Source organism: Oxalobacteraceae bacterium OTU3CINTB1 (assembly GCA_024123955.1).
GTDB lineage: Bacteria > Pseudomonadota > Gammaproteobacteria > Burkholderiales > Burkholderiaceae_D > Rugamonas.
The window spans coordinates 6,788,410-6,846,080 of record CP099652.1; the positions used below are offsets into that span (position 1 = coordinate 6,788,410).

The following is a 57,671-nucleotide window of genomic DNA, read 5'->3' on the forward strand; positions in this document are numbered from 1 at the left end:
CCCGCCGCGTAACTGAGCGCGCCAACCAGCACCACGCGCATGGTGCCGAAACGGTCCGCCGCCATGCCGGCGAACGGGCCGAAGGCGCCCCACATCAGGTTCTGCAAGGCCTGCGCCAGCGAATAGGTCTCGCGCGTCCAGCCGTTGGCCTGGGAGATCGGCTGCATCCAGAAGCCGAAGCCGTGGCGCACGCCCATCGCCAAGGTCAGGACGACGCCGGTGGCGATCAACACGGTTTTGAGCGAAGGTGCGCGGCTGGCGACGAACATGGTTTTCCCGATTATCGAAACGACATCTGTCGATTTTAACCAGTTCGCGCCAACCGCGCTCGAACTATTAGTTGTCGGCGCTGTAGCGCAGGCCGATTTGCTGGCGGATCGAGTCCAGCGTGCCCATGATGTTGAGCGTTTCCGCGTGCGGCATGACCGGGCTTTCGATAAGGCCTTCGCGGATGCAGCGGCCCACTTCCTGCGCTTCGTGGGTGTAGCCGTTGCCGCTGCGCGCGATCGTCATGGTGCGCTCGCTGCGCGAGGCGCCGTCGACCAGGGTGACGGTGATGGTTTCGGTATTATGAAAACGGTCGCTCAGGCGCACAAAGCCCTTGGTGCCGGAGATCGTCAGCTCGGTCGGCGTGCGCGAACGCAGGCTGCACGCGCAGGCCGACACGCCGCCGCCTTCGTGCGTGAGCGTGAACGCAGTCTGCATATCGACGCCGGTCGGCGCCATCTCGGCCTGCGCCTTCACACCGGTGACCGTGCCGAGGAAGAACGACGACATCGACAGCGGATAGATGCCCAGGTCCAGCAGCGCGCCGCCGCCCAGTTCAGGATTGAACAGGCGGTGTTCCGGCCCCGCGTCGGACGTGAAGCCGAAATCGGCGGTGACGTGCGCCGGCTTGCCGATCTCGCCGCTATCGACGATGCGCTTGGCCTCTACCACGGCCGGCATAAAGCGAGTCCACATCGCCTCCATGACGAACAGTTTTTTCTCGCGCGCCAGCGCGATGATGTCCTCGGCCTGGCGGCGGTTCATCGTGAACGACTTCTCCACCAGCACCGCCTTGCCGCCGTTAAGGCACATCAGCGCGTTCTCGTGGTGCATCGGATGCGGGGTGCCGATGTAGATGACATCGACCTCCGGATCGTCGGCCAGCGCCTGGTAGCTGCCGTGGAAACGCTCCGCGCCGAACTCCGCGCCGAATTTGGTAGCGCTATCTACGGAGCGCGAACCTATGGCCGCCAGCTTTGCGCCGGGCGTGTCCTGCAAAGCGGTGGCGAAGGCCTTGGCGATTTTGCCCGTTCCGAGTATGCCCCAGCGAATTACCTGCGTCATGGCGTGATCTTTCTGCCGCGTCGGCGGCGATGTTGGTTGTGATGTCGAGATGTTATTTTACTGCGACTGGGCGTTTGGCACGGAACACCGTTGCATCCGCATAGAAGGCGTCGTCCTGGTCTGGCCACCATCCGGGCACGCCCAAGGCCTGCATCGGCGTGAAGTCGGCCGTGCTGAGGGCGTTGTCCTCCAGGTCGCGCGCCACTTTGCGGTCCAACCACGCGCGCCGGGCGTCGTGCTCCATCGTGAAGAAATCGTCGCCCGCCACCACCACCCGCGTGTGCGCGGTGATTGCCTTGCGAGGTGCAACCAACTTCTCCATCAGCGCGTGACCGAACAGCCACACCTGCGCGTCCGGACCGAAGCTGGCGCGCTGGCCGACGAAAGCGTCGTGCCATCGATGCTCGCGCAGCGCCTCGGTCAGGCGATGACCACTGTCGCCATCGCGCACCACCAGCAGCGCCGCGTTCTCGTCGAAGATGGTGGCGGCGTCGCGCGCCGGGCCGCGCGATTTGCCAATGCCGTCCTGCGCGATCTGCGCCGCCTGCAAGGCATTCAGCCGCACTTTGATCAGCGGGAAGCTAAGCCATACCAGGCCGTTGAAGAAGTCGTGGAGATTGTCGCGTGTGGGCACGCCACCGGTGGCGCCGATGAAGGCTTCGTACGCGGTGCCGTCGGGCAGCGCCTCCTGCGGCACGAAGGAGAGCGGCAAGCCGAGATGATTGCGCAGGCCCAGTGCGGCAGCCTGCGCGCTGAAGGCGTCCCTGAAATGAACGTCCGCTACCAGCTTGCCGGCCGCGCCCCGTACCGACTCATACCAGGGGCGCGACCAGTCGATCGATTGCAGCACTGCTTATACCATTTTCCAGTTGATGGTTTCACCGGCGTTGAGTGGCACCACCTGCTGGTCGGCCATCGGCAGCGTTTCGGGCAAGGTCCACTGTTCGCGTTTGAGGGTGATGGTGTCGGTGTTGCGCGGCAGGTTGTAGAAGGCCGGGCCGTTGAAGCTGGCAAAGGCTTCCAGCTTGTCCAGCGCGCCGGCGCGTTCGAACGCCTCGGCATACAGCTCCATCGCGTGCAGCGCGGTGTAGCAACCGGCGCAGCCGCAGGCCGCTTCCTTGGCGCCCTGCGCGTGCGGCGCCGAGTCGGTGCCGAGGAAGAAGCGCTCGTCGCCGCTGGTGGCGGCGGTGACCAGCGCCAGCCGGTGTTCTTCGCGCTTGAGCACCGGCAGGCAGTAGTAGTGGGGACGGATGCCGCCCTTGAAGATGTCGTTACGGTTGTATAGCAGGTGATGCGCGGTGATGGTCGCGGCGATCGGGCCTTCGGCTTCGGCCACGTACTGGGCGGCGTGCTTGGTGGTGATATGTTCGAAGACGATGTTCAGCGCCGGGAAATCGCGGCGCAGCGGGCGCATGACGCGCTCGATGAAGACCGCCTCGCGGTCGAACAGATCGATGTCCTGGTCGGTGACTTCGCCGTGGACCAGGAACGGCATGCCGACTTCCTGCATCATCTCCAGCGTCTTGTAGCAGTTCGACAGATCGGTCACGCCGGCGTCGGAATTGGTGGTGGCGCCGGCCGGATACAGTTTGACGGCGTGCACGATGCCGCTCTCCTGCGCGCGCAGGATTTCGTCCGGCGGCGTGTTGTTGGTCAGGTAGAGCGTCATCAGCGGCTCAAACTTCATGCCAGACGGCAGCGCGGCCATGATGCGGCTGCGATAAGCCTCGGCGGCGGCGGTGGTGGTCACCGGCGGCTTCAGGTTCGGCATCACGATGGCGCGGGCGAACTGGCGCGCGCTGTGCGGCAGCACGCTGGCCAGGGTGGCGCCGTCGCGCAGGTGCAGGTGCCAGTCGTCTGGACGGGCGATGGTGATGCTGTCGGGGGTGTTTTCGAAGTCGGACATGGCGGCGGGCTTTCTGGCTATCAAAATGCGGATACCGCCATTTTACCTGCTGCCGGGCAGCTCCCGCATCCAGAACGCCGGGGTCAAGTCTGACATTCGGACACGCCCCCATCTACAGCCCACCACCGCTAACGCTAGAAATGATATTTTGCCATCATATTAGCGCTCAGGCCGTGTCCGAATGTCAGACTTGACCCCGCAGTTTTTTAGAACCGGATCACGGTCTTGCCGGCGCCATGGCCTTGCTTATTGCGTTCGATGGCTTCGCCTGCCTGCTCCACCGTCACGACTTCGTCGATCACCACGGTGAGGTCGCCAGCGGCGACTTTGGCCGTGATCTCGGCCAACTGGGCGCCGTCCGCACGCATGCGGAACCAGCCGCCGCGCCTTCCCTCCGACAATTGCGCCGCGATCTCCGGCGCCGCCGTGGTAAAAACGCGGCCCTTCGGCGACAGCACTTGCCAGGACCGGGCCAAGGTCTCGCCGCCGACAAAATCTAGCACCAGGTCGATGTCCTTGGCGACTTCCTCAAACCGGACGGCCTGATAGTCGATCACCTCGTCGGCGCCAAGGCGGCGCAGCAGATCGGCATTGCGGCTGCGCGCGGTGGTCACCACCCGGGCGCCGGCCTGCTTCGCGAACTGCACCGCTAAACTGCCGATCGCGCCGGCGCCGCCGTGAATCAGCACCGTCTCGCCGCGCTCAAGCTGGCCCGCTTCGAACAGCGACTGCCAGGCCGTCAGCGATGCGACCGGGATGGCGGCGGCGGTGGCGTCGTCGATGGCGGCCGGTATCCGCGCCAGCTTGGCGGCGCCGACCACCACATGGCCGACATACGCGCCCAACGCACCGAGCGCGGCGTGTACCCGGTCGCCGATGGCGTAGCCTTCGACGCCCGCACCGACAGCGGCAACCTCGCCGGCCAGCTCAATCCCCAGCGTAGCCGGCAACCGCAATGGAAAAGCGTCCTGCACCAAGCCGTCGCGAATCTTCCAATCGAGTCCATTGACACCGGCGGCGGTCACCCGCACCAGCACCTCGCCCTCCCCCGGCTGCGGCACCGGCACCTCATCCCAACGCAAAACCTCCGGGCCGCCATATGCATGCACGCGCAGCGCGCGATTGGCACGTTCGTCATCGAGCGCCGGATAGTCGATATACCCTTGTGGACCTGGAACGTAGAACAGTGCGGGATTCGGTGCGTTGAGCGGAGCATTCAGTTCGAAGCGGCGCGGCAGATCGGGGTTGGCCAGGAAGGTGCTGCCATAGACCACCGCATCGGCCTCACCGGCGGCGATGCGCTGCTCGCCGGATTCACGGCTTTGGCCACCACCGAGCAGATAGACGCCGCCGAACAACGGCTTCAACGCGGCGTGGTAATCGTAGTTCGCTTTGAACAGCGCCACATGCAGGTAGGCCAGCTTCAAATGCGCCAACTGGCCCACCAGATAGGTGTAGGTCTCGACCGGGTTCGCGTCGACGATGTCATTAAAACCCATCTCGGGCGAGATCTTGATGCCGACGCGGTCCGCTCCCGCCTCCGCGACCATCGCTTGCAGCACCTCCAGGATAAAGCGCGCGCGGTTCTGTATCGAACCGCCATATTGGTCTGTGCGCAGGTTGGTGCCGGACGACAGAAACTGCTCCGGCAAATAGCCCGACGCCGCGTGCAGCTCGACGCCATCGAAGCCCGCTTCCAGCGCTCGGCGCGTCGCCATGCGGTACTCGTCCACCACGGCTGCCACTTCCGCCGTCTCCAGCGCGCGCGGTGTAACGAAATCGGCCATGCCGGACATCGTGTACGCCTGGCCGGCCGCCTTGATCGCCGACGGCGCCACCGGCAGCGCGCCTTGCGGCAGCATCGACGGATGGGAGATGCGGCCGGTGTGCATCAACTGCAGGAAGATCCGTCCGCCCTCGGCGTGGACCGCGTCGGTGACGCGCTTCCAGGCCTCGACCTGCCCGTCGCTGTAGATTCCGGGCGTGGCGACATAGCCCTTGCCCATCGCGCTCGGAAAAGTGCCTTCGGTAATGATCAGGCCCGCGCCGGCGCGCTGGCGGTAGTAGGTGACGGCCAGGTCGGACTGGACGCCGTCGGCGTCGTTGGCGCGCGAGCGGGTCATCGGCGCCATGAAGATACGGTTGCGGAGGTCGTAAGGGCCGATCTTGACTGCGGTGGAGAGCTGGTTCATTTCAGGTTCCTCGGGAAGTGGATGACAGTGAAGCCATCATCCATTGTTTCACCCCGTGGATAAATAGCTTAAAATGGAATCACTGATCCACAGATGGAGCAATCGCAATGACACTGCTGGCGAGTATGGAGTTGTTTGTGGCGGTGGCGAACGCCAAGGGCTTCCGTCGCGCCGCCGAGCAATTGGACATGCCCAATTCGACGCTCTCGCGCCGCATCTCCGATCTGGAAAAGGAAATCGGCGTGCGCCTGTTTCACCGCTCCACCCGTAAAGTGGAATTGACGGAAGCGGGCCAGGCGTACTTCCGGCGCTGCCAGGGGATCGTCGCCGAGGCCCGCATCGCGCACGAATCGCTGATGGAACTGGCCGAGCGGCCCAGCGGCCTTCTCAGGGTATCGATGCCGGTCGACCTGGCGATCAGCTATCTCGCACCGGCGATCAAGCGCTTCGGCGAGCTGTATCCGCTGATCGATTTCGAAATGGATTTGACACCGCGCCGCATCGACCTGGTGGCGGACGGTTTCGACTGCGCGATCCGCATTGGCACGCCGCCACCGACGCCGTCCACATTGATCTCCAGGCAGATCGGGCTGCTGCCGCGCTATCTGTTCGCCGCGCCGGAGTATCTGCGCGATGCCCCGCCACTAAATCACCCGCAAGACCTGGCACACCACCAGTGCGTGATCCAGGCGGCATCGGGAAAGCAATCGCGGTGGACGCTAACGTCCGGAAAACAAACCACCACGGTTGACGTCTCCGGCCGCTATTGTGCCAACAACGTCAGCATGTGCCGCACCTTGGCGACGCTCGGCGTAGGCGTCGCCATCTCGGCGGGGCCGGAGATGCGCGACGACGCCTTACGTGACTCGCTGAAGCGCGTGCTGCCCGAATGGGACGTCTCGCCGGCGCCGGTCCACGCGATCATCGAATCGCGCCTGATCCCGTCGCGCGTGCGGCTGTTCATCGACTTCATGCAGGCCGCGCTGAAGGATTACTCAGCGCACGATCGCCACACGCTTGTGTAGCTGCCGCGCGAGCCACGACAACAGGCAGCACAGAACGAAGTAAACCAGCGCCACAAAGGTGTACATTTCCACCAGGCGGCCGTCGCGCTGCGCCACCTTGCTGGCGGCGCCGACGAAGTCCGGCACCGACAGCACGTACACCAGCGACACATCCTGGAACAGCACAATGGTCTGCGTCAGCAGCACCGGCAGCATGTTGCGGAAGGCCTGCGGCAGCACGATCCGTCCCATCGTCTGCCAGTAGCGCAATCCCAACGCCTGCGCCGCCAGCACCTGGCCGCGCGGGATCGCCTGTATGCCGCCGCGCATGATCTCGCAGTAGTACGCGGCCTGGAACAAGGTGAACGTGATCAGCGCCGACCAGAACGTGCCGACCTTGACCGGCTCCTGCGCGCCGATCACCCACGCCGCCATGTACGGCACCAGGAAATAGAACCAGAAGATCACCAGCACCAGCGGCACCGAGCGTATCAGGTTGACGTAGGCGGCGGCCACCAGCGCCAGCGGCTTGAAACTGGACATGCGTCCCAGCGCCAGCAAGGTGCCCAGCGCCACGCCGCCGATCATCGACAGCACAGTCAGCTCCAAGGTAAACGCCATGCCGACCTGGAACAGATAGACCCACGAGTTGGCGATGACGCCGAAGTCGAATTGGGCAAACATCAGCGCCCCCCCAATGTGCCGGGCAGCGCGAGACGGTGCTCCAGCCAGCGCATGGCGGCGATCACCACCAGGTTGACCACCACATAAATCAGCGTGGCGGCGGTGAAGGCTTCAAACACTTGGAAGGAAAACTCCTGGATCGCGCGCGCGCTGGCGGTCAGCTCCATTAAGCCGATGGTCAGCGCCACGGAGCTGTTCTTGATGATGTTGAGGAATTCGCTGGTCAGCGGCGGCAGGATCGTGCGCACCGCCAGCGGCAGCAGCACGAAGCGGTAGGCCTGCGGCAGATCGAGGCCCAGCGCCAGCGCGGCCAGGCGCTGACCACCGGCCAGTGCCTCGATGCCTGCCGTGACCTGCACCGCCACCCGCGCCGAGGTGAAGAAGCCGAGGCACAGCACCGCCGTCACGAAGGGCGCGTTGGGCAGGGACTTAAGCCAGTCGCCGCCTGCCTGCGGCAGCAGCTCCGGCATCACGAAGAACCACAGGAACATCTGCACCAGCAAAGGCACGTTACGGAATAGCTCGACGTAGCCGGTGCCCACCATCCGCAGCCAGCGGTTGGGCAAGGTGCGCATGGCGCCAACGGCGAAGCCCAGCGCCAGCGCGATCACCCAGCCGGCCAGCGATGTCGCCATCGTCCAGGCCAGGCCGGAAAGCAGCGTCTCCCAGTACGTTTGCACGCCGTCCGGCGACATCTCCCGGAAGATGTTCCAGTTCCATTGGTAGTTCATCGCGACGCGCCGCGCTTATTTCTTAGCGTCGGTCTTCTGGGCGGGCGCCGGCGCCGCCGTCACGGCATAAGCCGCCGGATCGGGCGAATCGGTCGGCTTGGCGATGACCGCCTTGAGCGTGGCCGGCATCGGGAAATTCAGGTTGATGCCGCGCGGCGGGATTGCGCTGGCAAACCACTTGTCGTAGGTCTTGGAGAATTCGGGCGACTGGTAGAACTGCGTCAGCGCCTTGTCGACCACCGCCTTGAAGGCCGTGTCGCCGCGCCGCATCATGATCGCATACGGCTCGACCGACAGCGCCTCCGGCAGGATCGTGTACTCGCCCGGATTGCGCGCGGTGGCGACCTGGCTGGCCAGCAGGATGTCGTCGTTGGCCTCGGCGGCGGCGCGCCCGGTCTCCAGCATCAGGAACGATTCGGGATGGTCCTTGCCGACGGCGATGGTCATGCCCAGTTTGCGCTCGTTGTTCAGCATCGTCATCTGCTTGAGCGTCGTGGTGCCGGCGGTGGCCACCAGCGTCTTGCCCTTCATGTCGGCCAGGCTGCGGATGTTGGACGCCTTCTTGACCAGCAGCCGGTTGGAGATGACGAACATGGTCGGCGCGAACGCCACCTGCTTCTGCCGCTCGGCGTTGTTGGTGGTCGAGCCGCATTCGAGATCGATGGTGCCGTTGGCCATGAGCGGAATGCGGTTGGCGGCGGTGACGGGATTCATCACCACCTTCACACCGGACATGCCCAGGTGCTTCTCGATCGCCGCCACCGCCTTCAGGCACAAATCGACCGAGTAGCCCTGGTACTGCTGCTTGTCGTCGAGGTAGGAGAAGGGGATGGAGCCGTCGCGCACACCGAGCGTGATGGTGCCGGTGCGCTTGATCTTGGCGAGCGTGCCGCCGGCTTCCTGGGCGGCGGCGGGACCGGTGGCAAGGACCGCGCTGGCGGCGACGATGGCAAAACGATAGAGCACTCGCGGTAACGACATGATTCCTCCTAAGAAAAATACAATGAACGTCAAAAACGATCTGCCGGCAGTGCCGGCGCATGCTATCTGTGATGCGGGTGGAACTGAAGCTAAGCTAGTGAATAATCCGCGCCAGGAAATCGCGGGCGCGCTCGGAGCGCGGCGCGCCGAAGAATTCATCCTTGCCGCAGTCCTCCAGTATCCGCCCCTTGTCCATGAAGACGACCCGGTTGGCCACCTTCCTGGCGAATCCCATCTCGTGCGTGACCACCATCATCGTCATGCCCTCTTGCGCCAGGCCGACCATCACGTCGAGCACCTCGTTGATCATCTCCGGGTCCAGCGCGGAGGTGGGCTCGTCGAACAGCATCGCGATCGGGTCCATCGACAGCGCGCGGGCGATCGCCACGCGCTGCTGCTGGCCGCCGGACAGCTGGTTCGGATATTTGTCCTGCTGCGACAGCAGGCCGACGCGGTCCAGGTACTGCAGGCCGCGCGCGTTGGCCTCGTCCTCGCTGCGTCCCAGCACCTTGACCTGGCCCAGCGTCAGGTTCTGGCGCACCGACAGATGCGGGAACAGCTCGAAATTCTGGAACACCATGCCGATGCGCGCGCGCAGCTTGGGCAGGTCGGTGCCCTTGGCGCCGACCGAGATGCCGTCGACGACGATTTCGCCCTGCTGAAACGGCTCCAGGCCGTTGACGGTCTTGATCAGGGTCGACTTGCCCGAACCGGACGGCCCGCAAATGACCATCACGTCCCCCTTGGCGACGCTGGTGGTGCATTCGGCCAATACCTGGAACTGGCCATACCATTTGCTCAGATTATTTATCGCTATCATATTTTTGGCGAAGTGAGAGTGCCCGCGACAGGCGTGTGGGCCTGCGTCCACGCGAACTTGACAGTACCCTTGACCACAAGGATACTGCGGAACTTGCTCAATGTTTCATCAGCTTACAAAGCTGCATTGGCTGGATCATACCTCCACATTGCGGGGTAATGACATTATTTTGTACGAGACTGCGCTTTGGCGGACCAATCCCGCCCCAGCCGGCGTCCATAGAGACACTACCATGGAAAACAGAGAACATGCCTAAACAAAGTCGTTTGACCACTTACATCCTGATCGCACTGGCGCTCGGTATTCTTACCGGCTACATCGTTCACGCCAACATGGCGAACCCCGTCAGTTTTGCCGACACGATGTCGCTGATCACGACCTTGTTCCTGCGCCTGATTAAAATGATCATCGCCCCGCTGGTGTTCTCGACCCTGGTTGTCGGCATCGCGCGCATGGGCGATGCCAGCGAAGTGGGCCGCATCGGCATCAAGACCATGGGCTGGTTCTTCATCGCCTCGGTCATGTCCCTGAGCCTGGGCCTGGTGCTGGTCAACCTGTTCCGTCCGGGCGACGCGCTGCTGGGCCACATGGCCGCCACCGCCTCCGCCAAGGTCGAACTGGCCACGTCCAGCCTGACGTTGAAGGACTTCGTCACCCACCTGGTGCCGGCGTCGATTGTCGACGGCATGGCCAAGAACGAGATCTTGCAGATCGTTATCTTCTCGCTGTTCTTCGGTTCGGCCGCCGCCGCCGTCGGCAAGAAGGCCGAGATCATGGTCGACGCGCTTGACGGCGTCGCCCACGTGATGCTCAAGGTCACCGGCTATGTGATGAAGTTCGCGCCGATTGCCGTGTTCGCCGCCGTCGCCGGCGTCATCGCAAAAAGCGGCCTGGGCGTGCTGTCGACCTACGGCGTGTTCATGGCCGAGTTCTACTTCGGCATCATCCTGCTGTGGTGCCTGCTGATCTTCGCCGGCTTCCTGTTCCTCAAGGGCCGCGTGTTCGGCCTGATGAAGGAGCTGCGCGGCCCGGCCCTGCTGGCGTTCTCGACCGCCTCGAGCGAAGCGGCCTACCCGAAAACGCTGGAAGGCCTGGAGCGCTTCGGTGTGCGCAACCGGATCGCCTCGTTCGTGCTGCCGATCGGTTACTCGTTCAACCTGGACGGCTCGATGATGTACTGCACCTTCGCCACCGTGTTCATTGCCCAGGCCTACGGCATCGAAATGTCGCTGGGGCAGCAAATGACGATGATGATGGTGCTGATGCTCACTTCCAAGGGCATGGCCGGCGTGCCGCGCGCCTCGCTGGTGGTGATCGCCGCCACCTTAAGCCAGTTCAACATCCCCGAAGCGGGCATGTTGCTGCTGCTCGGCATCGACCACTTCCTCGACATGGCGCGTTCCGCGACCAACGTCATCGGCAACGGCGTCGCCACGGCGGTCGTCGCCAAGTGGGAGGGCGAGCTGCTCGAGCCGGGTCAGGAGGATGAGATGGTCAAAAACGCCGCGTAAAACGCGCACTGCAAAAGCAAAGGCCACCGTCAGTTCAGGTGGCCTTTTTTCATCCGGGGTCAGGTCCACCATTTCTACAGGAGCTCTGCCCTAGCCTGCTCCAAGGTCGAGCCCGTGTAGAAATGGTGGACCTGACCCCGGAGCTGCTTTTTTTATTGAGTTACTGGTTGGCGTAGATTTTTACCAGTTCATGCAGGAAGGTGCGGCCTTCCATCAGCGATTGCACGCCGATGTATTCGTTCAGGCCGTGGATGTTGCCGAGGTCGGGCGTGAGGAAGATGCCGCTGATGCCGTACGTCGGAATGCCGGCGGCGTTGAGGAACTGGCCGTCCGTGGCGCCGGACTGCAAAATCGGCATCACCGGCACGCCCGGCCACATCTTGGCCGTCATGCGCTCGACCGGCTCCAGGATCGCCTTCGTCAACGCCGGCGGGGCGGAGTTCTCGCCTCGGATTTCCAGCGTTTCCACCTTGACCGCCGGATCGTCGATCGCTTTGACCAGGGTCTGGCGCACTTCCTCCTGCGTCACGCCGGGGAAGATGCGGCAGTTGATGTTGGCGCGGGCGCGCTGCGGCAGCGCGTTGGTGGCGTGGCCGGCATCGAGCAGGGTGGCGACGCAGGTGGTGTGCAGCATCGCGCCCCAGCTGGAATCGGTCGACGACAACAGCGCGACGGCCTTGGCGTCGGCCGGGTTCTTGACCACGGCGAGCATGGCGTCGGCGACGTCCTTGTGGCCGGCCGCCGCCTGGATCTTCGACATGCCGTTCAGGTAACCACGGCTGCCGTCGGCCAGCTGGATCGGGAACTCGTAGCCTTCGACCTTCTTCAGCGCGGACGCCAACCGGTAGATGGCGTTATCCTTTTGCGGACGCGAACTGTGGCCGCCGCGATTGGTCACTTCCAGCCGGTAGTTCTGCGCGACCTTCTCGCCCGCCTGCACCGTCATCGAGACGCGCTTGCCTGCCGCATTGAGCTCGCCGCCCGCGCCTTCGTTCAGCGCGTAGCCGGCGTCGATCAAATCGCGCTTGTTCTTGGTCAGCCACTCGGCGCCGTTGGAGGCGCCGGCCGTCTCCTCGCCGCAGGTCAGCGCCATCTTCAAGGTGTGGCGCGGCTTGAAGCCTTCCTTCTTGAAGCGGATCAGCGAGTCGGCCCAGATGGCCGCCTGCGCCTTGTCGTCCAGCGCACCGCGCGCGTAGAACTTGCCGTCCTCCTCGATCAGCGTGAACGGGTCGCGGACCCAGTCCTCGCGCTTGGCCTCGACCACGTCGATATGCGCCAGCAGCAGGATGGCCTTGGCCTTCGGATCGCTGCCCGGCAGGATGGCGACCAGACCGCCCTCCTTCGGAGATTTCGGATCGGCGAAGGGGTGCAGGTCCGAATCCGGGAAGCCGGCCGCCTTCAGGCGCGTGGCGATGCGTTCGGCCGCCAGCGTGCAGCTGCCCGACGATAAGGTGGTGTTGGTTTCGACCAGCTCCTTGTAGAGGGCGCGGAATTGCTGTTCTGTGGGGTCGGCGTAGGCATTTTGCATGCACGCCACCAGCGCGGTGACAGCACCCAGGACAAAGCGAGACTTCATGGTCGATTCCTTATCAAAGTGAAAAAAATCATTGGGGTCAGTGCCGACATTCGGACACGGCCTCATCCGCCATACAGCACAGCACGTGTCCGAATGTCGGCACTGACCCCGGTGGTTAGGGGTTATTCGGCGCGCGCCTCGTCCTCGGGCGACGAGGTCAATTCTTCATCGGCCTTGGCCTGCTGGCGCTGCCACATCTGCGCGTACAGGCCGTCGGCCGCGAGCAGCGATTGGTGCGTGCCGCGTTCGACGATGCGGCCGTGGTCGAGCACCAGGATCTGCTGCGCGTCGGCCACCGTCGACAGACGGTGCGCGATGACCATCGTGGTGCGGCTCTTGGCGATTTCCTTGAGCTGCGCCTGGATCGCCTGCTCGGCCTTCGAGTCCAGCGCGGACGTGGCTTCGTCGAAGATCAAAATCGCGGGATTCTTCAGCAAGGTGCGGGCGATCGCCACGCGCTGCTTTTCGCCGCCCGATAGCTTTAGTCCCCGCTCGCCGACCATCGTGCCGTAGCCGTCCGGCAGGCTCTCGATGAAGTCGTGGATCGACGCCGCGCGCGCGGCCGCGACGATCTGCTCCTTGCTGGCGCCCGGCTTGCCGTAGGCGATGTTGTATTCGATGGTGTCGTTGAACAGCACCGTATCCTGCGGCACGATGCCAATCGCGTGGCGCACCGAGTCCTGCGTCAGCGAACGCAGGTCCTGGCCGTCGATGGTGATGCCGCCGGCGTTGACTTCGTAAAAGCGGAACAGCAATCGCGACAAGGTCGACTTGCCCGAGCCGCTGTGCCCCACCACCGCCGTCGTGGTGCCCGGGGCGATGGTGAAGTCGACGTCGAACAGGATCTGGCGCTTCGATTCGTAGCTGAAGTCGACGTGGTTGAAGCGCACCTGCGCGCCGTGCGTGACCAGCGGCTGTGCGTCCTTGGCGTCGGCGATCTCGCGGTTCTGGTCCAGCAGCGAGAACAGCTTCTCCATGTCGGCCAGGCTTTGCTTGATCTCGCGGTAGATCACGCCCAGGAAGTTGAGCGGAATATAAAGCTGGATCATGAACGAGTTGACCAGCACCAGATCGCCCAGTGTCATGGTGCCGTTGATGACGCCCACCGTGGCGCGCCACAGGATCAAGGTGACGGCAATCGCGATGATCATCGACTGCCCGGTGTTCAGCAGCGACAGCGATGTCTGCGATTTGACGGCCGCCGATTCGTAGTTTTGCAGGCCCTCGTCGTAGCGTCTGGCCTCGTAGTCCTCGTTGCCGAAGTATTTGACGGTCTCGTAGTTGATCAACGAGTCGATGGCCTTGGTGTTGGCCTTCGAATCGAGATCGTTCATCGTGCGGCGGAAATGCGTGCGCCAGTTGGTGACGACGACGGTGAAGGTGATGTACAACACCAGCGCGACGAAGGTGATCACCGAGAACCAGATGTCGTAGTGCAGAACCAGATAGCCCAGCACCAGCGTGATCTCCACCAAAGTAGGCAGGATGTTGAACAGCGTGTACGAGATCAGCGAGCCGACCGCGCGCGTGCCGCGTTCGATATCGCGCGTCATGCCGCCGGTCTGGCGGTTCAGGTGGAAGCGCAGCGACAGTGCGTGCAGGTGGCGGAACACTTGCAGCGCGATGGTGCGCACGGCGCGCTGCGTGACGCGCGCGAACAGGAATTCGCGCAGCTCGGTGAACAGCGTGGTCGAGACGCGCAGCACGCCGTAGGCCACCAGCGCGGCGACCGGCAGCACCAGCAGCGCCTGCGGATGCGATGGCGTGATGGTCAGCGAATCGATCAGTTTTTTCATCACCACCGGCACGCCGACGTTGGCCAGCTTGGCGCCGACCAGGCAGCACAGCGCCAGCAGCACGCGCCATTTGTAGACCCACAGGTAGGGAATCAGTGTCTTCAGGGTGGCGGTGTCGCTGCGGGTGGGAGCGGAGGCGGCGGCTGTGCCGACCGGGTCTGGCGGGGAATTCGGGTAACGGCGCATGGCGGATGTCGGCTTTTTATGGTTCAATCCCGGTAATTGTAGCCCCTGAAGAGAATTCACGATGACCACGCCCGAAAATCCAACACCCATCGCCGTCACCACGGTCAATCGCGGCCTGCCCGCCGGCAAAATGCCGGAACTGCGCATGATGCCGTCGCCGTCCGACGCCAATGTCTACGGCGATGTCTTCGGCGGCTGGATCATGTCGCAGGTCGATATCGCCGGCTCGCTGCCGGCCACCCGCCGCGCCAACGGCCGCGTGGCGACCATCGCCGTGAACTCGTTCCTGTTTAAAAATCCCGTGTTCGTCGGAGACCTGCTGTCGTTCTATGCTGATATTGTCAAGGTTGGCAATACGTCCATTACCGTCAACGTCGAGGTGTACGCGGAGCGCAATCGGCTGCAGGCCGATACCGTCAAGGTGACCGAGGCGGTGCTGACCTATGTGGCGACCGACTCCGACCGCAAGCCGCGCAAGGTGCCGCCGATCGAAACGCTGATGCATCCGTAATCGGCGATCGGCCCGGTGGACGCGCAACGCCGCATCTTCCTCGCCGCGCTGGCGGCATCGGCAAGCGCCAACGCCCTCGCCGTCGTGCCGGCGGGCGCCGGCAAAGCCGGCTATCCGTTCAACCTGGGCGTCGCCTCCGGCTCACCCCTGCCCAACGCGGTCGTTATCTGGACCCGCATCCTGCACGATCCACTCAACGCGGCCGCTATGCCGCCGGTGGCCTTCGCCGTGCGCTGGGAGGTGGCCGAGGATGAGCGCTTCAGCCGCATCGTCGCCAAGGGCACGGCCAGCGCGGCGCCGCAGCTGGCGCACAGCGTCCATGTCGATGTCACCGGGCTGTCGCCGGCGCGCTGGTACTGGTATCGCTTCATGCTGGGCGACGCCGTCAGCCCCATCGGCCGCACCCGCACCGCGCCCGCCGCCGACACGATGGCCGACCAGCTCAAGCTGGCCGTGGCCTCGTGCCAGCACTGGGAGTTCGGCACCTATGCCGCGCATCGCCACATGGCCGCCGCCTCGCCAGATCTGGTGGCCTTCCTGGGCGATTACATCTACGAATGGGGGCCGTATCAGCTGCGCCACCCGCAAAAGGCCGTACGGTCCTCCGAGTGCTTTACGCTGGCCGACTACCGCAGCCGCTACGCCCAGTACAAGAGCGACCGCGATCTGCAGGCCGCGCATCACGCCGCGCCGTGGATCGTGACCTGGGACGACCACGAAGTCGCCAACGACTACGCCAACGACCGCGACGAGCGCCGGAATCCGAAGTTCCTGGAGCGGCGCGCGGCGGCTTACCAGGCGTTCTATGAGCATATGCCGGTGCGGCTGGTGCTGCGCAAGCCGGGCGACTTCGCCAACATGCGCATCTACCAGCGCTACGACTGGGGAAGGCTGGCGCGCTTTCATGTGCTGGATGACCGCCAGTACCGCGCCTGGCAAGCTTGCCCGCCTGCGGGACGCGGCGGCTCGTCGTCGGTGGTGCGGCGCCAGTGCGCGGCGCTGGGCGACACCCAACGCACGATGCTGGGCGAGGTGCAGCAGCGCTGGCTGGACGAGGGCCTGAAGTCTTCACAGGCGCGCTGGAACATCCTGGCGCAGCAAACGCTGATGGCGCACAACAGCCAGGTGCCGTTCAAGAGCGAGGGCGACGCGCGCATCTGGACCGATGGCTGGGACGGCTATCCGATGGCGCGCCGGCGTCTGCTCGACGGGCTGGCCATCAGCAAGGCAAGCAATCCGTTGATTTTGTCGGGCGACGTGCACAGCTTCCTCGCCGCGGAAATCTGCCGCGATCCGGCGCGTCCCCGGTCGGGTGCGAACGCGGTGCTGGCAACGGAATTTTGCGGCACGTCGATCACATCGCCGTCGCGCCCGCAGTCGCGCACCGAGCAGTATGTCGCGATGAATCCGGGCATCAAGTACGGCCGCAGCGACAAGCGCGGCTTCATGCTGATCAACGTCACGCCGGCGGCCACCACCGCGCATTTCGTCGGCTTGAACGATGTGCACGACGCGGCCAGCGGCATCGCGACCGCCGCCAGTTTCGTCGTGCAAAACGGCCGGCCGCAATTGAACAAGTAAAAAAAATCGCCTGCGAACAGGCGATTTCTTGACATTACGCGACCACCTTCGGCTTCTCGTCACGCAGCTGGCGCCGCAGGATCTTGCCGACGTTGGTCTTCGGCAGCTCGTCGCGGAACTCGATGAACTTCGGCTTCTTGTACGCCGTCAGCTCGTGCTTGCAGTAATCCAGCAGCTGCTCGGCCGTCAGGTTCGGGTCCTTGCGCACCACGAACAGCTTGACCGCCTCGCCCGAGTTCTGGTCCGGCACGCCGATGCACGCCACTTCCAGCACGCCCGGATGCGCCGCCACCACGCCCTCGACCTCGTTCGGATAGACGTTGAAACCGGACACGATGATCATGTCCTTTTTGCGATCGACAATCCGCGTATAGCCGCGCTCGTCCATGATGCCGATATCGCCCGTCTTGAAGAAACCGTCGGCCGTCATCGTCTTGGCGGTCTCGTCAGCGCGATTCCAATAGCCGGCCATCACTTGCGGACCGCGAATCGCGATCTCGCCGGTCTGGCCCAGCGGCACCGGTTTGCCGTCGTCGTCCAGGATCTGCACCTCGGTCGACGGAATCGGCAGGCCGATGGTGCCGGTGAATTCCTTGATATCGACGCGGTTGGCGGTGGCTACCGGCGACGTCTCCGACAAGCCGTAACCTTCGATAATCGGCGTGCCGGTGACCTTCAGCCACTTGTCGGCCACGGCCTTTTGCACGGCCATGCCGCCGCCGTTGCACACCGAGTAGCTGGAGAAGTCGAGCTTGGAGAACTCCGGATTGTTCAGCAGCGCGTTGTACAAGGTGTTCACTGCGGGGAAAACGGCCACGCGGTATTTGGACAATTCCTTGATGAAGCCGGGGATGTCGCGCGGGTTCGGCACCAGCAGGGTCAGCCCGCCCATGCGCATGCCCATCAGGGCGCTGATGGTCAGCGAGTAAATGTGGTACAGCGGCAGCGCGGCAACGAACACGATCTGCTGTTTATGCTGCTTGAACTGCAGCCAGGCTTCGTTCTGCAGCACGTTGGCGATGATGTTACGGTGCAGCAGCATCGCGCCTTTGGAGACCCCCGTGGTGCCGCCCGTGTATTGCAGGAAGGCGATATCGTCGTGCCCCTGCTTGGACGGCTGCAAGGTCATGTTGGCCGCCTCCGACAGCATCTTCTTGTACGAAATCGAACCGGGAAGCGAGAACGCCGGCACCAGCTTCTTGACCTTGCGCACCACCAGGTTGACGATCGCGCCCTTGAGAGTGCCGAGCATGTCGCCCATGGTGGCGACGATCACGTGCTTGACCTTGGTATGCGAGATGACCTGCTCCAGCGTGGTGGCGAAATTTTCCAGCACGATGATCGCTTCCGAGCCCGAATCCACCAGCTGGTGCTGCAACTCGCGCGGCGTGTACAGCGGATTGACGTTGACCACCATGTAGCCGGCGCGAATCACGGCTGCCATCGCCACCGGATATTGCAGCACATTCGGCATCATGATCGCCACGCGCGCGCCCGGCTGCAGGCCCTTGCTTTGCAGCCAGGCGCCCATGCGCAGCGACAGCTTGTCCAGCTCGCCGTAGGTGAGGAACTTATCCATGCAGACGTAGGCATTGCGGTCGGCATATTTACGGAACGATTCCTCCAGCAGATGCGTGACCGAACGGTATTGCGTCGGGTCTATCTCCGCCGGCATGTTTTCGGGGTAGGACTTGAGCCAGATTTTTTCCATCTTTATGCAGCCTTTTTCTTTTCGTTGGTATGTTCGTCCCGCAGCACGCGCCGCAGGATCTTACCGACATTGGTTTTTGGCAGTTCCTCGCGGAACTCTATGTATTTCGGTTTCTTGTAGCCGGTCAATTGCTCTTTGCAGTAGGCCATCAACTGGTCGGCGGTCAGGCCTGGATCCTTGCGCACCACGAATACTTTGACCGCTTCGCCCGAATGCTCGTCCGGCACGCCGATGCACGCGCATTCCAGCACGCCGGGGTGGGCGGAGATCACGCCCTCGAGTTCGTTCGGATAGACGTTGAAGCCGGAGACCAGGATCATATCCTTCTTGCGGTCGACGATCCTGGTGTAGCCGTTCTCGTCCATCACGCCGATGTCGCCGGATTTGAAGAAGCCGTCGGCGGTCATCACCTTCGCGGTCTCGTCCGGACGGTTCCAGTAGCCGGCCATCACCTGCGGGCCGCGAATGGCGATCTCGCCGGGCTGTCCGAGCGGCACCTCGTTGCCGTCGTCGTCGAGGATGGCGATGTCGGTCGACGGCATCGGCAAGCCGATGGTGCCGGTGAAGTCGGCGATGTCGGTGCGGTTGCAGGTGGCCACCGGGGCGGTCTCGGACAGGCCGTAGCCTTCGACGATGGGAACGCCCGTGATCTTGCGCCAGCGGTCGTTGACCGATTGCTGTACCGCCATGCCGCCGCCGTTGCACACCTTCAGCGCCGAGAAATCCAGGTGCATGAAGTCGGGATGGTTCAGCAGCGCGTTGTACAGCGTGTTGACCGCCGGCAGCATGTGGAAGCGGTGCTTGGCCAGCTCCTTGATGAAGCCGCCGATGTCGCGCGGATTCGGGATCAGGACGTTGAGCGCGCCGACGCGCATGCCCCACATGGCGCAGGCCGTCAGCGCGAAGATGTGGTACAGCGGCAGCGCCGCGACGATGACGTTCTGCTCGGCCAGGCCGCCCATCGCCGGGTGGCCCCACGCTTCCGTTTGCAGCAGGTTGGCGATCACGTTCTTATGCGTCAGCACGGCGCCCTTGGCCACGCCGGTGGTGCCGCCCGTGTATTGCAGGAAGGCCGGGTCGTCCTGGTTCACGTCGACCGGCGTCAGCTTCATGCCGCCGCCCTGCGACAGCGCGTCCTTGAAGCGCACCGCGTTCGGCAACGAGAACGGCGGCACCAGCCGCTTGACGTTGCGCACGACGAAGTTGACCAGCATGCCTTTCGGCGCGCCCAGCATCTCGCCGATGCTGCCGACCAGGATATGCCGCACCTGGGTCCGGCCCAGCACCTGCTCGAGCGTGTTGGCGAAATTCTCCAGGATGATGATGGCTTCGCAGCCGGAGTCGTTGAGCTGGTGTTCCAGTTCGCGCGGCGTGTACAGCGGATTGATGTTGACCACCGTGTAGCCGGCGCGCAGGATGGCGGCGATGGCGATCGGGTATTGCAGCACGTTGGGCATCATGATGCCGACGCGCGCGCCCTTCTTCATGGCGCGGCTTTGCAGCCAGGCGCCGATGCGTTTGGAATGGGCGTCGAGCTCGGCGTAGGTCAGGAACTTGTCCATGCAGACGTAAGCGTTGCGGTCCGCGAACTTATGAAACGACTCCTCCAGCAACTGCACCAGCGATCGGTACTGCGTCGTGTCGACCTCCGTCGGCATGCCCGGCGGATAGGACTTCAACCAGATTTTCTCCATCCTGTGCCTCTCGTCTCATTATCATTATAGTCGCGGCGCACAGTGCCGCTCCGAGCAGGTGGGGATCGTCTGCGCGATCAGTATGAGCCTGCTTAAGATGCGATGCTATCGGGCACTCAGCCCGGACGCAAGCGCATTTAAGCATAATTAGAACATCGCTTCTAACGGCTATTTATGCTGCAGAGCAGCATCAACGGACGCCTTCAGCGATGGCAGCTTGTTGCTGCGGGCTGGCAATCCGCTCGGCGTCGAGCGTTGCGAGGCGGGTGAGTTGGTCGAGCTGCTGTTGACGTTGAGCGAAATCAAGCAAAGCCAATTTTTGCGCTGCACCATAAAATCGCACGAACGTTCTTTCCTGTTTCATCAGCTCGCGGAAGGCGGGCAGATAATCGTGGTAAGTTCCCACCGCGCTGAGGTGGGCGTTGGTCAGCGGCTCGGCAAACCAGCGGTCGTAGCCGGCGTAGCCGCCCCAGCTTTCCTTGAGCTTTTGGTAGTCCGATTTGAGGTGGGCGAAGATGCGCGTCTTCTCGGCGCGGCGGTGGCGGGTGCTGGTTTTGCTGGCGTAATTATCCGCCAGCATCTGGCGGTGCTTGACCAGCAGCGCCAAAAAGTCCTGGCGGCGCGCGTTGTTGCGCACATAGCTCTCGCGCATCTCGGGCGTACCGTACAGTTCCAGCCAGCGCTGCACGCCGGCCTCCTCGACGGCGGTGGCGAAGCTCTCGTTGAACTGGGTATCGCCCTGCACGTACACGACCTGGTGCGACAACTCATGGAACACCATGCGCGCCAGCTCGGCGTCCGAGTAATTGATGAAGGTCGACAGCAGCGGATCGCTGAACCAGCCGAGGGTGGAGTACGCCGGCACGCCGCCGACCTGGACATCGTTGCCCTCGTCGCGCAGCTCGTCGGCGTAGGCGGTGGCATCCGCCTTGCTGTAGTAGCCGCGATAGCTGACGCAGCCGGCGATCGGGAAGCACCACTGGATCGGCCGCAGCGACAGCTCCGGCGTGGCGACCACGTTCCACAGCACAAACGGACGCGACAGCGCGGCGTAGTTCTTGTAGCTGGCGTTGTTGGGAAGGCCCAGTTCCTGCACCGCGAAGCGGCGTATCAGCAGGGCCTTTTCAAGGCGGGCCTTGAGGCGGGGATCGGTGTTCGGATCACCCAGCCAATCGTCGATCGGACGGGCGTCCGACCACAGCGCGTACTGGCCTTGCGCGGCCTGCACGTAGTACCGCAACTGGGCGCAACCGGCCAGCAGAAGTACGGAGCATGCCGTCGCGAGCCAGTACTTGGCCCGCATGGCACGGCGGAGAAAATTGCGCATATGCTACCTTCAAGCAACGACTCTTTCAATCTCTACGAGTGTATCGTAAAAAGTCGGTGCGCGGCCCATGTCGGTAAGGCGCTGGCTGGTGACCTCATTGGCGTTCTTGCCATCCCTGCCTAGCTTCTTCCACCACACTGACAAACCGACAACCAGGCCCGGACGGGCCTTGTCCGTGACGCGCGCTTTGGCGATAAAACTGCCTCTGTCATTGTGGATGCGCACCATATCGGCGTCCGAAATGCCGCGTTTTGCCGCATCGTCGGGGTGGATGTCGAGGTGCGGTTCGCCCTCCGCGGAGCGCAAACTCTTGACGTTTACAAATGTCGAATTTAAAAAGTTTCGCGCCGGCGGAGAAATCATCGCCAGCGGATATTTTTTCGCAAGTTGAGGGTTGCTAGCAACAGATTCGTAAGGAGGTAGATAAGTCGGCAACGGATCGAGTCCGTCGGCTGCCATCGCGGCGGAATAGAACTCGCATTTGCCGGACGGCGTCGTGAAGCCGCCCTGTGCGAACGGGGCCTCCGGCATGTTGAGCTTTTGCCAGCCCTTCAGTTTCAACGACTCCCAATCGAAGTGCACGGCGCGCACGTCCTTGGTGTTGAAGGCGATCGATGCCAGCGCGTCGTCGCTGTCGCGGAAGCACGGATCGTCGAAGCCCATGGCCGCCGCCAGCAGGCGGAAAATCTCGGTGTTGGGCTTGGATTCGCCCAGCGGCGCGATGGCGGCGTTGTTGGCCATCATGTACAAGTGGCCGAACGAGGTGTGAGCGTCGACGTGTTCGAGCTGCGTGGTGGCGGGTAGCACGATGTCGGCATAGTCGACGGTGTCGGTCTGGAAGTGTTCCAGCACGACGGTGAACAGGTCCTCGCGCGCGAAGCCCGCCGCCACCTTCGACGAATCCGGCGCGATCGCCACCGGGTTGGAGTTGTAGACGATGACGGCCTCCACCGCCGGTCCGAATTCCGGCGAGGCCGGGCGCAGCAGGTCGTCGCCGATGGTGGTCATGTTGATGGTGCGCGGCATCGATTTGAGCAGGTCGGGCCGCTGCAGCGCCGCCTTGTTCGACGGGAAGGAGCCGCTGGACGACAGCTGGATGCCGCCGGCCGCGTGGCGCCACGCGCCCACCAGTGCCGGCAGGCAGGCGATGTTGCGCACGGCCGTGCCGCCGCCGCGCACGCGCTGCACGCCGTAGTTGACGCGGATCGCCACCGGCTCGCCGGCCTGGGCTTTTGCCCCGTACAGGCGCGCCAGGTCGACCACCTCGGCCACGGTGATGCCGCAGGTCTCGGCGACGCGCTCAGGCGTCCATTCGGCGGCGCGCGCTTTTAACCGCTCAAAGCCGAGCGTATGCTGCGCGATGTAGTCATGATCGAGCAAGTCCTCGGCGATGAGCACGTGCATCAGGCCCAGCGCCAGCGCGGCGTCGGTGCCCGGCAGCGGCGCGATGTGCTGGTGGCATTTCTCGGCCGTCAGCGAGCGGTACGGGTCGATGGCGATCAGCTTGGCGCCGTTGCGCTTGGCTTCCTGCGCGCGGGTCCAGAAATGCAGGTTGGAGGCGATCGGATTGCCGCCCCAGATGATGATCAGCTTGGCGTTCTGGAACTGCTCCATGTCGGTGCCGACCGATCCGCCGATCGTGTACTTGTAGCCGGTCGCGCCGGCGGTCGCGCAGACGGTGCGGTCCAGCAGCGAGGCGCCGATCTTGTTGAAGAAGCGCGAGGACATCGATTCACCCTGCAGCAGGCCCATGGTGCCGCAGTAGCTGTACGGCAGGATCGCTTGCGGCGCGCGCGCGGCGATCGGCTTGAGTTTGGCGGCGATGGTGGCCAGCGCCTCGTCCCAGCTGATGCGCTCGAACTTGCCCTCGCCCTTTTTGCCGATCCGGCGCAGCGGATGCAGCAGGCGTTCGGCGTGGTAGGTGCGCTCGGTATAGCGGGCCACCTTGGTACACAGCACGCCGGCGGTGGTCGGATGGTCCGGGTCACCCTTGACGGCGGTGGCGACGCCGTCCTCGACCGTCACCAGCAGCGCGCAGGTGTCCGGGCAGTCGTGCGGACAGACCGCGCGAACTTGTGTGGTTGTCATTATCAAAAGTCCAAAAAGTGTACACTGAAAGCAGTATCGTAAACCATTCCGGGGCGGCGCTGTCCGGCTTGGGGCCGCTCTGGATCAAGTCGCGTGACAAGGGCTACAATGGCTATTCTCGCTACTCACAAGGCAAGCGAACCCATTTTGGAGAAGCACATGAAACTAGTTGATCCCATCATTGCCTTTCAGTCCGAATTGCAGCACATCCGGCGCGACCTGCACGCCCATCCGGAGCTTTGCTATGAAGAGCAGCGCACCTCCGACGTGGTCGCCGACAAGCTGACGGAATGGGGCATCCCCGTGATTCGCGGCCTCGGACTCACCGGCGTGGTCGGGATCATCAAGAACGGCAGCTCGCCGCGGGCGATCGGCCTGCGCGCCGACATGGACGCGCTGCCGATGCAGGAGGTCAATACCTTCGCACACGCGTCGCGCCATGCCGGCAAGATGCATGCCTGCGGCCACGACGGCCACACGGCCATGCTGCTGGGCGCGGCCAAACACCTGGCCGAGCACCGCAACTTCGACGGCACCGTGTATGTGGTGTTCCAGCCGGCCGAGGAAGGCGGCGCCGGCGCGCGCCGCATGATCGAGGACGGCCTGTTCGAGCAATGTCCGATGGACGCGATTTACGGCATGCACAACTGGCCCGGCATTGCGTCCGGCCACATGAGCGTGGTCGAAGGGCCGATGATGGCTTCCAGTAACGAGTTTTACCTGACCATCAAGGGCAAGGGCGCCCACGCGGCGCAACCGCACAAGGGCATCGATCCGGTGATGGTGGCGGTGCAGATCGCGCAGAGCTGGCAGACCATTATCTCGCGGCAAAAGAGTCCGCTCGATACGGCGGTGCTGTCGATTACCCAGATCCATGCGGGCAGCGCCACCAATGTCATTCCGGACGAGGCGAAGATGGTCGGCACCGTGCGCACCTTTACCACGCCGGTGCTCGACATGATCGAGACGCGCATGGGCGAGATCGCGCAGCACACGGCGGCGGCGTTCGGCGCCGAGGTCGACTACAAGTTCCGACGAAATTATCCGCCGCTGGTCAATCATGCGGCCGAGACGCGGTTCGCGGTCGAGGTCATGAAGGAGGTCGTGGGGGCCGACAAGGTGGACGACAATGTCGAGCCGACCATGGGGGCGGAGGATTTCGCGTTCTTCCTGCAGGCTAAGCCGGGGTGCTATATCTTCATCGGCAATGGCGAGGGAGATCACCGCGATGGCGGCCATGGGCTGGGGCCTTGCGTGCTGCACAACGGTAGCTATGATTTCAACGACAATCTGCTGCCCGTGGGGGCGAGCTTTTGGGTGCGGTTGGCGGAGCGCAGTTTGCCGTTGAATTAAATCACGACGCGGCGCGCGCCTTGGCGGATTACGGCGTGCCGCCTAAGCCGCCCTACGTGGTCTGGTCCCGAGCCGTTCCTACCCGTTGCCCGGGGTTGAGCGCTTCCAACCCCACCAATGCCGCCGAATGGTCGGCTTGCGGCATGGTCTCGGCCAATACCCTGTAGCGCTCGGTCACCAATTCGGTCACCGGCAGTGTCACCCCTGCCGCTTCGGCCGCCGCCAGGATGTTGCGCTGATCCTTCAACTGCGTGGCGACCTTGCCGCCGGCGACGAAATTTCGCTCCAGCATGCGCTGGCCATGCACATCCAATATCTTGCTCTCGGCGAAACCGCCACGGATCGCCGCGCGCATCGCCGCCGGATCGGCGCCGGCCGCTTGCGCCAACAACATCGCCTCGGCCACGATATTGATCGTCGCGCCGACTATCAATTGGTTGCACAGCTTGGCCACCTGCCCGCTGCCGGCAGGGCCGACCAGCGTCGGCCGCCCGATCGCCGTCAACACCGGCTCCGCCTCGGCGAAGTCGGCGGGATCGCCACCGGCCATGATCGCCAGCGTGCCGGCCGCCGCGCCGCCAACGCCGCCCGAGACCGGCGCATCGACGAAACGCTTGCCCTCGGCCCGCAACAGCGTGTGGAACGCTTGCGCCTCCGCCTGTTGCGTCGAACTCATGTCCACCCACAATGCGTTCGGCGCCAGAGCCGGCAAGGCGTCGCGCATCACTTGCGCCACGATCGGCCCCGCCTCCAGCATGGAGATGACGATGCCGGCATCGCGCACGGCCTGCGCCAAGCTCGCCACCGCCAGCGCGCCGGCCGGCGCCAGCGCTTCCGCCTTGGCAAAGGTGCGGTTCCAGGCTGTAACGGAATGGCCAGCCGCCAGCAGGCGGCGTACCATCGGGTCTCCCATCAAGCCGATACCGAGAAATGTGATTCGCATAGACAATTCCGCTCCTGGGCTAATCAAAACAACGGTGCGCCGGAAGAAATTTCGGAACACCGGTACAATCTTGGCAGCCGTATACACATGAATACAGCACTCAATACAAGGATACTATGTTCGCGAAAACAATGATGGCAGCAGCGGTTGCGCTGTTGATGAGCCAGGCCGCGATGGCCCAACAACTGGTCGACTCGGTGTCGGTGGACTACGGCACGGCGTCGAAGCAACGTATGGTTCGACTGAGCGCGGCCAAGGATTGGGACGTCAGGTGGTTCCAGTCGAACGGCACGCACCTGAGCGGCTACTGGGAAGGTAGCGCCGGCTACTGGCGCCAGAACCAATACCGCAACGTGCCGGGCCAGGAAAAAAGCCTGTGGGACGTCGGCTTTACCCCGGTTTTCCGCTTCCAGAATGACAACAAGAAGGGGATTTACTACGAGGCCGGCGTCGGTGTCCACCTGTTGTCGAGCCTGTATAGGAACGACGGCAAGGAATTGTCGACCGCCTTCCAGTTCGGCGACCACATCGGCATCGGCTATGTCATGCAGAACAATTGGGAAGTCGCCCTCAAGTTGCAGCACTTCTCCAACGGCAGCATCAAGAGTCCGAACGGCGGCGCGAACTTCCTCGAAGTCAAAGCCGCTTACCACTTCTAAGCCGGCTCCAGCCAAAAAGGCCCATGTGCGCGATGCCCACATGGGCTTTTTTGTTACCAGTGGTACCTGGCGGATGCCACGACGGTAAGCTCGCGCCCCATGTAGCATTCGCCGTGGTAGCAGATCGTGTTGTATTTCCTGTCCAGCGCATTGCTGGCGGTGAGCGCGAAACGCCACGGTCCCGTGTCGTAGCGCAGCGAGGCGTTCAATAGCGTGAAGGCGCTTTCGTTATTGCTGTTGACCTCGTCGTTCGGCCGCTCGCCGACATAGTTGAGCCCTCCCCCGACTCCGAAGCCGCCGCCCAGCGCGTAGTCCAGCCACACCGAGGCGGTGCGCTCGGGGACGGTGGCCGGAACCTTGCCGACCTCGGTGGCGTCGGCGCTCTCAAGCACTTTCAAGTGCAGCGCGGTGAACGATGCGGTGGCGCTCAGTTGACGGGTCAACGCCGCCTTGGCCTCCACTTCCAGTCCGCGCGAGCGCTGCTTGCCGATCTGGCGGGCGTCGCCGGTGATATTGTCGTAGGTGACGACATTGGTCTTGCGCAAATCGAACAGCGCCACCGTGAACAGGCTGGCGCCGCCGTCCGGCTGGTACTTCACGCCCGCCTCGACCTGCTTGCCACGGCTGGGCTTGAACGGATTGTTGCTGGCGTCGGCGCCGCCGACCGGCAGGAACGAGTTGGCGTAGCTGACATAGGGCGCCCATCCCTGCCCGATCAGATAGCTCAGGCCGGCCCGGCCGCTGAAGGCGTCGTCGCTCTGCGTGGCGCGGCTGGCGTTGAGGCGGTTGGCCGTCACGCTGGCGACGTGGTCCTGGCGGCCGCCGACGGTGGCGACCCAGCGCCCGCCGAAGCGGATCTGGTCCTGCGCATAGAGGCCGACCTGGTCCATTTTCTGCGTGAAGTCGGCGGTCGGCGTGCGCGGCGCGGGGATCGCCATGCCATAGAGCGGATTGAGCAGGTCCAACCCGGGCGCGGCGCCGCGAAAGCGGTACGCGCTGCCGTCGGTATGATTCCAGTCCAGGCCGAACAGCACGGCGTGCTCGGCGCCGCCCGCGCGCAGCGCGCCATGTAACTGGGAATCAAGCGATGTCTGCTTGAGCCGGTCGTCCCACGAGCGCGTGCTGCGCGACAGCGTGTGGCCGTCGGCCTCCAGCGCGTCGCCCCACAAGGCGTTGCGTTCGATCGCGATGTCGCTGTGGCGGGCGTTCTGGCGCAGCGACCAGCTGTCGTTGAAAGCGTGCTCGAGTTGGTACCCGACCGAGTACTGGTCCTGTTTGAAGCGGCTGAACGAAGGGTCGCCGTACTTGATGTGGCGGATGCCGCCGGCCGCGGGGAAATTGACGTAATACGGGTCTTCGTCGGATTTGTCCTTGATGAACTCGGTCAGCAGCGTCAGCGAGGTGGACGCGTCGGCCTGCCAGCGCAGCGACGGCGCCAGGTAGGCGCGGCTACGGTTGATGCGGTCGCCATCGGGATAGCGGTCCTGGTCGTCGCTGTCGAGCGCGAGGCCCAGCACCCGGTAGGCCAGCGCGCCGTCGTCGCCGACCGCGCCGCCCACATCGACCGCGACCTGCTTGCGGTTGAAGCTGCCATATTGCACCTCGATCTCGCGCCTGGGATCGGCGCCGGGTGTCTTGCTGACCCGGTTGATGACGCCGCCCGCGTCGCCCTGGCCGAACAGCACCGAGGCCGGTCCGCGCAGCACTTCGACCCGCTCCAGTCCCCACGGCTCGGTCATGCGGTAGACAACGCCGAATTGCGTCTGCGGCAGGCCATCGCGGTAGCTGCTGGAGTTGCCGGGAAAGCCGCGCAGCGAAATGTATTCCCAGCCACGGTTGTCGGGGCCGTAGGCGGCCACCGCGATACCCGGCGTCTGCGCGACCACGTCCATGATGTCAAGCGCGCCGCGCGCCTCCATCTCGGCGCGGCCGATCACCGAGATCGACTGCGGAATCTCGCGCAGCGCCGTGTTGGTCTTGGTGCCGGTGGCGCTACGGGTGGCGACGTAGCCGTTGACCGGGCCGGCGGCCGTTTCCCGCTCCAGTTCACCTGTGACGGTCACGGCAGGCAGCGTGGCGGTGGCCGGCAGCGGCCGCGCCGGCGCCTTCGACAACAGATAGCTGCCGTTGGGCTGGCGCGTCGCCCGCAGGCCGGTGCCGGCCAGCAGCGCCTCGAGCCCCTGCTCGATGGTGTGGTTGCCCTGCAGACCGGCGCTGCGCAGCCTGGCTGTGCTATCGGGGCTGAACGACAGCAGGATGCCGGCCTCGCGGCCGAAGCTGCTTAAGGCGTCCTCCAGCGTGGAGGGCGGAATGTTGTAGGCGCGCTGTTGCGCCGTGGCGGGCGCGGCCACCACACAGGCGGCCAGCGCGACCAGGCCGGTGTTGACGATGATGGATACCTGATGGGGCCGGCCTTGCGGACGATGACGATTCATTGCAAATCCTTCGCTGACGATTAAAGATGAGTGCTCTCATCTTGTCTGTCCCGCGAAAATGGAAAACGGACCACTTGGGCACCGAGCGTGTCCATCATCGTCGTTGGCCACCGGCGGCTTGCACGGCGGATTACGCTTCGCTCTTAAGGCCTACCGGCAGGTAGGCCGCCTCATTCGGTGGGCCCCCGGGGCGGATTGGCGGGCCTCACCCGCTAATCCGCCCTACACGATCAAACCTGACGCCTACGGTTTGTAAGCCCCAGAAGCGCGTGACCGTTTCGATCCGTAACGACAGCAACGCGGCGAGGGTCTCGAGCACGCGGTCGATGTCGGCCAGCGGATACGAGCCGGAGACGCGCAAGTGGGCGACCTCCGGCGCGCAGGACATCGACAGCGCGCTATACCGGCTTAGCTCCGACAGGAAATCGCCCAGTCGCATCGACTTGGCAACGATGAAGCCGTCGGTCCAGGCGATGCTATCGGGATTGGCGACGGAATGCGCGCCGACTGCATTAAAGGTGAACCGCGCTCGAGCGCCGGCACCGAGCAGCCGCGACGGCGCTCCCGGCGCGCGCGGTTCGACGCGTACCGCACCGGCGTACACGGCGACATCGGTCGACGATTCCAGTAGACGGACCGCATAGCGCGTGCCCAAGGCCCGCGCTATGCCGTGGTCCGTCTCAATCAGGAAGGGGCGGCCGCCGGCGTCCTTGGCGGTGCTGACCAGAATCTCGCCGGCGATGAGGCGCACGCGCCGCTCGCTGGCGGTATAAGCGATATTGACGGCACTGCCGGAATTGAGCGCCAGCGTGCCGCCGTCGGCCAGCGTGATGGTTCGGCGTTCGCCTGTCGCGGTGCGCTGGTCGGCGGTCCACTCGGCCCAGCGGGTTCGGTCGCGCACGGTCCAGGTGACGCCGCCGGCGAACAAGAGCACCGTCAGCGAGGCCAGCGCTTTGCGGCGCCTTGCCGACGACGGCGGTGTCAGGGCCGCATGGGCCACCTCGCGTTGCACCGACGCCGCCAGCTGGAACTTGCCATTGACCGACTCGATGCGCTGCCAAGCCCGTTCGTGGTCGGGATGGGCGGCGCGCCAGCGCCGCAAGGCCTCCAGGGATTCGGCAGAAATGTTCTCCGCTTGCAGGTCGACCAGCCACTCGACCGCGCGCAGAGCCACCTCGGGCGGCAGCGGCCGCTCAGCTACCGAAGACATCGGCGAAATAGCATTGCCGCGCGGCGCGTACCAGATAGCGTTTCACGGTGGTGATGGAGATGCCCATGGCCCGGGCTACATCGGCGTGGTTCAAACCATCGAGCTGGGTGAGCAGAAACGCGCGCCGCACGGGCGCCGGCAAGCCATCGAGCATGCGGTCGATTTCATGCAGCGTTTCAAGCAGGATCGCACGGTCCTCCTCGGATGGCGCGCAGGCCTCTGGCACCATCGCCAACGCCTCCAGATAAGCCTGCTCCAACTGCTGCCGGCGCCAGTGATTGGCCAGTACCCGCTTTGCCACCGTGGTCAGAAATGCCCGCGGCTCATTGAGAACCCCAACTTGGTCTCGGCTCAGCAGCCGCATGAAAGTGTCGTGCGCCAAGTCGGCGGCGGTATGGGAGTCCCCCAGCTTACGGCGCAGCCAGTCCTTGAGCCATCCATGATGGTCTGTGTAGAGCGTATCGTTCTGCTGAAGTAACATGGACGGAGAGCCTGGAAATGAGAACCATTCGCATTCTACACCGTATAGACGAAAAAAAACCCCGACCAGATCACTGGAAGGGGCTTTTTCATATAACTAGCCTGACGATAACCTACTTTCACACTGGTTGCAGCACTATCATCGGCGCAGAGTTGTTTCACGGTCCTGTTCGGGATGGGAAGGGGTGGGACCAACTTGCTATGGTCATCAGGCATTGACTTGTACTGGGCTGCGCGCATTGCGTCGCCCTGAATCTGGAAGTAGTAAGTAATCAGTATCTCAATACTGGGTAATGAAGTTGTATCAACGAACGCCTCAACGCACTTCTCATTCACCACAACCTGCTAAGGTTATAGGGACAAGCCGTACGGGCAATTAGTATCAGTTAGCTTAATGCATTACTGCACTTCCACACCTGACCTATCAACGTCCTGGTCTCGAACGACCCTTCAAAGAGCTCAAGGCTCTGGGAAATCTCATCTTAAGGCAAGTTTCCCGCTTAGATGCTTTCAGCGGTTATCTCTTCCAGACTTAGCTACCCGGCAATGCCACTGGCGTGACAACCGGTACACCAGAGGTCTGTCCACTCCGGTCCTCTCGTACTAGGAGCAGCCCCCTTCAAATTTCCAACGCCCACGGCAGATAGGGACCAAACTGTCTCACGACGTTTTAAACCCAGCTCACGTACCACTTTAAATGGCGAACAGCCATACCCTTGGGACCGGCTACAGCCCCAGGATGTGATGAGCCGACATCGAGGTGCCAAACTCCCCCGTCGATATGAACTCTTGGGAGGAATCAGCCTGTTATCCCCAGAGTACCTTTTATCCGTTGAGCGATGGCCCTTCCATACAGAACCACCGGATCACTATGTCCTACTTTCGTACCTGCTCGACTTGTCAGTCTCGCAGTTAAGCACGCTTATGCCATTGCACTATTAGCACGATGTCCGACCGTACCTAGCGTACCTTCGAACTCCTCCGTTACACTTTAGGAGGAGACCGCCCCAGTCAAACTGCCTACCATGCACTGTCCCCGACCCGGATAACGGGCCAAGGTTAGAACCTCAAATGAACCAGGGTGGTATTTCAAGGTTGGCTCCACGATGACTGGCGTCACCGCTTCAAAGCCTCCCACCTATCCTACACAGATTGATTCAAAGTCCAATGCAAAGCTACAGTAAAGGTTCATGGGGTCTTTCCGTCTAGCCGCGGGTAGATTGCATCATCACAAACACTTCAACTTCGCTGAGTCTCGGGAGGAGACAGTGTGGCCATCGTTACGCCATTCGTGCAGGTCGGAACTTACCCGACAAGGAATTTCGCTACCTTAGGACCGTTATAGTTACGGCCGCCGTTTACTGGGACTTCAATCAAGAGCTTGCACCCCATCATTTAATCTTCCAGCACCGGGCAGGCGTCACACCCTATACGTCCACTTTCGTGTTTGCAGAGTGCTGTGTTTTTATTAAACAGTCGCAGCCACCAGTTTATTGCAACCCGTTCACCCTACTGAAGTAAATCAGCCAAGCTACAAGGGCGTACCTTTTCCCGAAGTTACGGTACCAATTTGCCGAGTTCCTTCTCCCGAGTTCTCTCAAGCGCCTTAGAATACTCATCTCGCCCACCTGTGTCGGTTTGCGGTACGGTCTCGTATGACTGAAGCTTAGAGGCTTTTCTTGGAACCACTTCCGATTGCTTCGAGACCGAAGTCTCTCGTCCCGCTCCCTTGAATTACGCGCCCGGATTTGCCTAAGCGCCTTCTATGAAGCAGCAACCAACTATTCCAACAGTTGGACAACCTTCCGCGATCCGTCCCCCCATCGCATCATACGACGGTGCAGGAATATTAACCTGCTTCCCATCAGCTACGCATCTCTGCCTCGCCTTAGGGGCCGACTCACCCTGCTCCGATGAACGTTGAACAGGAAACCTTGGGCTTACGGCGTGGGGGCTTTTCACCCCCATTATCGCTACTCATGTCAGCATTCGCACTTCTGATACCTCCAGCATCCTTTACAAGACACCTTCGCAGGCTTACAGAACGCTCTCCTACCATATGCTTACGCATATCCGCAGCTTCGGTGACTGGCTTAGCCCCGTTACATCTTCCGCGCAGGACGACTCGATCAGTGAGCTATTACGCTTTCTTTAAATGATGGCTGCTTCTAAGCCAACATCCTGACTGTTTTAGCCTTCCCACTTCGTTTTCCACTTAGCCAATCTTTGGGACCTTAGCTGGCGGTCTGGGTTGTTTCCCTCTTGACGCCGGACGTTAGCACCCGACGTCTGTCTCCCAAGCTCGCACTCATCGGTATTCGGAGTTTGCAATGGTTTGGTAAGTCGCGATGACCCCCTAGCCATAACAGTGCTCTACCCCCGATGGTGATACTTGAGGCACTACCTAAATAGTTTTCGGAGAGAACCAGCTATTTCCAAGTTTGTTTAGCCTTTCACCCCTACCCACAGCTCATCCCCTAATTTTTCAACATTAGTGGGTTCGGACCTCCAGTGCGTGTTACCGCACCTTCATCCTGGCCATGAGTAGATCACTTGGTTTCGGGTCTACACCCAGCGACTATCGCCCTGTTCGGACTCGATTTCTCTACGGCTTCCCTATATGGTTAACCTTGCCACTGAATGTAAGTCGCTGACCCATTATACAAAAGGTACGCAGTCACGGAACAAGTCCGCTCCTACTGTTTGTATGCACACGGTTTCAGGATCTATTTCACTCCCCTCCCGGGGTTCTTTTCGCCTTTCCCTCACGGTACTGGTTCACTATCGGTCGATTACGAGTATTTAGCCTTGGAGGATGGTCCCCCCATATTCAGACAGGATTTCTCGTGTCCCGCCCTACTTGTCGCACGCTTAGTTCCACACATCGCATTTCACATACGGGGCTATCACCCGCTATGGCTCCTATTTCCAGAGGATTCTGTTATGCGTCATGCTAAAACGTGCAGGCTCTTCCCATTTCGCTCGCCACTACTTTGGGAATCTCGGTTGATTTATTTTCCTGCAGCTACTTAGATGTTTCAGTTCGCCGCGTTCGCTTTGCATACCTATGTATTCAGTATGCAATGACCTAAAAGGCCGGGTTTCCCCATTCGGAAATCTGCGGATCAAAGCTTGTTTGCTAGCTCCCCGCAGCTTATCGCAAGCTACTACGTCCTTCATCGCCTGTAATCGCCAAGGCATCCACCATGTGCACTTATTCACTTGTCCCTATAACGTTAGCCCCTTGCGACTAAACAAAGGAGCGGTTATAGAAATAAGAAGTACTACGTTGTTGCGTTTGTTGATACATACAATCATTACCCATCGCGCCACCTGTCGGTGATGCGATCAATAAAAATTTACTTACTTCTTCCAGATTGTTAAAGAACGTACAGCACTTGATCTCTAAAAGATCAAACCTAAATCGCAACCAAACTGGCTGACTTACGTTTGAACTTTTGGTGGAGGATGACGGGATCGAACCGACGACCCCCTGCTTGCAAAGCAGGTGCTCTCCCAGCTGAGCTAATCCCCCATTGGGTAAGACTGGTAGGGCTGGTTGGACTCGAACCAACGACCCCCGCGTTATCAACACGGTGCTCTAACCAGCTGAGCTACAGCCCCAAATGCTGTTCTTTATATTGACAGTCGATAAGTGTGAACGCTTGATGAGTGAACCGTTTAACGGGTTCGTGCCACTCTAGAAAGGAGGTGATCCAGCCGCACCTTCCGATACGGCTACCTTGTTACGACTTCACCCCAGTCACGAATCCTACCGTGGTAAGCGCCCTCCTTGCGGTTAAGCTACCTACTTCTGGTAAAACCCGCTCCCATGGTGTGACGGGCGGTGTGTACAAGACCCGGGAACGTATTCACCGCGACATGCTGATCCGCGATTACTAGCGATTCCAACTTCATGCAGTCGAGTTGCAGACTACAATCCGGACTACGATACACTTTCTGCGATTAGCTCCCCCTCGCGGGTTGGCGGCGCTCTGTATGTACCATTGTATGACGTGTGAAGCCCTACCCATAAGGGCCATGAGGACTTGACGTCATCCCCACCTTCCTCCGGTTTGTCACCGGCAGTCTCATTAGAGTGCCCTTTCGTAGCAACTAATGACAAGGGTTGCGCTCGTTGCGGGACTTAACCCAACATCTCACGACACGAGCTGACGACAGCCATGCAGCACCTGTGTGATGGTTCTCTTTCGAGCACTCCCAAATCTCTCCGGGATTCCATCCATGTCAAGGGTAGGTAAGGTTTTTCGCGTTGCATCGAATTAATCCACATCATCCACCGCTTGTGCGGGTCCCCGTCAATTCCTTTGAGTTTTAATCTTGCGACCGTACTCCCCAGGCGGTCTACTTCACGCGTTAGCTGCGTTACCAAGTCAATTAAGACCCGACAACTAGTAGACATCGTTTAGGGCGTGGACTACCAGGGTATCTAATCCTGTTTGCTCCCCACGCTTTCGTGCATGAGCGTCAGTTTTGACCCAGGGGGCTGCCTTCGCCATCGGTGTTCCTCCACATATCTACGCATTTCACTGCTACACGTGGAATTCTACCCCCCTCTGCCAAACTCTAGCCTTGCAGTCTCCATTGCCATTCCCAGGTTGAGCCCGGGGATTTCACAACAGACTTACAAAACCGCCTGCGCACGCTTTACGCCCAGTAATTCCGATTAACGCTTGCACCCTACGTATTACCGCGGCTGCTGGCACGTAGTTAGCCGGTGCTTATTCTTCAGGTACCGTCATTAGATCTCTGTATTAGAAAGACCCGTTTCTTCCCTGACAAAAGAGCTTTACAACCCGAAGGCCTTCTTCACTCACGCGGCATTGCTGGATCAGGCTTGCGCCCATTGTCCAAAATTCCCCACTGCTGCCTCCCGTAGGAGTCTGGACCGTGTCTCAGTTCCAGTGTGGCTGGTCGTCCTCTCAGACCAGCTACTGATCGATGCCTTGGTAGGCTTTTACCCTACCAACTAGCTAATCAGATATCGGCCGCTCCAGGAGCATGAGGTCTTGCGATCCCCCACTTTCATCCTTAGATCGTATGCGGTATTAGCGTAACTTTCGCTACGTTATCCCCCACTCCAGGGTACGTTCCGATATATTACTCACCCGTTCGCCACTCGCCGCCAGGTTGCCCCGCGCTGCCGTTCGACTTGCATGTGTAAGGCATGCCGCCAGCGTTCAATCTGAGCCAGGATCAAACTCTTCAGTTTAATCTCTGTTACTTTTGCCGTTTTACCGGCTCTCTTATTGCTAAGAGGTCGCTCACTCAAAATACTGACAGGCCACTATTTTCATAGCGCCTATTTCATTACTTCTTGTGAACATTTGATATTTTAAGTATCGCGGAACCGAAGTCCCGCGTGCACTTTCATCAAACGTCCACACTTATCGACTGTTAATTTTTAAAGAACTTTGTTTGGTACTGCTTGCACGCTTGACAAATCGTTTTGTTTGCCAGCGAAGAAGGAAGAGTATGAAGCGTTTCGCTCATTTCGTCAACCCTCTTTTTTGCCCCGCTTCACTCTGCAACACCTTGTTTTGTGTGCACCGTTTTGCGAGGAGGCGAACTATAGCAAAGCGGCGCTGTACTGACAAGGTCTATTTGTTACTTTGCCCTGCGACGCACGGCAATATCACTCAAGTTAAAAAAAGAGTAATCTTGGCGCATCATAAATTTATGGAGTTCCCATGAATCTCCGCGTCGCGATACTCGCCCTGGCCGACAAGCACAACCTGTCGCCTGACGCCGGCCGGCAGCTCAGGCAACTTGCCGCACTGGACGCGCCGCCGCCATCGCTGCTGCGCTACTTGCCATTCGTCTTGGCCCTGCTGGCCGCAGTGCTGGTTGGACTCGGGATCGTATTCTGGGTAGCCGCCAACTGGGACGCGCTGCCGCGCACTTTCCGCTTCATCTTGATCGAGGCGATCGTGGTCTCTACACTGGTTGGCGCCTGGCGCTTCTCCGTGGCGAGGGTACCGCTCTCCTTGCTGGGCTTTATCGCTTGCGGTGGCCTGTTCGCCTACTTTGGCCAAACCTACCAAACCGGCGCCGATCCTTGGCAACTCTTCGCTCTATGGGCGGCGCTCACCCTGCCCCTGTGCCTGGGCGTGCGGCACGACGTGCTGTGGGTATCATGGGTGATCGTAGCCCTGACGGCGGTCCAGCTGTTTTTCCAGGCGCAGACCAACGGCTGGTGGTGGAGCTCCGGGATATCCCTCCAAAGCAGCCTGGGCTCATGGGTACCGGCCTTGATGCTGGCCCTCTTGTTCAGGTTCGCACCGCGCGCCTGGGTCGGCGTCGGAGAAGGGACCGGGACTGGCCCCTGGCCCGTGCGTTTAAGCATGATTTACGCGATCATCGGCCTGGTGGCAATGTCCGTGCGCAGCCTGTTTTACGTCGCAGGCAGTGGCTTCTATCCAATCTCGCTGCTTATCGTCGCGACCCTCGCCTTTGTCTTCAGCAGGCACAGGTTGTTTGATATTTTTGTGCTCAGCGCGCTCGGCCTCGGCGCCAACGTACTGGCCGTGTGTGGCTTGATACAACTGCTGGTCTGGGCACCTGGCGATGCGATCGGCTCGTTGCTGCTGATTGGATGCGTCTCCGCCGGCATGCTGGCCGGTACCGTCAAACTGATCGTCCACCTGGCGCGCGTGCAGACCGGGGAGCACATCTTATGAGCACGCGCTTACATGCGTTGATACAAGCCGCGACCGCCCGAGGCATCCTGCCTCCCGACACGGCCCCAAAGGAAACCGCACGGCCATGGCCAGTGATACTCATGACGGCGCTTGGCGCATGGCTGGCGGCCGTGCCGTTGCTGGGCGTTTTGTTCATGATCTTCGGCGACGCCCTGGACCGAGGCGTGCTCTGCTACGTATTTGGTGGCGTCTTCTTGTATAGCGCCGTTCACGTCTTACGATCCCGTACCGTATCGCCGTTTGTCGAGCAATTGGGTTTGCCGGTTCTGCTGGTCGGCGGCGCCCTGCTCGTGTACGGCTTGTTCCGCGACCTGCCCTATGTAGCGGCCGAAGCGTTGCTGCTCCTGGTCATCGTCGGTACGGCGTGGCTGGTTCCGCAGCACTGGTTGCGCGTGCTTCTGGGCGCGCTCGCCGCCACAGTCTTCGTCCTCTTGGGCGGCACATTGATTGCGCTGGTGCTGTGGCTCATCGTTACGTACGTCGCCGACACCCGCGCGCCGTCGGGCCAGAGTGCGCGCAAGATAATATTACTCGAAGCCATGTCCAACGGCTGGATCCTGCTAGCCCTGGCGGCATTGGTTTACGATTCCGGAGCGACATTCCTTTCCCCTGCTACGCTGGGGCATTTGCAGGACGCCAGCGAAGTGGTTGGGCAGCGAGATACGCTGGCCAAGGTGGTCTCAGCTCTGTTGGCAATCGCCGGCGCCGCTTGGCTCGGCCGCTGCTGGCCCGCGCTGCGCGCTGCGCGCTACACGGCGGCGGCCGCGATGCTGGCGTTGATGTCCTGGCTGATACCCGGTCTGGGCGCGGCCCTGCTGGCACTGTCGGCTTGCGTTGGCAGCGGCCGCTGGCGCCTGGCGGTTGCCAGCGCGATTGCGGCGTCGTGGATTGTCGGCACCTTCTACTACCAGCTGGACGTTTCCTTGGCCACCAAAGCCGCCATTCTGGCCGCCATGGGCGGGGCGTTTGGCGTGATCGCATGGTTGAGCTGGAACGCAGGCGCGCGCGACGCCCCCGCCACGTCGGCGCCCATGCCGTCCCCTGCCATCACGGCGGCGCAGCGCGCGGGCATCGCCGCGTCGCTGTTGTTGACCTTGGTGGTCTCCAATGGCGCAATCTGGCAAAAGGAAGCGCTAATCAGCAGCGGCAGGCCTGTATTTATCGAACTGGCGCCCGTCGATCCGCGTTCGCTGATGCAGGGCGACTATATGGCGCTCAATTTCCAGATGCCGGCCCTGGACAGGGAAGACATCGCGACATTACGGCGCGCCATGGTTATCGCAAAAGTCGACGGCCGGGGCGTGGCGGTGATGCAGGGTTTGGCCAGTAACAAGACGCTGGCGCAGGACGAAATCCTCGTCGAGCTGGTGCAGACGGGAAGCGGCCTGCGCCCCGCCACCAATGCCTGGTATTTCAAGGAGGGCGAAGCGCAGCGCTGGTCAAAAGCGAAGTACGGGGAATTCCGGGTTGATGACACGGGGCGGGCGCTGCTGGTCAATCTGCGTGGCCCTGCGCTGGAAAAGCTGTAACGCCGGCCACAATGAAAAAAGCCCCACCAGCGTTGCGCGCTCGGTGGGGCTTTTAAGTATAACTAGCTTGACGATAACCTACTTTCACACTGGTTGCAGCACTATCATCGGCGCAGAGTCGTTTCACGGTCCTGTTCGGGATGGGAAGGGGTGGGGCCGACTTGCTATGGTCATCAAGCATTGACCGGTACTACTGACGTCGCGTTTCCGCGCCGCTTAAAAATTGGGGATGAAAAGACCCCCATCTGCACCGAACGCGTTCTTGCGCATTCGGACGGATGGGGGTTTTTCTATATAACTAGCCTGACGATAACCTACTTTCACACTGGTTGCAGCACTATCATCGGCGCAGAGTTGTTTCACGGTCCTGTTCGGGATGGGAAGGGGTGGGACCAACTTGCTATGGTCATCAGGCATTGACTTGTACGAGCCGCGTTCTTGTGAACGTTGCTCAGAATCTGGAGAAGTAAGTAAATGGGGTAATGAAGTTGTGTATCAACGAACGCCTCAACGCACTTCTTATTCACCATAACCTGCTAAGGTTATAGGGACAAGCCGTACGGGCAATTAGTATCAGTTAGCTTAATGCATTACTGCACTTCCACACCTGACCTATCAACGTCCTGGTCTCGAACGACCCTTCAAAGAGCTCAAGGCTCTGGGAAATCTCATCTTAAGGCAAGTTTCCCGCTTAGATGCTTTCAGCGGTTATCTCTTCCAGACTTAGCTACCCGGCAATGCCACTGGCGTGACAACCGGTACACCAGAGGTCTGTCCACTCCGGTCCTCTCGTACTAGGAGCAGCCCCCTTCAAATTTCCAACGCCCACGGCAGATAGGGACCAAACTGTCTCACGACGTTTTAAACCCAGCTCACGTACCACTTTAAATGGCGAACAGCCATACCCTTGGGACCGGCTACAGCCCCAGGATGTGATGAGCCGACATCGAGGTGCCAAACTCCCCCGTCGATATGAACTCTTGGGAGGAATCAGCCTGTTATCCCCAGAGTACCTTTTATCCGTTGAGCGATGGCCCTTCCATACAGAACCACCGGATCACTATGTCCTACTTTCGTACCTGCTCGACTTGTCAGTCTCGCAGTTAAGCACGCTTATGCCATTGCACTATTAGCACGATGTCCGACCGTACCTAGCGTACCTTCGAACTCCTCCGTTACACTTTAGGAGGAGACCGCCCCAGTCAAACTGCCTACCATGCACTGTCCCCGACCCGGATAACGGGCCAAGGTTAGAACCTCAAATGAACCAGGGTGGTATTTCAAGGTTGGCTCCACGAGAACTGGCGTCCCCGCTTCAAAGCCTCCCACCTATCCTACACAGATTGATTCAAAGTCCAATGCAAAGCTACAGTAAAGGTTCATGGGGTCTTTCCGTCTAGCCGCGGGTAGATTGCATCATCACAAACACTTCAACTTCGCTGAGTCTCGGGAGGAGACAGTGTGGCCATCGTTACGCCATTCGTGCAGGTCGGAACTTACCCGACAAGGAATTTCGCTACCTTAGGACCGTTATAGTTACGGCCGCCGTTTACTGGGACTTCAATCAAGAGCTTGCACCCCATCATTTAATCTTCCAGCACCGGGCAGGCGTCACACCCTATACGTCCACTTTCGTGTTTGCAGAGTGCTGTGTTTTTATTAAACAGTCGCAGCCACCAGTTTATTGCAACCCGTTCGCCCTACTGAAGTAAATCAGCCAAGCTACAAGGGCGTACCTTTTCCCGAAGTTACGGTACCAATTTGCCGAGTTCCTTCTCCCGAGTTCTCTCAAGCGCCTTAGAATACTCATCTCGCCCACCTGTGTCGGTTTGCGGTACGGTCTCGTATGACTGAAGCTTAGAGGCTTTTCTTGGAACCACTTCCGATTGCTTCGAGACCTAAGTCTCTCGTCCCACTCCCTTGAATTACGCGCCCGGATTTGCCTAAGCGCCTTCTATGAAGCAGCAACCAACTATTCCAACAGTTGGACAACCTTCCGCGATCCGTCCCCCCATCGCATCATACGACGGTGCAGGAATATTAACCTGCTTCCCATCAGCTACGCATCTCTGCCTCGCCTTAGGGGCCGACTCACCCTGCTCCGATGAACGTTGAACAGGAAACCTTGGGCTTACGGCGTGGGGGCTTTTCACCCCCATTATCGCTACTCATGTCAGCATTCGCACTTCTGATACCTCCAGCATCCTTTACAAGACACCTTCGCAGGCTTACAGAACGCTCTCCTACCATATGCTTGCGCATATCCGCAGCTTCGGTGACTGGCTTAGCCCCGTTACATCTTCCGCGCAGGACGACTCGATCAGTGAGCTATTACGCTTTCTTTAAATGATGGCTGCTTCTAAGCCAACATCCTGACTGTTTTAGCCTTCCCACTTCGTTTTCCACTTAGCCAATCTTTGGGACCTTAGCTGGCGGTCTGGGTTGTTTCCCTCTTGACGCCGGACGTTAGCACCCGACGTCTGTCTCCCAAGCTCGCACTCATCGGTATTCGGAGTTTGCAATGGTTTGGTAAGTCGCGATGACCCCCTAGCCATAACAGTGCTCTACCCCCGATGGTGATACTTGAGGCACTACCTAAATAGTTTTCGGAGAGAACCAGCTATTTCCAAGTTTGTTTAGCCTTTCACCCCTACCCACAGCTCATCCCCTAATTTTTCAACATTAGTGGGTTCGGACCTCCAGTGCGTGTTACCGCACCTTCATCCTGGCCATGAGTAGATCACTTGGTTTCGGGTCTACACCCAGCGACTATCGCCCTGTTCGGACTCGATTTCTCTACGGCTTCCCTATATGGTTAACCTTGCCACTGAATGTAAGTCGCTGACCCATTATACAAAAGGTACGCAGTCACGGAACAAGTCCGCTCCTACTGTTTGTATGCACACGGTTTCAGGATCTATTTCACTCCCCTCCCGGGGTTCTTTTCGCCTTTCCCTCACGGTACTGGTTCACTATCGGTCGATTACGAGTATTTAGCCTTGGAGGATGGTCCCCCCATATTCAGACAGGATTTCTCGTGTCCCGCCCTACTTGTCGCACGCTTAGTTCCACACATCGCATTTCACATACGGGACTATCACCCGCTATGGTTCCTATTTCCAGAGGATTCTGTTATGCGTCATGCTAAAACGTGCAGGCTCTTCCCATTTCGCTCGCCACTACTTTGGGAATCTCGGTTGATTTATTTTCCTGCAGCTACTTAGATGTTTCAGTTCGCCGCGTTCGCTTTGCATACCTATGTATTCAGTATGCAATGACCTAAAAGGCCGGGTTTCCCCATTCGGAAATCTGCGGATCAAAGCTTGTTTGCTAGCTCCCCGCAGCTTATCGCAAGCTACTACGTCCTTCATCGCCTGTAATCGCCAAGGCATCCACCATGTGCACTTATTCACTTGTCCCTATAACGTTAGCCCCTTGCGACTAAACAAAGGAGCGGTTATAGAAATAAGAAGTACTACGTTGTTGCGTTTGTTGATACATACAATCATTACCCATCGCATCCACCTGTCGGTGTTTGCGATCAATAAAAATTTACTTACTTCTTCCAGATTGTTAAAGAACGTACAGCACTTGATCTCTAAAAGATCAAACATAAACATACGCGATGCGCGTTGCTTGCATTTGAACTTTTTGGTGGAGGATGACGGGATCGAACCGACGACCCCCTGCTTGCAAAGCAGGTGCTCTCCCAGCTGAGCTAATCCCCCATTGGGTAAGACTGGTAGGGCTGGTTGGACTCGAACCAACGACCCCCGCGTTATCAACACGGTGCTCTAACCAGCTGAGCTACAGCCCCAAATGCTGTTCTTTATATTGACAGTCGATAAGTGTGAACGCTTGATGAGTGAATCATTTACATGATTCGTGCCACTCTAGAAAGGAGGTGATCCAGCCGCACCTTCCGATACGGCTACCTTGTTACGACTTCACCCCAGTCACGAATCCTACCGTGGTAAGCGCCCTCCTTACGGTTAAGCTACCTACTTCTGGTAAAACCCGCTCCCATGGTGTGACGGGCGGTGTGTACAAGACCCGGGAACGTATTCACCGCGACATGCTGATCCGCGATTACTAGCGATTCCAACTTCATGCAGTCGAGTTGCAGACTACAATCCGGACTACGATACACTTTCTGCGATTAGCTCCCCCTCGCGGGTTGGCGGCGCTCTGTATGTACCATTGTATGACGTGTGAAGCCCTACCCATAAGGGCCATGAGGACTTGACGTCATCCCCACCTTCCTCCGGTTTGTCACCGGCAGTCTCATTAGAGTGCCCTTTCGTAGCAACTAATGACAAGGGTTGCGCTCGTTGCGGGACTTAACCCAACATCTCACGACACGAGCTGACGACAGCCATGCAGCACCTGTGTGATGGTTCTCTTTCGAGCACTCCCAAATCTCTCCGGGATTCCATCCATGTCAAGGGTAGGTAAGGTTTTTCGCGTTGCATCGAATTAATCCACATCATCCACCGCTTGTGCGGGTCCCCGTCAATTCCTTTGAGTTTTAATCTTGCGACCGTACTCCCCAGGCGGTCTACTTCACGCGTTAGCTGCGTTACCAAGTCAATTAAGACCCGACAACTAGTAGACATCGTTTAGGGCGTGGACTACCAGGGTATCTAATCCTGTTTGCTCCCCACGCTTTCGTGCATGAGCGTCAGTTTTGACCCAGGGGGCTGCCTTCGCCATCGGTGTTCCTCCACATATCTACGCATTTCACTGCTACACGTGGAATTCTACCCCCCTCTGCCAAACTCTAGCCTTGCAGTCTCCATTGCCATTCCCAGGTTGAGCCCGGGGATTTCACAACAGACTTACAAAACCGCCTGCGCACGCTTTACGCCCAGTAATTCCGATTAACGCTTGCACCCTACGTATTACCGCGGCTGCTGGCACGTAGTTAGCCGGTGCTTATTCTTCAGGTACCGTCATTAGGCCTCTTTATTAGAAAGACCCGTTTCTTCCCTGACAAAAGAGCTTTACAACCCGAAGGCCTTCTTCACTCACGCGGCATTGCTGGATCAGGCTTGCGCCCATTGTCCAAAATTCCCCACTGCTGCCTCCCGTAGGAGTCTGGACCGTGTCTCAGTTCCAGTGTGGCTGGTCGTCCTCTCAGACCAGCTACTGATCGATGCCTTGGTAGGCTTTTACCCTACCAACTAGCTAATCAGATATCGGCCGCTCCAGGAGCATGAGGTCTTGCGATCCCCCACTTTCATCCTTAGATCGTATGCGGTATTAGCGTAACTTTCGCTACGTTATCCCCCACTCCAGGGTACGTTCCGATATATTACTCACCCGTTCGCCACTCGCCGCCAGGTTGCCCCGCGCTGCCGTTCGACTTGCATGTGTAAGGCATGCCGCCAGCGTTCAATCTGAGCCAGGATCAAACTCTTCAGTTTAATCTCTGTTACTTTTGCCGTTTTACCGGCACTCTTATTGCTAAGAGGTCGCTCACTCAAAATACTGACAGGCCACTACTTTCGTAGCGCCTATTTCATTACTTCTTGTGAACATTTGATATTTTAAGTATCGCGGAACCGAGGTTCCGCGTGCACTTTCATCAAACGTCCACACTTATCGACTGTTAATTTTTAAAGAACGTGTATTCGGTGATACTGGTACTGCTTGCACGCTTGACAAATCGTTTTGTTCGTCAGCGCAGAAGAAAGAGTATGAAGCGTTTCGCTTATTTCGTCAACCCCTCAACCACTTCTTCTTTTCTCGTTTCACTCTGCATTTGCATGCGTCGTTCTGCGAGGGGGCGAACTATAGCAAAGCCGGGATTGAACTGACAAGGTTTATTTTTGCTTTAGCGCCGCGTGCGCATCGCGGGGTGCTACATTAAGGTCCAGAGCCGCTAACGGCCACCGGAGACCGAGACAAATGGAACGCCACACCGCGCCACATCTGAGCACGGCATGGGAAGACACCATGCCGCTGATTATTGAAACCTCGCACCGCCGCTCCCGGCAGTACGGACTGCGTCCGGACTCCGCCGCAGACCTAAGCCGCGTCCCCACCGTTGACCTCTCGCTGCTGCTCGAGCAGAACCGCCTGCTCCACACCCACGCGGTTCCTGCCATGGAAACGCTGTACCAGCAGATCGTCAACACCCACAACATGGTGATCCTGACCGACGCACATGGCGTGATCGTGCATTCCCTCGGCGACGACGACTTCCTGGAAAAGGCCAATCGCGTCGCGCTGCAGCCCGGCGCCGCCTGGTCCGAGCAAAGCAAGGGCACCAACGCCATCGGTACCGCAATTGCGGAACAGGCGCCGGTGCTGGTCCACGCGGAACAGCACTACCTGACCGCCAACCATTTCCTCACCTGCTCGGCAGCGCCGATCGCCGACCATCTGGGCAACGTCATCGGCGTGCTCGACGTGTCCGGCGACCAGCGCAGTTTTCACAAGCACACCATGGCGCTGGTGCGCATGTCCGCACTGATGATCGAGAACCAGCTGTTCTCCGCTACCTATGAAGACTCGATCACGCTGCACTTCCACGCGCGTCCGGAGTTCATCGGCACGTTGATGGAAGGGATTGCCTCCTTCAGCCCCGGCGGACGCTTCCTCGCCGCCAACCGCAACGGCCAGTTCCAGCTGGGCTTGTCGCCGGCGGAATTGCAGTCGCACACCTTCAGCTCGCTATTCGGCTTGCCGTTGTCGGCGCTGTACGAACACTACCGCACCGCGTCGCCTGGCCTGCTGAACCTGTGCATGCACAGCGGCGTGCGCGTGGCCGGCCGCGCCCAGCTTCGGCTGAGCAACGGTGTATTCCAGCAATCGCTGACGCACGACAAAACGGAACGCGCCGAGCGGCCCAGCGCCACCCAGGCTGCGGCGGCCAAACGCCGCCTGTCCGGCCTGCGCTACCTGCGCACCGGCGATCCCCAACTCGAGTTAGTGATCGACAAGGTCACGCGCGTGCTGGGCCACGACATTCCCATCATGATCATGGGCGAAACCGGCACCGGCAAGGAGTTGCTGGCCCAGGCGATCCATAACGATTCGCCGCGCGCGATGAGCCCTTTCGTGGCCGTCAACTGCGCGTCGATCCCGGAGACGCTGATCGAGTCGGAACTGTTCGGCTATGAGGATGGCGCCTTCACCGGCGCGCGCAAAAAAGGCGCGGTCGGCAAGATATTGCAGGCTAACGGCGGCACGCTGTTCCTCGACGAGATCGGCGACATGCCGTACAGCCTGCAGGCGAGGTTGCTGCGCGTACTACAGGAGCGCGTGGTCACCCCGCTCGGCAGCGACAAGTCGATACCGGTCAATGTGGAACTGATCTGCGCGACCAATCACAATCTGCGCGAACGCATCGCCAAAGGTTTGTTCCGCGAGGACTTGTATTACCGGCTGAACGGGCTGGTGGTCAAGCTGCCGCCGCTGCGTGATCGGACCGATCTGGAGAGCGTGGTCAAGAAGATTCTCGCGACCGAGGCGGAGAGTGGCCGCTATCGTGTTTCGGAGGAAATCCTTCGGCTGTTCCGGCGCCACCGCTGGCCGGGGAATTTTCGGCAGTTGACCAACCTGCTGCGCACGGCGGTGGTCATGGCCGGCGATGAACAGGAGATCTGCCTGCGCCATATGCCCGACGACTTTCTGGACGATATTGAAGAGGATGGCGAGCAGGCGCCACAGCAGCGCGGCAACGGCGCCGATGCCAACCTGGGAGAGATGGAGATTCACGCCATCAACAAGGCGTTGGCGGCGCACGGCGGCAATGTTTCCGCCGCCGCGCGCGCCCTTGGCATTTCGCGCAACACGATTTACCGTAAGGTGCCGAACCTCAAATAGCGCTACGCCTGTTGCTTCAACAGCGACACCTCCTCGTCGCTGAACAAGCGCGAGCGCGTCAGGAAGCGCTTGCCGGTGCCGTTGTCGAGCGAGAACATGCCGCCATTGCCGGCGACGACGTCGATGATCAGCTGCGTATGCTCCCAATAGGCGAACTGCTCGCACCCCATGTAAAACGGCGCGCCATCCAGTTCACCCAGAAACACGTCCGTATCGCTAATGTTGAACTCGCCCGCCTGGTAGCACATCGGCGTGCTGCCGTCGCAGCAGCCGCCGGACTGGAAGAACATGAGCGGCCCGTGCCGGTCGCGCAGCGCGGCGATCAGCTCGAGCGCCGCCGGCGTGGCCGTGACACGGGCGATGGCCGCGCCCATGGTCAGAAGAAGCCCAAGGCGTTGGGGCTATAGCTGACCAGCAAGTTCTTGGTTTGCTGATAGTGGTCCAGCATCATCTTGTGGTTCTCGCGGCCGATGCCGGATTGCTTGTAGCCACCGAACGCGGCATGTGCCGGATACAGGTGGTAGCAATTGGTCCAGACACGGCCGGCCTGGATCGCGCGGCCGACACGGAAGGCGCGCGAACCGTCGCGCGTCCACAGCCCCGCGCCCAGCCCGTACAGCGTGTCGTTGGCGATGCGCAGCGCGTCGGCCTCGTCCTTGAAGGTCGTGACCGACACCACCGGCCCGAAAATCTCCTCCTGGAAAATGCGCATCTTGTTGTCGCCCTTGAACACGGTCGGACGCACATAGTAGCCATCCTTCATGTCGCCGCCCTGCATGTTGCGCTCGCCGCCGGCCAGCAGCTCGGCGCCCTCCTGCTTGCCAATGTCGATGTACGACATGATTTTTTCCAACTGCTCCTGCGACGCCTGCGCGCCGAGCATGGTGGAGGCGTCGAGCGGATTGCCCTGCTTGATCGCGGCCACGCGGGCCAGCGCGCGCTCAATGAATTTCTCGTAGATCGATTCCTGGATCAGCACGCGCGACGGGCAGGTGCACACCTCGCCCTGGTTCAGCGCGAACATGGCGAACCCTTCCAGGCACTTGTCGAAGAAGGCGTCGTCGGCGTCCATCACATCGGCGAAGAAGATGTTCGGCGACTTGCCGCCCAGCTCCAGGGTCACCGGAATCAGGTTCTGCGCGGCGTACTGCATGATCAGGCGGCCGGTGCCGGTTTCACCGGTGAAAGCGATCTTGGCGATGCGCTTGTTCGACGCCAGCGGCTTGCCCGCTTCCAGCCCGAATCCGTTGACGATGTTCAACACGCCAGGCGGCAACAGATCGGCGATGATTTCCAGCAGCACCATGATCGACGCCGGCGTCTGCTCGGCCGGTTTCAACACCACGCAATTGCCGGCCGCCAACGCGGGCGCCAGCTTCCACACCGCCATCAGGATCGGGAAGTTCCACGGAATGATCTGGCCGACCACGCCGAGCGGCTCGTGGAAGTGGTAGGCGTAGGTTTCCGAATCGATCTGCGCCACCGAACCCTCCTGCGCGCGGATGCAGCCGGCGAAGTAACGGAAATGGTCGATAGCCAGCGGAATGTCGGCGGCGGTGGTCTCACGGATCGGCTTGCCGTTGTCAATGGTCTCGGCGGTGGCGATCAAGGCCAGGTTCGCCTCCATGCGGTCGGCGATCTTGTTCAGGATGTTGGCGCGCTCGGTCTGCGAGGTCTTGCCCCAGGCCTCCTTGGCGGCGTGCGCGGCGTCGAGCGCCAACTCGATGTCTTCAGCGGTCGAGCGCGCCACTTCGCAAAACACCTGGCCGGTGATCGGCGTGATGTTGCCGAAATATTCGCCCTTGACCGGCGCGACGAACTTGCCGCCGATGTAGTTGTCGTACCGTGGCTTGAATGGATTGGCTACGCCCAGTTTGCTGATGTCTGCGAGATTCATGTCGTCCTCTTTCTGCTGTGGTGATGTGGTGTGGTGACCATCTTTCTTTCGCAAACACCGTGCCAGCCGCCTCGACGGGGACGTCCGGGGATTTCCCCCTTTGCGCGCCTGTAAAAGTGTTCAGTTTTGACACACCGCTGGAGCAACCGCGACGCACTTTTTGCGTCGGGCAGGTATATTGCAGGCTGCCCACTCGGAGAAAACATGAAGCGTTCCCCAATTCAACTTAATGCCGTCGCCGCGCTGTTTGCGCTTGGTGCTTCCAGCCTGGCCACAGCCGCCGACAACGCGGACAATGCAGACGCGCCGGTCGAGGTCGTTGTTGTCAGCGCCACGCGCGTCGGCCACACCGTCTTCGACATGCCCGCCGCGATCGACGTCGTCGACGCCGCGCGCATCCATGAATCGCAGGCGCGGGTGAACGCTTCCGAGGCGCTGGCGGCGGTACCCGGCCTGGTGGCGCAGAACCGCCACAACTATGCGCAGGACTTGCAGATCTCATCGCGCGGCTTTGGCGCCCGATCGACCTTCGGCGTGCGCGGCGTGCGGCTGATCGCCGACGGCATTCCGGCCAGCATGCCCGATGGCCAAGGCCAAGCCGCCACCTTCAATCTCGACATGGCGGAACGCATCGAAGTATTGCGCGGTCCGTTCTCCGCCATTTACGGCAACCACTCCGGCGGCGTGATCCAGATGTTCACGCGCGACGGCGAAGGCGCGCCCACCATCGAAACCAATCTCACCGCCGGCAGCTACGGCACCCGCAAGGCCGACGTCAACGCGCAGGGCAAGCAAGCCGGTGTCGGCTACGTCCTCGACGCGTCCCGCTTCGAAACCGACGGCTACCGCGCGCACAGCGCCGCCACGCGCGACCAGGCGTTTGCCAAGCTGACCGTGGAGCCGATGGACAACGCCAAGCTGACCATCGTCGCCAACGCGCTGCGCCAGGACGACACGCAAGATCCCTTGGGCGTGACTTGGGCCACCTATCAGCGCGACCCGCGCGCGGGCGAAACCGACGCCACCGATACCCAAGTGCCGAAGCGCACGCTGGCCGACCGCTACAACACCCGCAAGAGCATCGACCACACGCAAGTGGGCGCGACATGGGAGCAGCGCTTCGGCGAGGATCGGCTGCGCGTGACGGCCTACGGCGGCAATCGCGAAGTCATCCAGTACCAGGCGTTTTCGCGCGGCTTCCAGGCGCCGCCGACGCACTCGGGCGGCGTGGTGAATTTCGACCGCGACTTCTACGGCACCGACCTGAGCTGGATGCACGTCAGCCAGCTGGCGGGCGGCAAGTTGAGTACGACGGTTGGCGTGGAATACGGCCGCTCCACCGATGGCCGCGAGGGCTACGAGAACTTCATCGGCGCCCAGCTGGGCGTGAAGGGCGCGCTGCGCCGCGACGAGCAGGACAAGGTCTCCAATCTCGATCCGTATGTGCAGGCCGAATGGCAATCAGGTCCCTGGATGCTGAGCGCGGGCCTGCGCCGCAGCACCGTGAAGATTTCCGTGGACGACCGCTTCCTGAGCAATGGCAACGACAGCGGCAGCCTGGAGTACAGCCACACCACGCCCGTGCTGGGCGTGCTGTACCGCGTGTCGCCGATGCTCAACGTCTACGCCAGCGCCGCGCGCGGTTTCGAAACGCCGACGCTCAACGAACTGTTCTACTCGGGCACCGGCGGCGGCTTCAACTTCGGCCTGCAGCCGGCCAAGAGCACGCATCTGGAAGCGGGCATCAAGAGCAAGCTGGACGAGCGCACCAGCATTAACGCCGCCGTATTCCAGGTCCGCACGACGGATGAGGTGGTGGTCGACAGCAGCGGCGGCGGCCGCACCAGCTATCGCAACGCCAGCAAGACCTTGCGGCAGGGTTTGGAAGTATCGCTCGACTCGGCGTGGCGCCACGGTTTGAGCACGCGTGTCGCGCTGACCAGCCTGCGCGCGATCTACGATCAGAGCTACGGCGCGGTGCTGGAAGGTAGCCGCCTGCCCGGCGTGCCAAACGCCAACGCCTACGCGGAAGTGGCGTGGAAGGATGCCGGCGACCGTTATGGCGCCGGCCTGGAAGCGATCGCCAGCAGCAAGATCTATGCGGACGATGGGAATGTGGACCAGCCGGCGCCAGGCTACGGCATATTGAATGCGCGGGTCAGCGCCAAGCAGCAGTGGCGAGGCTGGCGCTTCAAACAATTCGTGCGGCTGAATAACCTGCTGGATAAAAACTACGTCGGCTCGGTGATCGTCGGCGACACCAACAAGCGCTATTATGAAGCGGCCCCGCAACGCAACTGGTTGGTCGGCGCAAGCGCGCAATACCAATTCTAACGACAGGAAAATTCAAAAACCACGGAGACACGTAGGGCGGATTAGGCAACGCCGTAATCCGCCATGCATGCTCCGCCCGCGACGTCCGAAAATTACGCGGCCTTCTCCACCAACTTATCCAGCAACCGCTCCCGATTGTTCAACACAAAATCGACAAACACCGGCTCCTTCACCGCCAGCCTCACCAACCCCGGCAGCATCAAATAACAATACCCCGCAACCTTGCGCACCGCCTCATCATTGCGCAGCGCCGCCTGCGTGATCGATCCCGAGCCCCCGCCCAACATGGGCATGATGGTCGCGCGGTGCTTATCCAATATCGCTGAAACCGGTCCGGTCAATTTTTCGGCCATTCTGTTGTGCTCGCTGGTATCGCTCATGTCAACGCTCCTGCAAAGTTGTGGAATCAGGATAGTGACCCGCTGACGCAAACGGGTTATGTGTTTGCGCAAGCGAGCCCGAAATGCGCTAAGGTGAACGCCTCATATAGGAATATCCCCATGAACCAGCAAGTAGCCCAGACGTTTGACGCGATCGTTGTCGGCAGCGGACCCGGCGGCGCCAGCGTCGCGCGAGAACTGGCGCGCAGGCAATTGCGCGTACTGATACTGGAACAGGGAAGCGCTGCGCCGCTGCAAGGGACACTGTCGCAAATGGCGGGCATCGCCGCCGTTCCCGGTAAAGGCGCTTTCATCCATCGCGACGCTTCGCTGCTGGTCAGCGGTATCGCGGCCGGCGGCACCACCACCATCAATTTCGCCACTGCCGCGCCGCCTCCGTTGTCCATGTTCGCCGCCCACGGCATCGATCTGGCGCCGGCGCTGGAATCGCTACGCGCGGAGTTGCCAATGGCACCACTGCCGGACGAGTTGATCGGCCCGATGGCCAAACGCATTCAGCAAGGCGCCCTGGCGCGCAAGCTGGGGTGGCGCAAGCTCGATAAACTAATTCGTCCACAATCTTGCCGCACCGGTTGCTGGCGTTGCGTCTATGGTTGCCCGTTCGGCGCCAAGTGGACAGCGCGCGATTTCATCGACGAGGCCGTCCAGCTCGGCGCGGTCCTGCTCGACGAAGCCAAAGTGGAACAAGTGATTGTGGAGAAAGGCCGTGCCGTCGGCGTGCGATATCGGCGCGGTGGTGAAATACACCAGGCATTTGGCGCGAACGTGGTGTTGGCCGCAGGCGGCATCGGTAGTCCGCGTCTGCTGCATCGCTCTGGCCTGCATGCGGAAAGCAGCGCTTTCTTCAGCGATCCGGTGATCGCGGTCATGGGTGTCGTGGATGATATCGACGGCGGCGCCGAAGTGCCGATGGCGGCCGGGATGTATTTGCACGAGGAAGGGATCGCGCTGGCGGATATGACTTTGCCGAAGCCGATGTATCAGGCGTTCGCGGCGCAGGTCGGGCGGCTCGACCGGTTGATGTCGCATGCGCGAACGCTGACTTTGATGGTGAAGATACGCGACGATATTGGAGGGGGTGTCGGGCCGCGATGGGTGGATAAGACGCTGACCGCAGGGGATCGGGCGAAGTTGGCGTCCGGGGTTGGCATGGCGCGCGAGATTCTGCGGGCGGCCGGGGCGAAGAAGATCTTTAAAAGCTGGCATTTCGCAGCGCATCCCGGAGGGAGTTTGCGTATAGGCGATGTGGTGGACGGTAATTTGCAAACGACTACGCGGAATCTGTTTGTTTGTGATGCGTCCGTGATTCCCGGGCCTTGGGGATTGCCGCCGACGTTGACGTTGCTTTGCCTTGGGAAGCGGTTGGGGACGAGTTTATAAACGCAAAAAACCCCCACCTGCACTAAACGCGATCTTGAGCGCGTTTAGGCGGATGGGGGTTTTTCTATATAACTAGCCTGACGATAACCTACTTTCACACTGGTTGCAGCACTATCATCGGCGCAGAGTTGTTTCACGGTCCTGTTCGGGATGGGAAGGGGTGGGACCAACTTGCTATGGTCATCAGGCATTGACTTGTACGAGCCGCGTTCTTGTGAACGTTGCTCAGAATCTGGAGAAGTAAGTAAATGGGGTAATGAAGTTGTGTATCAACGAACGCCTCAACGCACTTCTCATTCACCACAACCTGCTAAGGTTATAGGGACAAGCCGTACGGGCAATTAGTATCAGTTAGCTTAATGCATTACTGCACTTCCACACCTGACCTATCAACGTCCTGGTCTCGAACGACCCTTCAAAGAGCTCAAGGCTCTGGGAAATCTCATCTTAAGGCAAGTTTCCCGCTTAGATGCTTTCAGCGGTTATCTCTTCCAGACTTAGCTACCCGGCAATGCCACTGGCGTGACAACCGGTACACCAGAGGTCTGTCCACTCCGGTCCTCTCGTACTAGGAGCAGCCCCCTTCAAATTTCCAACGCCCACGGCAGATAGGGACCAAACTGTCTCACGACGTTTTAAACCCAGCTCACGTACCACTTTAAATGGCGAACAGCCATACCCTTGGGACCGGCTACAGCCCCAGGATGTGATGAGCCGACATCGAGGTGCCAAACTCCCCCGTCGATATGAACTCTTGGGAGGAATCAGCCTGTTATCCCCAGAGTACCTTTTATCCGTTGAGCGATGGCCCTTCCATACAGAACCACCGGATCACTATGTCCTACTTTCGTACCTGCTCGACTTGTCAGTCTCGCAGTTAAGCACGCTTATGCCATTGCACTATTAGCACGATGTCCGACCGTACCTAGCGTACCTTCGAACTCCTCCGTTACACTTTAGGAGGAGACCGCCCCAGTCAAACTGCCTACCATGCACTGTCCCCGACCCGGATAACGGGCCAAGGTTAGAACCTCAAATGAACCAGGGTGGTATTTCAAGGTTGGCTCCACGAGAACTGGCGTCCCCGCTTCAAAGCCTCCCACCTATCCTACACAGATTGATTCAAAGTCCAATGCAAAGCTACAGTAAAGGTTCATGGGGTCTTTCCGTCTAGCCGCGGGTAGATTGCATCATCACAAACACTTCAACTTCGCTGAGTCTCGGGAGGAGACAGTGTGGCCATCGTTACGCCATTCGTGCAGGTCGGAACTTACCCGACAAGGAATTTCGCTACCTTAGGACCGTTATAGTTACGGCCGCCGTTTACTGGGACTTCAATCAAGAGCTTGCACCCCATCATTTAATCTTCCAGCACCGGGCAGGCGTCACACCCTATACGTCCACTTTCGTGTTTGCAGAGTGCTGTGTTTTTATTAAACAGTCGCAGCCACCAGTTTATTGCAACCCGTTCACCCTACTGAAGTAAATCAGCCAAGCTACAAGGGCGTACCTTTTCCCGAAGTTACGGTACCAATTTGCCGAGTTCCTTCTCCCGAGTTCTCTCAAGCGCCTTAGAATACTCATCTCGCCCACCTGTGTCGGTTTGCGGTACGGTCTCGTATGACTGAAGCTTAGAGGCTTTTCTTGGAACCACTTCCGATTGCTTCGAGACCTAAGTCTCTCGTCCCACTCCCTTGAATTACGCGCCCGGATTTGCCTAAGCGCCTTCTATGAAGCAGCAACCAACTATTCCAACAGTTGGACAACCTTCCGCGATCCGTCCCCCCATCGCATCATACGACGGTGCAGGAATATTAACCTGCTTCCCATCAGCTACGCATCTCTGCCTCGCCTTAGGGGCCGACTCACCCTGCTCCGATGAACGTTGAACAGGAAACCTTGGGCTTACGGCGTGGGGGCTTTTCACCCCCATTATCGCTACTCATGTCAGCATTCGCACTTCTGATACCTCCAGCATCCTTTACAAGACACCTTCGCAGGCTTACAGAACGCTCTCCTACCATATGCTTGCGCATATCCGCAGCTTCGGTGACTGGCTTAGCCCCGTTACATCTTCCGCGCAGGACGACTCGATCAGTGAGCTATTACGCTTTCTTTAAATGATGGCTGCTTCTAAGCCAACATCCTGACTGTTTTAGCCTTCCCACTTCGTTTTCCACTTAGCCAATCTTTGGGACCTTAGCTGGCGGTCTGGGTTGTTTCCCTCTTGACGCCGGACGTTAGCACCCGACGTCTGTCTCCCAAGCTCGCACTCATCGGTATTCGGAGTTTGCAATGGTTTGGTAAGTCGCGATGACCCCCTAGCCATAACAGTGCTCTACCCCCGATGGTGATACTTGAGGCACTACCTAAATAGTTTTCGGAGAGAACCAGCTATTTCCAAGTTTGTTTAGCCTTTCACCCCTACCCACAGCTCATCCCCTAATTTTTCAACATTAGTGGGTTCGGACCTCCAGTGCGTGTTACCGCACCTTCATCCTGGCCATGAGTAGATCACTTGGTTTCGGGTCTACACCCAGCGACTATCGCCCTGTTCGGACTCGATTTCTCTACGGCTTCCCTATATGGTTAACCTTGCCACTGAATGTAAGTCGCTGACCCATTATACAAAAGGTACGCAGTCACGGAACAAGTCCGCTCCTACTGTTTGTATGCACACGGTTTCAGGATCTATTTCACTCCCCTCCCGGGGTTCTTTTCGCCTTTCCCTCACGGTACTGGTTCACTATCGGTCGATTACGAGTATTTAGCCTTGGAGGATGGTCCCCCCATATTCAGACAGGATTTCTCGTGTCCCGCCCTACTTGTCGCACGCTTAGTTCCACACATCGCATTTCACATACGGGGCTATCACCCGCTATGGCTCCTATTTCCAGAGGATTCTGTTATGCGTCATGCTAAAACGTGCAGGCTCTTCCCATTTCGCTCGCCACTACTTTGGGAATCTCGGTTGATTTATTTTCCTGCAGCTACTTAGATGTTTCAGTTCGCCGCGTTCGCTTTGCATACCTATGTATTCAGTATGCAATGACCTAAAAGGCCGGGTTTCCCCATTCGGAAATCTGCGGATCAAAGCTTGTTTGCTAGCTCCCCGCAGCTTATCGCAAGCTACTACGTCCTTCATCGCCTGTAATCGCCAAGGCATCCACCATGTGCACTTATTCACTTGTCCCTATAACGTTAGCCCCTGCGACTAAACAAGGAGCGTTTATAGGAATAAGAAGTACTACGTTGTTGCGTTTGTTGATACATACAATCATTACCCATCGCGCCACCTGTCGGTGTCGCGATCAATAAAAATTTACTTACTTCTTCCAGATTGTTAAAGAACGTACAGCACTTGATCTCTAAAAGACCAAATCTAAACACACGCGATTGGCGTTGCTTACATTTGAACTTTTTGGTGGAGGATGACGGGATCGAACCGACGACCCCCTGCTTGCAAAGCAGGTGCTCTCCCAGCTGAGCTAATCCCCCTGAGATGTACTACAGGCAGAAACTGGTAGGGCTGGTTGGACTCGAACCAACGACCCCCGCGTTATCAACACGGTGCTCTAACCAGCTGAGCTACAGCCCCAAATGCTGTTCTTTATATTGACAGTCGATAAGTGTGAACGCTTGATGAGTGAACCGTTTAACGGGTTCGTGCCACTCTAGAAAGGAGGTGATCCAGCCGCACCTTCCGATACGGCTACCTTGTTACGACTTCACCCCAGTCACGAATCCTACCGTGGTAAGCGCCCTCCTTGCGGTTAAGCTACCTACTTCTGGTAAAACCCGCTCCCATGGTGTGACGGGCGGTGTGTACAAGACCCGGGAACGTATTCACCGCGACATGCTGATCCGCGATTACTAGCGATTCCAACTTCATGCAGTCGAGTTGCAGACTACAATCCGGACTACGATACACTTTCTGCGATTAGCTCCCCCTCGCGGGTTGGCGGCGCTCTGTATGTACCATTGTATGACGTGTGAAGCCCTACCCATAAGGGCCATGAGGACTTGACGTCATCCCCACCTTCCTCCGGTTTGTCACCGGCAGTCTCATTAGAGTGCCCTTTCGTAGCAACTAATGACAAGGGTTGCGCTCGTTGCGGGACTTAACCCAACATCTCACGACACGAGCTGACGACAGCCATGCAGCACCTGTGTGATGGTTCTCTTTCGAGCACTCCCAAATCTCTCCGGGATTCCATCCATGTCAAGGGTAGGTAAGGTTTTTCGCGTTGCATCGAATTAATCCACATCATCCACCGCTTGTGCGGGTCCCCGTCAATTCCTTTGAGTTTTAATCTTGCGACCGTACTCCCCAGGCGGTCTACTTCACGCGTTAGCTGCGTTACCAAGTCAATTAAGACCCGACAACTAGTAGACATCGTTTAGGGCGTGGACTACCAGGGTATCTAATCCTGTTTGCTCCCCACGCTTTCGTGCATGAGCGTCAGTTTTGACCCAGGGGGCTGCCTTCGCCATCGGTGTTCCTCCACATATCTACGCATTTCACTGCTACACGTGGAATTCTACCCCCCTCTGCCAAACTCTAGCCTTGCAGTCTCCATTGCCATTCCCAGGTTGAGCCCGGGGATTTCACAACAGACTTACAAAACCGCCTGCGCACGCTTTACGCCCAGTAATTCCGATTAACGCTTGCACCCTACGTATTACCGCGGCTGCTGGCACGTAGTTAGCCGGTGCTTATTCTTCAGGTACCGTCATTAGACCCCTGTATTAGAAAGGTCCGTTTCTTCCCTGACAAAAGAGCTTTACAACCCGAAGGCCTTCTTCACTCACGCGGCATTGCTGGATCAGGCTTGCGCCCATTGTCCAAAATTCCCCACTGCTG

The 57,671-nt window shown here is 60.2% G+C and carries 33 protein-coding genes, 6 tRNA genes, 10 rRNA genes and 1 pseudogene (2 of these 50 only partly in view); 11 read left to right on the plus strand and 39 right to left on the minus strand.

Annotated features, from left to right (window positions below; genetic code table 11):
* The 6 genes and pseudogenes from NHH73_29635 to NHH73_29660 form a co-directional block, all read right to left on the minus strand.
* Positions 1-269, minus strand: the 5' portion of a protein-coding gene (locus NHH73_29635) for an MFS transporter (protein ID USX26664.1). Its footprint begins 949 nt before the window's first position; only the first 269 of its 1,218 coding nucleotides appear in the window; its start codon is at positions 267-269; the stop codon falls past the left edge of the window.
* A gap of 67 nt (positions 270-336) precedes the next feature.
* Positions 337-1,332 (minus strand): Gfo/Idh/MocA family oxidoreductase, encoded by a 996-nt coding sequence (locus tag NHH73_29640; GenBank protein USX26665.1) that lies wholly within the window; start codon positions 1,330-1,332, stop codon positions 337-339.
* A 52-nt stretch (positions 1,333-1,384) separates the two neighbouring features.
* Positions 1,385-2,182 carry a DUF3025 domain-containing protein gene (locus NHH73_29645; GenBank protein USX26666.1) on the minus strand — a complete coding sequence of 266 codons (798 nt, stop codon included), beginning with the start codon at positions 2,180-2,182 and terminating at the stop codon, positions 1,385-1,387.
* A gap of 3 nt (positions 2,183-2,185) precedes the next feature.
* Positions 2,186-3,238, minus strand: coding sequence for a dihydroorotase (gene pyrC / locus NHH73_29650; GenBank protein USX26667.1), 1,053 nt, complete (start codon positions 3,236-3,238; stop codon positions 2,186-2,188).
* Between the two features lie 206 nt (positions 3,239-3,444).
* Positions 3,445-4,347, minus strand: a complete 903-nt coding sequence (locus NHH73_29655; GenBank protein USX29749.1) for an NADP-dependent oxidoreductase — start codon at positions 4,345-4,347, stop codon at positions 3,445-3,447.
* A 30-nt stretch (positions 4,348-4,377) separates the two neighbouring features.
* Positions 4,378-5,430, minus strand: a pseudogene (locus NHH73_29660) (alkene reductase).
* Positions 5,431-5,537: 107 nt separating this feature from the next.
* Here NHH73_29660 and NHH73_29665 point away from each other — a divergent pair.
* Complete coding sequence (locus tag NHH73_29665) at positions 5,538-6,455, plus strand: LysR family transcriptional regulator (GenBank protein USX26668.1); 918 nt, start codon at positions 5,538-5,540, stop codon at positions 6,453-6,455.
* Here NHH73_29665 and NHH73_29670 read toward each other — a convergent pair.
* The 4 genes from NHH73_29670 to NHH73_29685 form a co-directional block, all read right to left on the minus strand.
* Entirely contained in the window at positions 6,426-7,118 is a 693-nt protein-coding gene (locus NHH73_29670; protein ID USX26669.1) for an amino acid ABC transporter permease, read from the minus strand. The genes NHH73_29665 and NHH73_29670 overlap by 30 nt on opposite strands.
* Positions 7,118-7,849: an amino acid ABC transporter permease gene (locus NHH73_29675; GenBank protein USX26670.1), complete on the minus strand. Its 732-nt coding sequence runs from the start codon at positions 7,847-7,849 to the stop codon at positions 7,118-7,120. The genes NHH73_29670 and NHH73_29675 overlap by 1 nt, the downstream gene beginning before the upstream one ends.
* 15 nt (positions 7,850-7,864) lie before the next feature.
* Positions 7,865-8,830: an amino acid ABC transporter substrate-binding protein gene (locus NHH73_29680; GenBank protein USX26671.1), complete on the minus strand. Its 966-nt coding sequence runs from the start codon at positions 8,828-8,830 to the stop codon at positions 7,865-7,867.
* Between the two features lie 94 nt (positions 8,831-8,924).
* Positions 8,925-9,650, minus strand: coding sequence for an amino acid ABC transporter ATP-binding protein (locus tag NHH73_29685; GenBank protein ID USX26672.1), 726 nt, complete (start codon positions 9,648-9,650; stop codon positions 8,925-8,927).
* 248 nt (positions 9,651-9,898) lie between these two features.
* On the opposite strand from NHH73_29685, the gene NHH73_29690 reads away from it, so the two are divergent.
* On the plus strand, positions 9,899-11,161 hold the full coding sequence (locus tag NHH73_29690) for a dicarboxylate/amino acid:cation symporter (GenBank protein ID USX26673.1): 1,263 nt from the start codon (positions 9,899-9,901) through the stop codon (positions 11,159-11,161).
* A 160-nt stretch (positions 11,162-11,321) separates the two neighbouring features.
* Here the strand turns inward: NHH73_29690 and NHH73_29695 are convergent, their stop codons facing one another.
* Entirely contained in the window at positions 11,322-12,737 is a 1,416-nt protein-coding gene (locus tag NHH73_29695) for a M20/M25/M40 family metallo-hydrolase (protein USX26674.1), read from the minus strand.
* A gap of 122 nt (positions 12,738-12,859) precedes the next feature.
* Positions 12,860-14,719: an ABC transporter ATP-binding protein/permease gene (locus tag NHH73_29700; protein ID USX26675.1), complete on the minus strand. Its 1,860-nt coding sequence runs from the start codon at positions 14,717-14,719 to the stop codon at positions 12,860-12,862.
* Positions 14,720-14,780: 61 nt separating this feature from the next.
* Between NHH73_29700 and NHH73_29705 the strand changes: the two genes are divergently transcribed.
* Both NHH73_29705 and NHH73_29710 read left to right on the plus strand, forming a co-directional pair.
* Entirely contained in the window at positions 14,781-15,230 is a 450-nt protein-coding gene (locus tag NHH73_29705; protein USX26676.1) for an acyl-CoA thioesterase, read from the plus strand.
* A gap of 15 nt (positions 15,231-15,245) precedes the next feature.
* Complete coding sequence (locus NHH73_29710) at positions 15,246-16,811, plus strand: alkaline phosphatase D family protein (GenBank protein USX26677.1); 1,566 nt, start codon at positions 15,246-15,248, stop codon at positions 16,809-16,811.
* A gap of 34 nt (positions 16,812-16,845) precedes the next feature.
* Here the strand turns inward: NHH73_29710 and NHH73_29715 are convergent, their stop codons facing one another.
* The 4 genes from NHH73_29715 to NHH73_29730 all read right to left on the minus strand — a co-directional run bounded on the left by NHH73_29715 (position 16,846) and on the right by NHH73_29730 (position 23,631).
* Positions 16,846-18,522 carry a long-chain-fatty-acid--CoA ligase gene (locus tag NHH73_29715; GenBank protein USX26678.1) on the minus strand — a complete coding sequence of 559 codons (1,677 nt, stop codon included), beginning with the start codon at positions 18,520-18,522 and terminating at the stop codon, positions 16,846-16,848.
* Between the two features lie 2 nt (positions 18,523-18,524).
* Complete coding sequence (locus NHH73_29720; protein ID USX26679.1) at positions 18,525-20,216, minus strand: long-chain-fatty-acid--CoA ligase; 1,692 nt, start codon at positions 20,214-20,216, stop codon at positions 18,525-18,527.
* Positions 20,217-20,406: 190 nt separating this feature from the next.
* A complete protein-coding gene (locus NHH73_29725; protein USX26680.1) occupies positions 20,407-21,543 on the minus strand; it encodes an aminopeptidase in 1,137 nt (378 codons plus the stop codon).
* A 9-nt stretch (positions 21,544-21,552) separates the two neighbouring features.
* Positions 21,553-23,631: a molybdopterin oxidoreductase family protein gene (locus NHH73_29730; protein ID USX26681.1), complete on the minus strand. Its 2,079-nt coding sequence runs from the start codon at positions 23,629-23,631 to the stop codon at positions 21,553-21,555.
* A 159-nt stretch (positions 23,632-23,790) separates the two neighbouring features.
* On the opposite strand from NHH73_29730, the gene NHH73_29735 reads away from it, so the two are divergent.
* Complete coding sequence (locus tag NHH73_29735) at positions 23,791-24,984, plus strand: M20 family metallopeptidase (GenBank protein USX26682.1); 1,194 nt, start codon at positions 23,791-23,793, stop codon at positions 24,982-24,984.
* Between the two features lie 52 nt (positions 24,985-25,036).
* On the opposite strand, the gene NHH73_29740 is transcribed toward NHH73_29735, so the two are convergent.
* A complete protein-coding gene (locus NHH73_29740; protein ID USX29750.1) occupies positions 25,037-25,885 on the minus strand; it encodes an NAD(P)-dependent oxidoreductase in 849 nt (282 codons plus the stop codon).
* A gap of 176 nt (positions 25,886-26,061) precedes the next feature.
* On the opposite strand from NHH73_29740, the gene NHH73_29745 reads away from it, so the two are divergent.
* Positions 26,062-26,586 carry an acyloxyacyl hydrolase gene (locus tag NHH73_29745; GenBank protein ID USX26683.1) on the plus strand — a complete coding sequence of 175 codons (525 nt, stop codon included), beginning with the start codon at positions 26,062-26,064 and terminating at the stop codon, positions 26,584-26,586.
* A 53-nt stretch (positions 26,587-26,639) separates the two neighbouring features.
* Here the strand turns inward: NHH73_29745 and NHH73_29750 are convergent, their stop codons facing one another.
* The 8 genes from NHH73_29750 to NHH73_29785 form a co-directional block, all read right to left on the minus strand.
* Complete coding sequence (locus NHH73_29750; GenBank protein ID USX26684.1) at positions 26,640-29,021, minus strand: TonB-dependent siderophore receptor; 2,382 nt, start codon at positions 29,019-29,021, stop codon at positions 26,640-26,642.
* 205 nt (positions 29,022-29,226) lie between these two features.
* On the minus strand, positions 29,227-30,231 hold the full coding sequence (locus NHH73_29755; protein USX26685.1) for a FecR domain-containing protein: 1,005 nt from the start codon (positions 30,229-30,231) through the stop codon (positions 29,227-29,229).
* Positions 30,215-30,712: a sigma-70 family RNA polymerase sigma factor gene (locus tag NHH73_29760; GenBank protein USX26686.1), complete on the minus strand. Its 498-nt coding sequence runs from the start codon at positions 30,710-30,712 to the stop codon at positions 30,215-30,217. The genes NHH73_29755 and NHH73_29760 overlap by 17 nt, the downstream gene beginning before the upstream one ends.
* Positions 30,713-30,811: 99 nt before the next feature.
* Positions 30,812-30,924: ribosomal RNA gene (gene rrf, locus NHH73_29765) — 5S ribosomal RNA — on the minus strand.
* 142 nt (positions 30,925-31,066) lie between these two features.
* A 23S ribosomal RNA gene (locus NHH73_29770) occupies positions 31,067-33,939 on the minus strand.
* A gap of 231 nt (positions 33,940-34,170) precedes the next feature.
* Positions 34,171-34,246, minus strand: a tRNA-Ala gene (locus tag NHH73_29775).
* Between the two features lie 12 nt (positions 34,247-34,258).
* Positions 34,259-34,335, minus strand: a tRNA-Ile gene (locus tag NHH73_29780).
* An 80-nt stretch (positions 34,336-34,415) separates the two neighbouring features.
* Positions 34,416-35,944 (minus strand): 16S ribosomal RNA (locus tag NHH73_29785).
* Together the 16S, 23S and 5S rRNA genes with 2 tRNA genes alongside form the textbook arrangement of a ribosomal RNA operon.
* Positions 35,945-36,422: 478 nt before the next feature.
* Here NHH73_29785 and NHH73_29790 point away from each other — a divergent pair.
* Both NHH73_29790 and NHH73_29795 read left to right on the plus strand, forming a co-directional pair.
* Positions 36,423-37,412, plus strand: coding sequence for a DUF2157 domain-containing protein (locus NHH73_29790; GenBank protein USX26687.1), 990 nt, complete (start codon positions 36,423-36,425; stop codon positions 37,410-37,412).
* Positions 37,413-37,513: 101 nt separating this feature from the next.
* Positions 37,514-38,962 (plus strand): GDYXXLXY domain-containing protein, encoded by a 1,449-nt coding sequence (locus tag NHH73_29795; protein USX26688.1) that lies wholly within the window; start codon positions 37,514-37,516, stop codon positions 38,960-38,962.
* Between the two features lie 65 nt (positions 38,963-39,027).
* Here the strand turns inward: NHH73_29795 and rrf (NHH73_29800) are convergent.
* The 6 genes from rrf (NHH73_29800) to NHH73_29825 all read right to left on the minus strand — a co-directional run bounded on the left by rrf (NHH73_29800) (position 39,028) and on the right by NHH73_29825 (position 44,388).
* Positions 39,028-39,140, minus strand: a 5S ribosomal RNA gene (rrf, locus tag NHH73_29800).
* Between the two features lie 123 nt (positions 39,141-39,263).
* Positions 39,264-39,376, minus strand: a 5S ribosomal RNA gene (gene rrf / locus NHH73_29805).
* Between the two features lie 132 nt (positions 39,377-39,508).
* Positions 39,509-42,381: ribosomal RNA gene (locus NHH73_29810) — 23S ribosomal RNA — on the minus strand.
* Between the two features lie 233 nt (positions 42,382-42,614).
* A tRNA-Ala gene (locus NHH73_29815) sits at positions 42,615-42,690 on the minus strand.
* 12 nt (positions 42,691-42,702) lie between these two features.
* A tRNA-Ile gene (locus NHH73_29820) sits at positions 42,703-42,779 on the minus strand.
* Between the two features lie 80 nt (positions 42,780-42,859).
* Positions 42,860-44,388 (minus strand): 16S ribosomal RNA (locus NHH73_29825).
* A 484-nt stretch (positions 44,389-44,872) separates the two neighbouring features.
* Here NHH73_29825 and NHH73_29830 point away from each other — a divergent pair.
* Positions 44,873-46,795: a sigma-54-dependent Fis family transcriptional regulator gene (locus NHH73_29830; GenBank protein ID USX26689.1), complete on the plus strand. Its 1,923-nt coding sequence runs from the start codon at positions 44,873-44,875 to the stop codon at positions 46,793-46,795.
* 2 nt (positions 46,796-46,797) lie between these two features.
* Here the strand turns inward: NHH73_29830 and NHH73_29835 are convergent, their stop codons facing one another.
* Complete coding sequence (locus tag NHH73_29835; GenBank protein ID USX26690.1) at positions 46,798-47,169, minus strand: DUF779 domain-containing protein; 372 nt, start codon at positions 47,167-47,169, stop codon at positions 46,798-46,800.
* Between the two features lie 2 nt (positions 47,170-47,171).
* Entirely contained in the window at positions 47,172-48,692 is a 1,521-nt protein-coding gene (locus tag NHH73_29840; protein USX26691.1) for an aldehyde dehydrogenase family protein, read from the minus strand.
* A 204-nt stretch (positions 48,693-48,896) separates the two neighbouring features.
* Between NHH73_29840 and NHH73_29845 the strand changes: the two genes are divergently transcribed.
* The gene (locus NHH73_29845; GenBank protein USX26692.1) at positions 48,897-51,026 is read left to right on the plus strand and encodes a TonB-dependent receptor; all 2,130 of its coding nucleotides are present in this window, start codon (positions 48,897-48,899) and stop codon (positions 51,024-51,026) included.
* Between the two features lie 92 nt (positions 51,027-51,118).
* Here NHH73_29845 and NHH73_29850 read toward each other — a convergent pair whose 3' ends face one another.
* Positions 51,119-51,406: a hypothetical protein gene (locus tag NHH73_29850; protein ID USX26693.1), complete on the minus strand. Its 288-nt coding sequence runs from the start codon at positions 51,404-51,406 to the stop codon at positions 51,119-51,121.
* A gap of 120 nt (positions 51,407-51,526) precedes the next feature.
* Here NHH73_29850 and NHH73_29855 point away from each other — a divergent pair, with 120 nt between their 5' ends.
* Positions 51,527-52,807: an FAD-dependent oxidoreductase gene (locus NHH73_29855; GenBank protein ID USX26694.1), complete on the plus strand. Its 1,281-nt coding sequence runs from the start codon at positions 51,527-51,529 to the stop codon at positions 52,805-52,807.
* A 75-nt stretch (positions 52,808-52,882) separates the two neighbouring features.
* Here NHH73_29855 and rrf (NHH73_29860) read toward each other — a convergent pair.
* The 5 genes from rrf (NHH73_29860) to NHH73_29880 all read right to left on the minus strand — a co-directional run.
* A 5S ribosomal RNA gene (gene rrf, locus NHH73_29860) occupies positions 52,883-52,995 on the minus strand.
* Positions 52,996-53,127: 132 nt separating this feature from the next.
* Positions 53,128-56,000, minus strand: a 23S ribosomal RNA gene (locus NHH73_29865).
* A 229-nt stretch (positions 56,001-56,229) separates the two neighbouring features.
* Positions 56,230-56,305: transfer RNA gene (locus NHH73_29870), tRNA-Ala, on the minus strand.
* 23 nt (positions 56,306-56,328) lie between these two features.
* Positions 56,329-56,405, minus strand: a tRNA-Ile gene (locus NHH73_29875).
* An 80-nt stretch (positions 56,406-56,485) separates the two neighbouring features.
* Positions 56,486-57,671, minus strand: a 16S ribosomal RNA gene (locus NHH73_29880) (it continues 343 nt past the right edge of the window).

Bases quoted from the DNA above. Each gene is read 5' to 3' on its own strand.
- NHH73_29640 (USX26665.1), bottom strand. From the start codon at position 1,332: ATGACGCAGGTAATTCGCTGGGGCATACTCGGAACGGGCAAAATCGCC.
- pyrC (USX26667.1), bottom strand. From the start codon at position 3,238: ATGTCCGACTTCGAAAACACCCCCGACAGCATCACCATCGCCCGTCCA.
- NHH73_29665 (USX26668.1), top strand. From the start codon at position 5,538: ATGACACTGCTGGCGAGTATGGAGTTGTTTGTGGCGGTGGCGAACGCC.
- NHH73_29670 (USX26669.1), bottom strand. From the start codon at position 7,118: ATGTTTGCCCAATTCGACTTCGGCGTCATCGCCAACTCGTGGGTCTAT.
- NHH73_29675 (USX26670.1), bottom strand. From the start codon at position 7,849: ATGAACTACCAATGGAACTGGAACATCTTCCGGGAGATGTCGCCGGAC.
- NHH73_29680 (USX26671.1), bottom strand. From the start codon at position 8,830: ATGTCGTTACCGCGAGTGCTCTATCGTTTTGCCATCGTCGCCGCCAGC.
- NHH73_29685 (USX26672.1), bottom strand. From the start codon at position 9,650: ATGATAGCGATAAATAATCTGAGCAAATGGTATGGCCAGTTCCAGGTA.
- NHH73_29690 (USX26673.1), top strand. From the start codon at position 9,899: ATGCCTAAACAAAGTCGTTTGACCACTTACATCCTGATCGCACTGGCG.
- NHH73_29695 (USX26674.1), bottom strand. From the start codon at position 12,737: ATGAAGTCTCGCTTTGTCCTGGGTGCTGTCACCGCGCTGGTGGCGTGC.
- NHH73_29700 (USX26675.1), bottom strand. From the start codon at position 14,719: ATGCGCCGTTACCCGAATTCCCCGCCAGACCCGGTCGGCACAGCCGCC.
- NHH73_29705 (USX26676.1), top strand. From the start codon at position 14,781: ATGACCACGCCCGAAAATCCAACACCCATCGCCGTCACCACGGTCAAT.
- NHH73_29715 (USX26678.1), bottom strand. From the start codon at position 18,522: ATGGAAAAAATCTGGCTCAAGTCCTACCCCGAAAACATGCCGGCGGAG.
- NHH73_29720 (USX26679.1), bottom strand. From the start codon at position 20,216: ATGGAGAAAATCTGGTTGAAGTCCTATCCGCCGGGCATGCCGACGGAG.
- NHH73_29725 (USX26680.1), bottom strand. From the start codon at position 21,543: ATGCGCAATTTTCTCCGCCGTGCCATGCGGGCCAAGTACTGGCTCGCG.
- NHH73_29730 (USX26681.1), bottom strand. From the start codon at position 23,631: ATGACAACCACACAAGTTCGCGCGGTCTGTCCGCACGACTGCCCGGAC.
- NHH73_29735 (USX26682.1), top strand. From the start codon at position 23,791: ATGAAACTAGTTGATCCCATCATTGCCTTTCAGTCCGAATTGCAGCAC.
- NHH73_29740 (USX29750.1), bottom strand. From the start codon at position 25,885: ATGGTACGCCGCCTGCTGGCGGCTGGCCATTCCGTTACAGCCTGGAAC.
- NHH73_29745 (USX26683.1), top strand. From the start codon at position 26,062: ATGGCAGCAGCGGTTGCGCTGTTGATGAGCCAGGCCGCGATGGCCCAA.
- NHH73_29750 (USX26684.1), bottom strand. From the start codon at position 29,021: ATGAATCGTCATCGTCCGCAAGGCCGGCCCCATCAGGTATCCATCATC.
- NHH73_29755 (USX26685.1), bottom strand. From the start codon at position 30,231: ATGTCTTCGGTAGCTGAGCGGCCGCTGCCGCCCGAGGTGGCTCTGCGC.
- NHH73_29760 (USX26686.1), bottom strand. From the start codon at position 30,712: ATGTTACTTCAGCAGAACGATACGCTCTACACAGACCATCATGGATGG.
- NHH73_29790 (USX26687.1), top strand. From the start codon at position 36,423: ATGAATCTCCGCGTCGCGATACTCGCCCTGGCCGACAAGCACAACCTG.
- NHH73_29795 (USX26688.1), top strand. From the start codon at position 37,514: ATGACGGCGCTTGGCGCATGGCTGGCGGCCGTGCCGTTGCTGGGCGTT.
- NHH73_29830 (USX26689.1), top strand. From the start codon at position 44,873: ATGGAACGCCACACCGCGCCACATCTGAGCACGGCATGGGAAGACACC.
- NHH73_29835 (USX26690.1), bottom strand. From the start codon at position 47,169: ATGGGCGCGGCCATCGCCCGTGTCACGGCCACGCCGGCGGCGCTCGAG.
- NHH73_29840 (USX26691.1), bottom strand. From the start codon at position 48,692: ATGAATCTCGCAGACATCAGCAAACTGGGCGTAGCCAATCCATTCAAG.
- NHH73_29845 (USX26692.1), top strand. From the start codon at position 48,897: ATGAAGCGTTCCCCAATTCAACTTAATGCCGTCGCCGCGCTGTTTGCG.
- NHH73_29850 (USX26693.1), bottom strand. From the start codon at position 51,406: ATGAGCGATACCAGCGAGCACAACAGAATGGCCGAAAAATTGACCGGA.
- NHH73_29855 (USX26694.1), top strand. From the start codon at position 51,527: ATGAACCAGCAAGTAGCCCAGACGTTTGACGCGATCGTTGTCGGCAGC.